Below are 47,960 nucleotides of genomic sequence, written 5' to 3'. Positions count from 1 at the left end.
GCCCATGCCCCCGCCCATCCCGCCGCCGGAGACGTTCACGCCCTCCGACACCGTGGCCGCCGTGACGCCGTTCACGGTGATCGTGTACGACCCGCCGTCGGCGACCACCGGGCCGCTGTAGAACACGGCGCTGAAGCTCTGATCGGCCTCGAAGCTCGCGATCACCGCGCCCGAGGCATCCGTCACCTCCACGGTGTCACCCGCCGAACCGCTGGCGGTCGCCGCCACCCACGGCTGGGTGCCGGTGGGCGTGACCAGCACCGACCCGGCGACGAAAAGCCCGCCGCCGTCGATGGCGATCTCGCCGTTCGCGTCGAGCGCGCCCTGCCCGCCGGCCGAACTCGGCCCGCTGACGACGGTGGTGCCGCCGGTGACCGAGATCGTGCCGTTCGAGTCGAGGCCGTCGCCGACCGCCTCGACGCGCACACTGCCGCCCGAAATCGTGAGGGTCTCACCCGTGTCCTGCTCGCCGCCGCCCCCCATGCCGCCACCCTGTGCGTCGGCCGCGGCCCCGCTCGCGGCGTTGACGCCGTCGTCGCTCGACGTGAGGTCGACGGTCCCGCCCGAGATCGCGACGTCCGTCGCTTCCAGGCCCTCGTACGACTCGGCGACGGTCACGGTGCCGTCGCGGATCTCGAGGCGCTGCTCGGCGTGGATGCCGTCGTCCCCGGCTGACACGGTCACGCTGCCGCCGCCGATCCCGATCGATCCGTCGGAGTGCACGGCGTCGTCCATGGCCTCGATCGTGACGTCGCCGCCGTCGATCGCGACCACGAGACCCGCGGTGACGCCCTTGGGCGAGTCGTCCGAGGTCGCGGCATCCGTGCCCGCCGTCAGCGTGACAGTGCCGCCCGTGATGACCGCATCGGTCGCCGCCGCGATCGCGTCGTCTCCGCTTTCGGCCGTCACGGTGCCACCGCCGATGACGACGAAGCCCTGCGTCGCGTCGTCGGTCTGGTCGCTCTTGAGCGCGTCGCCGGCGGCGGCGAGCTCGAGCGTGCCGCCTTCGACGGTGAGCGAATCCTTGCCCCGCAGTGCGTCGTCGACTGCGTCGACCGTGATCTCGCCGGACAGGATCACCAGATCGTCGGTGCTCGTGATGCCGTCGTTGCCGTTGCCCGACACCGTCAGCGCACCGGTGCCCGAGATCGTGAGGTCGGCGCCGGCGTAGATCGCAGCGTTCGCGTCGGCGTCCTCCTCGTACGACGACGCGTCCGAGACGCTGTTGTCGCTGCCGGCCGCGAGCGAGATGGCGACATCGTCCGCGCTCGTCACGGTGATGGCAGGGGAATCGGATGCTGAGATATCGGCGTCGTCGAGGATCAGCACGACCTGCGCGTCCTCGGGAGCGGCGACCACCACCTGTCCGCCGAGCGACCCGGACAGCCGGAACACTCCGGCCTCCGTGATGGTGACGGTGGAGCCGTCGACGGTCACGGCGTCGGAGTCGCTCGATGCCGTGCTGCCCGACAGCGTGATGTCCGCAGCATCCGTCTCGCTCCATTCGTCGTCCTGCACGACGGTGACGTCGGCGTTGGCGGCGAGCACCGCGGCGGCGCTGAGGTCGGAGTCGACGACGGCCGCCGTCTCGGTGGTCGAGGCGTCGGTGGTCGGGGTGGTCGTCGAGGAGGCGGTCTGCGTCGCGCAGCCGGCGAGCACGACCGCGGCGAGGGCCAGTGGCGTGGCCGCGAGGATCAGGCGGCGACGTTGCTCGATAGGGCGGTGGTGGGGCTCGATAGCGCGGCGGTGGGGCTTGCGGAGCATGATGCGTCCTCCTTGTGGGTGGCGGTGGTCGGGTGGGTCGCGGGCGCAGCGCGGTGCGACGGGTCGAAGGGACCGCGCAGCAGCCGCGCCCAGCGGTTGCGGGGGAGGGTCGGGTGGAGCGCCGCGAGGCCGGTGGCGTACTTGCTGACCGTCGCGGGCCGGTGACCGGCGCGCCAGAGCGCGCGATCGACGTCGGACGGGCGGGCTCCCGACTTCGTCTCGACGATCGCGAGGTGGGGAAGGGCGAAGCCGTGTCCGTCGGGCTCGATCCACTCGAGCGCGGTGTCGACGGTGGCGCGTCCGGCTCCGTCGGCGGCGAGCAGGGTGGCACGTCGGTAGCGGGTCAGCAGCGTCGCGTCGAGCTCGTCGGCGCGCTCCGAGGCGACCCCGATCGTCGCGAACGCATCGGCGACATCGTCGCGGGCGTCGTCGGTGAGCCGGTCGCGGGCGCTCGGGTCGTACTCGTCGCGTTCCTTGACGGTCGTGCCCCGGGCGCCGCGCGTCTTGATCTCGAGGTACGACGTACCGGTGTCGAGGTAGCTGCGCGTGCGCAGCTTGAAGCGCCGACGGCGGGGCTGGGCCGCCATCCGGAAGCTCAGCAGGTCGGGGGTGTCGAAGTACACCGACTCGTAGGCGAAATCGCGGGCGCCGTCGATCTCGAGCACGCGGGTGCCGGGGTCGAGCGTGGTGAGCACGGCCTCGAGGACCTCGCGCGGCACGACGTACTTCCTGTCGACGCGGGTGAGGAAGGATGCCTCGGCCACGAGCGCGTCGAGCGACACCGGGTCGAAGCGGTCGAAGGTCGTCATCGCGCCGCTCCCTGCATCGCCGGGGCGGCCGCGGCCCTGCCTCGGGTAGCGGCGGGGCGCGCCGCTCCTCGCGGCACCCGATAGCGCACATCGACGAGCGTCGTGTCGTTGACGAGGTCGAGCTCCTGCACGGTGGTCGAGGCGACCGTGCCGCCGAGGCGCTCCTCGAGGTCGGCCCGCAACTCGTGCTCGTCGGCGACGGCGCGGTCGAGACGCACGACCTGGTGGCGCGACCGCGAGAGCAGCGCCGGGTGATCGGCGCCCCAGAGCACCGCGAGGATCAGGGCGACGAGCGCGGCGACCGGCCACGGGTCGGTCTGGGGGAGGCCGGTCACGAGCCCGATCGCGAGCGCCGCGAAGTAGTACGCGACCTCGCGCTGCGAGATCTCGGACGAGCGCAGCCGGATGATCGACAGCACGCCGAACAGGCCGAGACCGAGCCCCAGAGCGACTTCGGCGGTGCCGAGCACGGCGGCGACGGACATCACCCCGACGTTCACCCCCAGGAACGCGACGACGAGGTCGCGGCGGTGGTGCCGGCGGTAGTAGAGGCCGAGGCTCAGCACGAGGGCGGCAGCCAGGTCGATGCCGATGAGGATCAGCGCGCTGGTGGTCATGGGTTCCTCCCGATGGGGTGTTCGCTCTGATCCATTCGAGCCGCGGCCGCTATGGGGCTCCTATGACGGGCGTCAGGGCGGCTTACGAGTTCGGCCCGGGCCTGCTGAGTGCCGAAGACGAAGGACCGCTGCACGCCGTAGCTCGTCACGAACAGCACCGCCTCGGTCGCGATCTTGGCCACGACGAGCGGGACGCCGTAGCGCGTGAGCGCATCGAGCCACACGATGTTCGACGCCAGGAGCGCGACGGCCAGCAGGGCGTAGCGAGCGCCTTGGCGCAGCATCCGTCCCCTCGGCTCCCCTCGGAAGACCACGCGACGGTTGACGGCGAAGTTCACCGAGGCGCTCACGACGCGCGCCGCCACGATCGACGGCACGAGCAGGCCCGTGAGCGCATTGAGCGCGAGGAGCACGACGGTGTCGACGGCGAACGCCAGCAGCGACGACCCCGCGAACAGCACCAGCGGCAACATGACGCGCAGCGAGTCCACGACGGGCCGGAAGTGGCTCGACGCGTTGCCATCGAGGTAGACCGTCTCGATCGGCACCTCACGGGTCGCGACGCCGTCACGGCGGCAGCGCAGCAGGACGTTCTGCTCGTACGCGAACCGCTCGCCCGGCTGTGCGCGCACCCACGCGAGCAGCTCCGAGGGGATGCCGCGCAGTCCGGTCTGCGTGTCGCTCAGCGCCCATCCCGCCGCGAGCCGGAATATCCCGCGGGCCATGGCGTTGCCGGCGCGAGAGCGCAGCGGAACGTTCCCGGTGAACGCCCGGCAGCCCAGGATGAGCATCGGGACGCCGTCGGCCGCGTCCTCGCGGAGCGCGTCGGCGACGCGGAGGATGTCGTGCACGGTGTGCTGCCCGTCGGCATCGGCGGTGACGACGTCGCCGCCGGGGTGGGCTGACATCGCGTGATCGAACCCGGTGCGAAGAGCCGCCGCCTTGCCGCGGTTCACGTCGTGGCGCAGCACCGTCGCGCCGAGCCCCGCGACGCGATCGAACGTGGCGGTGAAGGCTGGGCCGCTCCCGTCGTCGACGACGACCACCTCGACATCGGGGTCTGCCGCGAACACGCCGGCGACGACCGGTTCGAGTCGCGACCCCGGCTCGTAGGCGGGGATGAGGACGATCACGGCGTCACTCCGCGGCGGAGGCGTCGGCGATGTAGAGGATGTCGCTCGTGCCGCGCTCGCCGCCGTTGGAGGGCGAGTTGATCACCTCCCCGTCGAAGTACATCGTCGACGAGCCGCCGCCGTCGAGGTTGTACGCGGTGGTCGCGCCGAGGTCGAGCATGATGTCAGCGAGCTCGGTGAGGGTGACGCCCTCGCTGTAGCCGGGCTGGCGGCCGTCGACGACGACGAAGACGAGGTGGTTCTCGTCGATCACCCCGACGGCCGTTCGCGGCTGGTCGCCCTGGATGGAGTGGTTGCCGAAGTTGGTGTCGATCTCTTTCGTCTCGATGCCGTCGACCACCGCGCCGTCCTCCACGATCGCAGGGCCGAAGCTCAGGGTGTTCCACGCACCGTCGGCGAGCAGTTCCTCCGCGGACGTCGTCGTCTCGTCGTACACCTCGACACGTCCGTCGGTGTAGAACACGAGTCCTTCGCGGGCCGGCTCGTCGCGGAACACCACACCGTTGCGGATCACGATGCCGGTGTCACGGAACCCGTAGTAGTCGCCGTTGATCGCGAAGATCGCGCCGTTGTCGGCGGCGATCTGGCTGGTGAGCTCGGTGATGTTCTCGCCGAACTGGTCCTTCGCGAAGGCGCTTGCGAGCGCGGTCGCGTCCGACAGCGTCACGTCGGCGACGTAGTAGGTCACGGTGTCGGAGCCGGAGCCCTCGGTGACGGTGGAGATCGTGATCGACGTGGCGCCGTCCGAGTAGGAGGTGTCGGTGACCGTGGCGTCGGTGGCAGCATCCGTCGTCGAATCCGTTGTGGAGTCGACCGTCGAGTTCTGCGCCTCATACTCCGACACGTCGGCGATCTCCACGTGCTCGACGAGAAATCGGTCGGCCGCCCACACCGCGCCGGCGCCGCCCGAGAGCGCGACGACGAGACCGGAGGCGATGACGACGTTGCGTACCCGGCGCGTGCGGGTGCTCGTGTTCGCGCTGCTCTTCTTGTTCATGCCTCCATCGATATGCGTCGCACTTACGACGACCTTCGCCGTGCGCTATGAACCGCCTGGCGCGAGCGTGTGGGTTTCGCCAGAAGGGACGACCGCTGCGAAGAAGAGGGATTGTGGCGTGCTGGCAGCAAATTCTGTGATTCTTGTCATCGTGTCGGGCGCAATGCACGCGGGATCTGCGTCGCGGTCTGACATGGTGGAGGCGTCGCCGCGAGCATCGAGAATGGGCTTGCGGACGCGCCGCAGCGTCACGCTGCGCCACCCGATCCAGAGGAACGCATGACCCGCATTGGCATCGTCGCCGAAGCACCCGGAGAGACCCGGGTGGCCGCGACTCCGACCACCGTCCCGAAACTCATCGCGCTCGGCTACGACGTCGTCGTCGAGGCCGGAGCCGGTGCCGGCTCGTCGTTCCCCGACGCCGCATTCGTGCACGCGGGTGCAACGGTCGTCGACGGCGCCACGGCGTGGGCGTCGCCGATCGTGCTGAAGGTCAACGCGCCGACGCCGGCAGAGATCGACCGGCTCGCAGACGGCGCCACGATCGTCGCGATGCTGAGTCCGGCCTTGCGGCCCGACCTCGTCGAGTCGCTCGCGACGCGAGGGATCACGGCGATCGCTCTGGACGCGGTCCCGCGCATCTCGCGCGCGCAGTCGATGGACGTGCTGAGCTCGATGGCGAACATCGCCGGCTACCGCGCTGTGGTCGAGGCGGCGCACGAGTTCGGGCGCTTCTTCACCGGCCAGGTCACTGCGGCCGGGAAGGTGCCGCCCGCGAAGGTGCTGGTCGCGGGCGCGGGTGTGGCCGGGCTCGCGGCGATCGGTGCGGCGTCGAGCCTCGGTGCGATCGTGCGGGCCACCGACCCGCGGCCGGAGGTCGCCGACCAGGTCGCGTCGATCGGCGGCGAGTACCTCGCGGTCGTCGTGCCCGATGAGGCGATGCAGGTCTCCTCCGACGGCTACGCGAAGGCGACGAGCGAGGCGTACGACAGGCGCGCGGCTGAGATCTACTCGGAGCAGGCGGCCGACGTCGACATCATCATCACCACCGCGCTCATCCCGGGGCGCCCGGCGCCTCGCCTGATCACGGCGGCCGACGTCGCCTCGATGCGCTCGGGGAGCGTCATCGTCGACATGGCCGCCGGGCAGGGCGGCAACGTGGAGGGATCGGTCGCGGGCGAGAAGGTGGTGACCGACAACGGCGTCGTGATCCTCGGCTACACCGATCTCCCCGGGCGTCTGCCCCAGCAGGCCTCGCAGCTGTTCGCGACGAACCTCGTGAACCTGCTCAAGCTCCTCACCCCCGGCAAGGACGGCGAGCTGACGCTCGACTTCGACGACGTGGTGCAGCGCACCGTGACGGTCGTACGGGACGGAGCGGTCACCTGGCCGCCGCCGCCGGTGCAGGTGTCCGCCGCCCCCGCCGCGACGAAGACGACGGATGCTGCGCCCGCGGTGCCACCGAAGAAGCCCATGTCGACCGCTGCCCGGACAGGCCTGATCGTCGCCGGCATCGCCGCGCTGTTCGCGATCTGCGCGTTCGCGCCACCGCCGCTGCCGCAGCACTTCCTGGTGCTGACCCTCGCGATCGTCGTCGGCTTCTATGTCATCGGCCACGTGGCGCACGCACTGCACACGCCGCTCATGAGCGTGACGAATGCGATCTCGGGCATCATCGTGGTCGGCGCCATGGTGCAGATCACCGTCCCCGACCTCACCGTGCAGATCCTGGCCGCGGTCGCGGTGCTGCTCGCGTCCATCAACATCTTCGGCGGGTTCGCCGTCACGCGTCGCATGCTCGCGATGTTCCAGAAGGGTGAGACCCGATGAACGCGGTGGCCGGCCAGGTGGCGGGCGCCGCCTACATCGTCGCGGCGCTCCTGTTCATCCTCAGCCTCGCGGGGTTGAGCAAGCACGAGACGAGTCGTCGCGGCGTCGTGTTCGGCATCGTCGGCATGGCGATCGCGCTCGTCGCGACGGTCGTGCTGGTGGCGGCCGGCGCCTGGGGCCGGCAGTCGGGCGCGCTCGGGCTGACGCTGCTCGTCGTTGCCGTGCTCGTCGGTGCCGCGATCGGGCTGTGGCGCGCGCGGATCGTCCAGATGACCGGGATGCCCGAGCTCATCGCGCTGCTGCACTCCTTCGTCGGCCTCGCGGCCGTGCTGGTCGGCTGGAACGGCGCCCTCTACGACACCGGGCTCACAGGCGTGCTCGCCGACATCCACCACGCCGAGGTCTTCATCGGTGTCTTCATCGGCGGTGTCACCTTCACCGGGTCGATCGTCGCGTTCCTGAAGCTCTCGGCGCGCATCTCGTCGAAGCCCCTCATGCTGCCGGGCAAGAACGCCCTCAACATCAGCGCGCTCGCCCTGTTCCTCGTCCTCACGGTCTGGTACGTGATCACGCCGGAGCTGTGGCTCCTGATCGCCGTCACCCTGCTCGCGCTGGCGCTCGGCTGGCACCTGGTGGCCTCGATCGGCGGCGGCGACATGCCCGTCGTCGTATCGATGCTCAACAGCTACTCGGGATGGGCCGCAGCCGCCGCGGGCTTCCTGCTGGACAACGACCTGCTCATCGTGACCGGCGCGCTCGTGGGGTCGTCGGGTGCGTACCTCAGCTACATCATGTGCAAGGCGATGAACCGCTCATTCCTGTCGGTGATCGCCGGCGGCTTCGGCATCGAAGCGCCCAAGAGCTCCGACGAGCAGTACGGCGAGCACCGCGAGATCGACGCCGAGGCCGCCGCCGACCTCCTGGCCGGCGCGTCCCGTGTCGTCATCACCCCCGGCTACGGCATGGCTGTCGCGCAGGCCCAGCACGGCGTCGCCGACCTCGTGCAGAAGCTGCGAGAGCGCGGTGTCGACGTGCGCTTCGGCATCCACCCCGTCGCCGGGCGGCTGCCCGGCCACATGAACGTGCTCCTCGCCGAGGCGAAGGTGCCCTACGACATCGTGCTCGAGATGGACGAGATCAACGACGACCTCTCGAGCGTCGACGTCGTGCTCGTCATCGGGGCGAACGACACCGTCAATCCCGCCGCCGCGGAAGACCCCGGCAGTCCGATCGCCGGAATGCCGGTGCTCCGCGTGTGGGAGGCCGGCAACGTCATCGTCTTCAAGCGGTCGATGGCATCCGGATACGCGGGCGTGCAGAATCCGCTCTTCTACCGCGACAACGCGCAGATGCTCTTCGGAGACGCGAAAGAGAAAGTCGACGAGATTCTCTTCCAGCTCTCGCGCTCAGAAGTACCGCGATGAATCAGTATCGCGATGAATCCCCGATGAAAGGCGTCGAGGCGGCGTGCGTCAGTGCGCCGCCTCGTAGGCGTCCATGACGGATGCCGGGACCCGGCCCCGCTCCGATACCTGATAGCCGTTCTGCTTCGCCCATTCGCGGACGCCGCTGTAATCCTGCTGACCGCTGCGGCGGCGCTTGCGTCCGGCGGAGGCGGCGTTCGACGTCGCCCGAGCGGACGACACGGTGCGCGCCGCGTTGGTGTAACGCTCCAGGGCACCGCGCAACGCGGCGGCGTTCTCGTCGGTGAGGTCGATCTCGTAAGCGACGCCGTCGAGCGAGAAGAGGACGGTCTCGCCTTCGCCGGCTTCCAAAAGGGTGCCGTCGATGTCATCGACGAGCTGGTGAACGATTCTGCGGGCCATAAGGGAACAATACGCCGATTTGTCGCCACAACCTATTGATCAATTGCGTTTCCGCGGGTGAATCATCATCGAGACCGAATAAAGGGCATCCGCCGGGAATTCGGACGCCACTGTCCGGCTTTTGGCCGCGCAGGGAGAATTCCGCGCGTGCCCGCGGCGCCGCAGGTCAGGGGAGGATGCCGGCGCGACGCGCGGTGACCACCGCGGCGTGGCGGGTCGAGGCGTCCAGCTTCGCCATCGCCGCCTGCAGATACGACTTGACCGTGCCCTCTTTGAGGTCGAGGGTCGCCGCGATCTCGGCGTTGGTCGAGCCCAACGCCGCGCACGCCAGCACGTCGATCTCTCGCGGCGACAGGCGCACGTCGAGTTCGACCGACGGCTCGGACGCGTCGTCGTGCGAGAGCGCGGCCAGCCGCTGCTCGAGGCGATCGAGGCGCGCGCGCAGCGCCGGGTCGTCGATGATCGCCGCGATGCTGCGCAGCTCGGCGTACGTCTCGCGCAGCTCCTCCCGGGTCGTCGCGGGCATGGCGGCGGGGGCGGCGCGAGTGGGGGAGAGGGTCAGCCGCCGCTGCACCTCTTCGCGGATGCGCAGTTCGCTGGAGAGCTCCTCGGCGACGGCGAAGGCGGGGCGGGCGACGACGTCGCCCACCGGCGATTCGGCCCATGACCCGCAGTAGATGACGCCGCGGGCGCGCCCGCCCACCATCACCGGAACCGCGAACAGGGTCGCGATGCCCTCGCCGAGCACCGCACGGTCGTAGTCGTGCGTGATGCTGCGCGACGAGCCGTAGTCGAGCGCGAGGCGGGGGCGCTTCTCGACGAGCGCGCGCCCGCCGAGGCCACGGGAGGCCTCCACGACGAGACCCTCGAGATTGCGGGTGCGGGCACCGTGGATCGACGTGACGTGGATCGCGTCGCCGAGCGCGAGTCCGCCGAACGCAACAGGGAAGCGGGTGCGGCGCACGAGCTCCGCCACCGCGTGATCCAGCGCCTGCGCGTCGCCGGGATCACCGCCGCCGTCCACGACGATGCGGACCCCCGCGCCCACGCGATCGGGGGCCGGTGCGCGATGTGGGAGGGACGCGCCCACGGCTACCTGCTTCCGGCGTGACGGCGTCCTCGCCGCCCTTTTTCGTAGCGTCGACCTTACCACTCGGGGTTCTCCACCCGGCGGGCTGCGCTCCCGCATGACAGTCAAGGCGAGGCCCCGCGAGCCGGCCGCGAGGGCCTCGCCGCGTGCGGGCGGCCTACACGCCCGCACGCCTTGACCCCTCCGCCTCAGCGCGTCGCCGCGCCGCGGCTGCGCACAGCCGAGGGCGCCGGGGGCACGGCCGGACCCTGTTCGAGGTCGATGAGGAACCTCTTGACCTCGGGCCGCCCGCCGTACTCGCCGAGGGAGCCGTCGGCGCGCACGACGCGGTGCACGGGCACGACCACGGAGAAGGGTGTGGTCGCACACGCGGTGCCGACGGCGCGCGCGGCGCGGGGGATGCCGGCGGCGATCGCCACCTCGCCGTAGCTGGCGGTCTCGCCGTAGGGGATGTCGCACACGGCCTCCAGCGCCGCGCGAGTGAATCCGCGGACGAGTCGCCAGTCCAGCGGAAGGTCGAACTCCTCCCGATCGCCGTCGAAGTACTCGTCGAGCTGTGCGACCGCGCTCTCGAAGGCGTCGGCGGTCTCGGAGGCGGCGGTGGCGGCATCCGTGTCGTCATCAGGGACCGGGAGGGCGCGCAGCTGCAGTGCGACGCGCTCGAGCTCGGCGTGCAGGGGGCCGTCGAAGGGATGCAGGGTCACGATGCCTTCGGCGGTCGCGACGATCAGGATGTCGCCGATGGGTGACGGATGGACGCGGTAGCGGGGCGGGTCATCGGGGGTCATGCGACCATCCTGGCGCGGGCGGCGGACGCCGTGACCGGTCGCCGTCGCGATCTGTGAAGAGTCCCGTCCGGATGCCGACGGTGGAGGAAGGGGCACTGCGAGGGCGGCCCCCGGAGCCGTCCAATACCGCGAAACTCAGGTCCATTGCAAGAGCCGCGCACACGTCGCCTTTAGGGTGGCACGTGTGTGGCGAGCAGAACGCAGCGCCGTGTTGGGCACAGGAGACGCCGAGCGCGGGTACGACGTGACCCCGGGTGATCTGGGTCTCGCCGAACCCGATGTCACGGTCGTCCACGTCGCCGAGACCGAACGCGACCGGCTCCGGCTGCAGTCCGCCGCATTGGGGGGCAGGTCCACTCTTCTTCACTTCGTGGACGGGCAGGACGCCGCGATCGAGATCACGAAGGCGCACCCCGGAAGCCTGCCGCAGTTCATCACGGGGCGCTCGACGCTGCTGTCGAACCTGTTCCGCGATGAGGTGGCGCTGCGCAACGCCCGCCTCGCGGCACAGAGCATCACCGCGAAAGACCAGGAGCTGCGCACGACCCGGGGCCTGGACACCGTGCGCCTCGCCGTCGGTCTCGCGACCTGGCGCGTCGCGGGGATCACGTGGAGCGCGCCGGTGCTGCTGCGGCCGCTCGCGATCCGGCGCCACCACGGCGACTTCGAGCTCAAGCTGCACGGCACGTTCGTGGTCAACCCCGAGCTGATCCGTGCGATGCGCACGCACTTCGGCATCATGATCGACGCGGGCGGCCTCGCCGCCCTCGCGTACGAGGGCGGCGTCTTCAAGCCGCAGCCGGTGATCGACCACATCCGCGCGCTGACCGCCTCGATCGACAGCTACGCCGTCAAGCCGCGCCTGCTGGTGTCCACCTTCGCCGACATCGGCGGCGACATGGCGCTGGACGCATCGGACCTCGACCACCGGGTGCTCAACGCGCTCGCCGGGCACGTCGCCGACCGGGAATCGCTCACCATCCGCCGCGACGGGCCGGAGCCGACGAGCCCCGACGATCGTGCCCCTGCCGCCGACATGCTGCTGCTCGACGCCGACTCCGAGCAGGAGCGCGTGCTCGCACGCATCGCCGACGGCCAGTCCCTCGTCATCCACACGCTGCCCGGCACCGGCGGAACGCAGACCGTCATCAACGCGGTCGGCGCGCTCGTTCGCGACGGCAAACGCGTCTTGGTGGTGAGCGCACGCCGCTCGACCCTCGACGGCGTGCGGCACCGCCTCGCGGGCATCGGACTTCCCGGCCTCGCCGTCTCGCCGGACCGCCTGCAGCGCGACCTCATCCGCGCGATCGGCCGCAACGAGAAGGCCGAGGCGCCCAAGGTCTCCGACATCGACGACGCGCTGGTGCGGCTGCGGAGCGTGCTTCGGGATTACCGCTCCGCCGTCACGGCGAAGCATCCTGATTTCGGAGTGTCGGTGCTCGACATCCTCCGTGAGCTCGCCGAACTCGCGGAGCGAGGCGTCGCCCCCACGACCGAAGCGCGTTTCGACGCCGACGCGCTGGCGAGCCTCGCCACGACCCGGGAGGAGGCGGCAGCCAAGCTCTCGGCGGCCGCGCGCCTCGGCGAGTTCCGCTTCGGACCCGACGACTCGCCCTGGTACGGCGTCACGTTCGCGACGGTGGAAGAGGCCCGCGGCGCCCACGCGCTCGCCGGCAAGCTGCACCGCAGCGATGTGCCGACGCTCCTGGAGCGCGGCTACGAGCTGATCGCGCAGACACGCATGCGGCCGTTCCAGACCGTCGCCGAGCTCGGCGTGTACCTGCGCCTGCTGCGCGGCATCCGCGACTCGCTCGACAAGTTCAGCCTCACCGTCTTCGAGCGTCCCCTCGCCGAGCTCATCCAGGCGCACGCGCCGCGTCGGGACGCGCCGGAGATGAACGGCGCGAACCGGCGGCGCCTCCGGCGCCTCTCGCGCGAGTACCTGCGACCCGGCGTCCACGTTCCCGACATGTACGAAGCGCTGGTGCGCATCCAGCAGCAGCGCACCGAGTGGCAGCGCTATGTCGACATGGGCGTCACGCCCGAGGTTCCTCTGGGTCTGGGCGACGTGCAGGTCGCCTGGCAGCGTGTCGAGGCCGAACTCGGCGAGCTGGACGCGGTGCTCGGCCGCACCGGCTCCGAACGCCTCGCGACGCTCCCGGTGAAGCAGCTCGTGCGCACGCTCGCCGGCCTCGCCGCCGATTCGGACGTGTTCGACAACCTCAAGGAGCGCGCGACGCTGCGCTCCGAGCTCGCCGCGATGGGCCTCGAGCCCCTACTGCTCGAACTGTCGGTGCGGCACGTGCCCGAAGACCAGGTGGCGGCCGAGCTCGAATACGCGTGGTGGCAGTCCGCCCTCGAACTGCTGCTGCGCACGGACCGTGCCGTGCTCGGTGCGAACACCGCCGTCGTCGACCGGCTGGAGCGCGACTTCCGGCTCGTCGACGAAGCCCATGCCGCAGCATCCGGTCCGCTTCTCGCCGCCCACCTCGCGACGCAGTGGCGGATCGGCATCGTCGACCACCGGTCCGAGGCCGACGCGCTCAAGCAGGCGCTGAAGCGCGGAGCCATCACCCCGGCGGAACTCGCGACGGTGGCCCCCACGCTCTCGCGCACGCTGGCTCCGGTATGGCTCGCCTCGCCCTACGAGGTTCCTCGCATCCCCGAGGCGGTCGCGTTCGATGTCGTGGTGGTGGCGGATGCTGCGGCCCTCTGTCTCGCCGAAGCATCACCGGCGCTCCGCCGGGCCGGGCAGGTCGTCGCCTTCGGCGACCCGGTGACGCAGAAGCCGACGCCGTTCCGCGTCTCGGCGGGGTCCGCGATGTCGGCCGCCGTGCCGCCGCCCACGATCAGCGGAAGCGCCGCACCCTCGGAGGCCGAGGAGGACGAGGTTCCGTTCGACGGGACGAGCGTGTTCGAGCGTCTTGCGGAACTGCTGCCCGTCGAGACCCTCACCCGCAGCTACCGGGCCGGTGGCGAGGACCTCGCCGCGCTGGTCAACGACGCGTTCTACGGCGGCGAGCTCGTATCGCTGCCTTGGGCGGGGTCGTACCTCGGCCGCGGCAGTCTCGCGGTCGACTACGTCGAAGGCGGCCACGGCACGCCCGACCCCGTCACGGGGGCCGTCGAAAGCCCGGACTCCGAGGTCGCCCGTGTCGTGACGCTCGTCATCGAGCACGCCGTCAACCGCGGCAGCGAGTCCCTCATGGTCGTCACCGCGAGCGTGCGGCACGCCGAGCGCATCCGCGCGGCCGTCGAGGCCGCGTTCGCCGGCAGATCCGACGTCGCCGACTTCGTCTCGCGCGACACCGCCGAGCCGTTCGCGGTGCTCACCCTCGAGGAATCGGTGGCCGAGAGCCGAGACCGCGTGATCTTCTCGCTGGGCTTCGGACTCACCAAGCACGGCCGCGTCCTGAGCGACTTTGGCGACCTGTCCTCGCCAGACGGTGAGCGGCTGCTCACCGTCGGCATGACCCGCGCCCGGCGGTCGATGGTCATCGTGTCGTCGATCCGCCCGTCGGCGTTCGACGACGGGCGCCTCGAGTACGGCGCCGCAACGCTGATGTCGATCCTGGGGAGCATCGCCGCCCGCTCCCGCGATGCGCGCCTCGAAGACCTCGCCGACCCCCTCACGCGCGCTCTGGCGCGCGAGCTGCGCCGTGCGGGGCTCTCGGTCGATGTGCACTACCGCGGCCTCCTGCCCCTTGTCGCGCAGTACGACGGCAAGGCCGTCGTGGTGGAGAGTGACCCCGAGACCATCGGCGAGTCCCTGCGGGAATCGCTGCGGCTGCGTCCGCAGATCCTGCGGCGCCTGGGCTGGCACTACGTGCGCGTGCACTCGTTCGACCTCTACCGAGACCCGGCCGACGTCGCGCAGCGCATCGCCGCGATGCTGGGCGTGCCGCCGGACGCCCCCCGGGTCGACAACGAGACCCAGCCCATCGATGTCGTCGAGTGACCGGCAGCGGATCGAGCGCGTCGCAGGCTCCCGTCGAGCGAAGCTGACCCCTGCGCCGGGAACCACGGCCGAGCCGATTCCCGCCGACGAGAAGACGACGGATGCCGCGCCCCCGGCCGGCCGCGAAGGCCAGGGGAACGCGGCATCCGATGCACCCGGTCCGAACGACGAGCGCCTGCGGCGCGACGTTCCGCCGCACTATTAGACCGGGGAACCCATTCTTCTGGCCGGTCCGAGGGCACGCGAGGCTGGGCGTCGAGTGGCGGTCAGGACCGTTGCTTCTCCAGCAGGTCGCGGATCTGCACGAGCAGCTCCTGCTCGGTGGGAAGCTTCGGCTCCTCGTCCGCCGCGCTGACGCCCGCCTTCGCGGCGGCGCGCTCCTTGATGTGGTTCATCGGGTAGACGAACACGAAGTACACGACGACCGCGACGGCGAGGAAGTTGATGATCGCGCCGAGGATCATGCCGAAGCCGAAGAAGACCTGGTCGCCGTTGTAGTTGGTGACCGTCCAGCCGACCTTGTCCAGGCTGCTGGCGTTGAAGACCAGTGCGATGAGGGGATTGATGAGTCCGTTGACGATGGCGTTCACGATCGCCGTGAATGCGGCGCCGATGACGACCGCGACCGCCAGGTCGATGACGTTGCCGCGGAGAATGAACTCTTTGAAGCCCTTGATCACGTGTACCCCCTGGGTGTCCTCCCGCGACTGGGGCGCCGGAGGATCAGGCTCCGGACGACGCGGGCGAGGCCTTCGCCTCGGTCTTCGATGATGTCGAAGTCGACGAGGACGCGCCACCCGAGGCATCCGTCCCGCCGCCCGATCCCGAGCCGGCGGACTTCTTCTCACCCGCGCGGGAATCGGTGCGGTAGAAGCCCGAGCCGTTGAAGGTCACGCCGATCGAGCCGTACTCCTTGCGCAGCGGTCCGCCGCACTCCGGGCACTCGGTCAGGGTGGGGTCGGCGAAGGACTGCACCGCGTCGAAACGGTGACCGCACTGCTTGCAGGCGTAGGCGTACGTGGGCATGGTTCTCTCGGTTTCGGACTGTCAGCGCCGCGTGGGCGCGAGGGTGATGGTACGCGTGGGCGTGACGACGCCGGTGACGGGCTGGTCGAGTTCGTCGCTCGGCAGCTCGTCCACGAACTCCGAGTCGAAGACCACCGCATAGACGGGAGGGCACCGCTCCATCGACCCGAGGGTCTTGTCGTAGAACCCGCGTCCCCAGCCGAGGCGCATCCCGGTGCGGTCGACCGAGGCGGCGGGGATGACGAGGAGGTCGACGTCGTTGACCGCGATCGGCCCGAGCAATTCCCCGACGGGCTCGGGCAGTCCGTACATGCCCTCCGCGATGTCGCCCTCGGGCGTGGCGACCGCCCAGTCGAGCAGGCCATCGGCTCGCGTGACAGGAAGGAGGACACGGATGCCGCGGGCCACGGCATCCGCCACGAAGGAGCGCGTGCCGGGCTCGGACGTGGTCGACAGGAAGCACGAGATCGAGCGGGCACCGTGCTCAGCGACGAGGGCGTCGAGCTGCGCATGGATGCCCGCCTCGGCGGTCTCGCGGGCCTGCGGCGAAAGGCACTGGCGGCGTTCGCGGAGCTCGGCGCGCAGGGCGCGCTTCGCATCGGCGATGGCGTCGGACATGGTGTCGATTGTAAGTCGTGGAGCCTCAGCCGGCGTCGAACGGTAACCTGCGTGACGCATGAGCGTGCTCCAGCCCTGGCTAGAGTGGCTTTCATGACGCACAAGCCCTTCAAGGCCGTGATCCCTGCTGCCGGACTCGGCACTCGATTCCTCCCTGCGACGAAGGCGATGCCGAAGGAGATGCTCCCCGTCGTCGACAAGCCCGCCATCCAGTACGTGGTCGAGGAGGCCACGCAGGCGGGCATCGATGATGTCCTCATCATCATCGGGCGCAACAAGAACAACCTCTCGAACCACTTCGACTCGGTGCCCGAGCTCGAGAGCAACCTGGCCAAGAAGGGCGACCAGGAGAAGCTCGAGAAGGTGCAGCGGTCGAGCGACCTCGCCGACATCCACTTCGTCCGCCAGGGCGAGCCCCGCGGCCTCGGCCACGCGGTGCTCCGCGCCAAGGCTCACGTGGGCGACCACCCGTTCGCCGTCCTGCTCGGCGACGACCTCATCGACGAGCGCGACCCGCTGCTCACGACCATGCTCGAGCAGTACGAGCGCACCGGCGCCGCCATCGTCGCCCTGCTCGAGGTGCCGGAGGATTCGATCCACCTGTACGGTGCGGCGGCGGTCGAGACGACCGAGATCGATGGCGTCGTCAAGGTCACCGGCCTGGTCGAGAAGCCGGCCAAGGAGGACGCGCCGTCGAACTACGCCGTGATCGGCCGATACGTGCTCTCGCCCGACGTCTTCGGGATCCTCGAGCGCACCGAGCCCGGCAAGGGCGGCGAGATCCAGCTCACGGACGCCCTTCAGGAGCTCGCGGCGAACCCCGACGGCCCGGGTGTCTACGGCGTCGTTTTCCGTGGCCGTCGCTACGACACCGGAGATAGGGTGGACTACATCAAGGCCATCGTGCAGCTGGCGGCCGATCGCGAAGATCTCGGTCCCGCGCTGCGTCCCTGGTTCAAGGATTTCGCGGCGAACCTCTGACGCCGCCCGTTCGAGGGGGTCTCGTGGATCTGTCGACTCCCCGCAGGCACGGCTCGGTGGCGATCCGGCTCGTCCGCCAGCGCGACGCGCGCGTGCTGCAGAACGAGCTGCTCTCCAACCGGGGCTGGCTGCGACCGTGGGAGGCGACGAGCCCCGACGGTCCCGTGTCGTTCGACATGCGCGTCGGCGTCCGCCGGCTTCTGCAGCAGTACCGTGACGGCGTCGGGGTGCCCTTCGTGATGGAGTCCGACGGCGAGATCGCCGGCCAGCTGAACGTGTGGGGGATCGCTCGCGGCTCGTTGGCCTCCGCCACGATCGGGTACTGGGTGAGCGAGCGCTTCGCGGGCCGCGGCATCACGCCGACGGCGGTCGCGCTCGCGACCGACATCTGCTTCTCGGAGCTGCGCCTGCATCGCATGGAGATCTGCATCCGTCCGGAGAACCGTGCGAGCCTGCGCGTCGTCGAGAAGCTCGGCTTCCGCTACGAGGGGCTGCGCCGCCGCTTCATCCACATCGATGGCGACTGGCGTGACCACTACGCGTTCGCCCTCGTCCGTGAGGACGTGCCCGAGGGTGTGCTGCAGCGCTGGATCTCGGGTCGTGTCCCGCAGGACGCGGCGACGGTTCCCCCCGCGGACCGGCTGCACGCGTAGGGCGTCCGGTTGCCGAATCCCACTCCCGCCGACGGGCGGCCGTGCATAGCCGTGCCTGGCCACGCCCGAAATCCGTCTTGCGTGACACGCGGACGGATACGGGGGACACCGCCGTCCGGTCGCCTACCGTGGTGACCATGGGCGGGCAGGTGTGGGGTGGGGGAGTCATCGTTCTCGTCGCCGTGGCCTTGTGGCTGGTGTACCTGCTGCCCTCCTGGCACAGCCGTCGTCAGTTCGACGCGGCCGAGCGCAACGCCGTCCGCCTCAATCAGGCCCTCCGAGTGCTCGCGGAGACGAGCGAGACGCCCGAAGAGGTGCGCCTCGAGCTCAACGCCCGCACCGCGGCGGCCCAGCAGAAGCTCGCGAAGCGCGCCCTCGCCGAGCGCGAGCAGGCGGCGCTCGAGGGCGCGCGCGTCGATCTCGAGATCGCCCGGGCCGAGCGTGAGGCGGCCGAGGCCGCCGCCCGCATCGGCGTGGAGCGTGCGCGCACCGACCGCGTCGCCGCCGAGGCTGCCGCACGCGTCGACCTGGAGCGCGCCCGTGCCGAGCGGGCCGCGGCCGCCGCGGCCGCCCGCTCCGATCTCGCCGCGGTCCGTTCTCTCCCCGCCGCGCGCCGTGCGCGCGCCCGGCGCCGGTTCCGGCTCGCCGCGACCTTCGCAGGCGTCATCGGGCTCGGTCTCGCAGCCTGGGGCGTATACGAGACGATCACCTCCGGTGCGCAGACTCTGATGTGGGCGGGTGTCGGCCTGGTCGCAGCATCCGTTCTCGTGCTTCGCCGTCTCTCACGCGTCGCCGCGCGTGCCGCAACGCGGACGACGGATGCCGCGCCCCGCCGCATCGGGGAGGTGCAGGACGTCGCCCTCGAGCGCGAGCAGCGCGAATGGGCGCCGCGCGACCTTCCCCGCCCGCTCACGGCGTCGGCGGGCTCGCGTGCGGCCGCGGTGCTGGATGGCGAGGCCGCCCGTGCGGCGTTGCGGCAGGCCGCCCTCGAAGAGGCGATGGCGGCCCGCGCCGCCGCGCAGCAGCCGCCCTCGATCGACGTCGCGCGCACCGCACGCGCGGCCGCTGCCGAGTCGGAGTACGCCCGCATGGGGTACGTCGACGACGCCGAGATCGAGGCGCACGTGAGGCAGTTGCTGACCCGCCGCGCGGCAGGCGAGTAGGCCTCTCGCGGGGCCTGCGCCGATTCGGAGCGCCTGTCCAACCGTGATAGTGTTTTCGAGGTTCAAGGGCCTGTAGCGCAGTTGGTAGCGCGCCTCGTTCGCATCGAGGAGGTCAGGGGTTCGATTCCCCTCAGGTCCACCCAGACGAGAAGAACCCCGGTCGGCTACGACCGGGGTTCTTCTCTTGCGAGCTGGTCCCCGCCGATGCGGGCGCGGGCACCGTATCGTCTGCTCTGCGTGGTCATGAGTGCTCTTCTCGTCGAGTGGGGTCTCCCCTGGATCGATCCGAGTCGATCAGGAGCCGCACGCTGCGTCTGCTCTCGGCGAGGAGGGACTCGCGCAGCACCGGATCGTCGATTGCTCGCGCAAGCTGCAGGCTGCCGATCAGCAGTGCGAGCCGGCTGAGGACGACCGCGTCCTGAGCCGTCGTGGGGAGTCCGGCGAGACAGCGGAACGCGTCGATCATCCGGCGGGCGGCACCCGTGTAGCGGCTTCGCACTCCGGGGGCCGAGCGGGCTATGTCGCTGAGCAGCGCTGCCGACACGCAGCCACCGGCCAGATCGTCGCGGTGTCGGTCGGAGAGATACCCGTCGATCACCCGCTCCAGGCCGTCGGGCAGCGCGGCGGCGTCTTCGAACACCTGCGCCTGCCGCAGCACCTGCTCGGCGACGACCTCGCCGACGAGGTCCTCCTTCGAGTCGAAATGAGCGTAGAACGCGCCGTTCGTCAGGCCCGCATCGCTCATCAGCGACGCCACCCCTGCGCCGTCCAGCCCGTCGCGGCGGAACCGCCGACCCGCCGTCTGGAGAATCCGTTCACGGGTCTGCGTCTTGTGGTTTGCCGGATACCGAGCCATGCGTCGTCACCTCCTCGTCCGTCCAGTAATAGTATTACGATCATAATTTAATCAAGAGTGCCGGTGAGATCGGCGCAGTGAAGGAGAAGCAAGCGATGGGTATTCTCGCGGGAGCGGTGGTCCTCGTCACCGGAGCGAACGGCGGGCTCGGGACGGAGTTCGTGTCCCAGGCGCTCAAGCGAGGCGCGGCCAAGGTGTATGCCACGGCGCGCACACCTCGCGCGTGGGACGACTCGCGGATAGTGCCGCTAGCGCTCGACATCACCGATCCGGCCTCGGTCGATGCGATCGCACGCGCTGCGTCCGACACGACGGTGCTGGTGAACAACGCGGGCGCATCGCCGCAGCACTCGGGGCTCTTGGTCGCGACCGATGAAGAGCTGCATCAGGTGTTCGAGACGAACTTCTTCGGCCAGGTGCGAATGATCCGAGCCTTCGCCGACACCCTCGCCACCTCGTCGACGGGCGCCGCGGTCATCGACATGCACTCCGCGCTGAGCTGGCACGCCGGGGCCGGCAGCTACTCGGCCACCAAGGCCGCGTTCTGGTCGGCCACGAACTCCCTTCGCCTGGACCTCGCTCCCCGCGGCGTTCACGTCGTCGGCGTGCACGTCGGCTGGGTCGATACCCCGATGGCTGCTGGAGTATCTGGCCCCAAGACCGACCCCGCCGAGGTCGTCACCGCCGCCTACAACGCACTCGACGACGGCACCTTCGAAGTTCTGGTTGACGGAGTCAGCGCCCGCGCGAAGGCAGGGCTTGCCGTCCCCATCGAGCAGATGTACCCGCAGTTGGGCGAGTACCGGTAAGCCAGCGGTCCTGCGTCGTTGTGCTGGACGCCGCTTGGACGGCTACGTCGCGGCGGGTGCGGCGCAGGCCCGCACGGTTTTGCTGTGATCGAGCACCGAGCTGGGGCGCATTCCGCCTAGCCGAGCCCGCCGGCCGGGCGGCCGGTGGACCTCCGTCAGTCCGGCTCCGCCTCCGCTGCCGCACGGGCGGCGGCGGGAAGCGCCTCGACGATGCGCGCGACCGCGCCGTCGTCGTGCGCGGCGGAGACGAACCACGCCTCGAACACCGACGGCGGCAGCGAGACACCCTGGGCGAGCATCGCGCGGAAGAACGGCGGGTAGCGGAAGGCCTCCTGCGCCTTCACCGTCTCGTAGTCCGTCGGCGGCTCGGCCGCGAACTGGATCGAGAACAGGTTGCCCGAGCGCTGCACGACGTGCGTGACGCCGGCTTCGGAGAGGGCGGATGCTGCGGCCTCCGCGATCGTCGCGGCCGCGCCGTCGATGCGCGCATAGGCGGCGGCGTCGAGGTGATCGAGGGTCGCGCGACCCGCGGCGACGGCGAGCGGGTTCCCGCTCAACGTGCCGGCCTGGTAGACCGGGCCGAGTGGGGCGAGCAGCTCCATGAGCGCCGCAGGGCCACCGATCGCGGCCAGCGGAAGCCCGCCGCCCACGACCTTGCCGAACGTGATGAGGTCGGGCGAGAACGGCACCGGGTCGATGCCGTACCAGCCGGCGGGACCGACCCGGAAGCCCGTCAGCACCTCGTCGAGGATGAGCAGCGCTCCGTGCTCGTGCGCGATGTCGGCGAGGGCCGCATTGAAGCCTTGCGCCGGCGGCACGATGCCCATGTTTGCGGGCGCCGCCTCGACGATCACGGCGGCGATGTCGTCGCCGCGCGCCGCGAACACCTCGCGCACGGCGTCGAGGTCGTTGTAGGGGATGACGAGCGTCTGCGCCGCGATGGGGGCGGGAACACCCGCCGAACCCGGCATCGCGAGCGTGGCGACGCCCGAGCCCGCCTCGGCCAGCAGGCCGTCGGAGTGCCCGTGGTAGTGGCCGGCGAACTTCACGATGAGGTCGCGCCCGGTCGCGCCGCGCGCGAGGCGGATCGCCGTCATCGTTGCCTCGGTGCCCGTGGAGACGAGGCGCACCCGCTCCACCGGCTTTGCCTCGCCGTCTCGCGAGACGCGGGCGGCGATCAGCTCGGCCAGCTCCGTCTCGCCCGGCGTCGACGCGCCGAAGCCGAGACCGTGGGCCGCGGCATCCTGAACCGCCTCCACGACGGCGGGGTGGGCGTGCCCGAGGATGGCAGGACCCCACGATCCGACGAGGTCGACGTACTCGCGCCCCTCCACGTCGGTGACGTACGCGCCGGCGGCCGCCACGAAGAAGCGCGGTGTCTCGTGCACCGAGCCGAAGGCACGCACCGGCGAGTTCACCCCGCCCGGCATGGCCTCCCGCGCGCGGGCGAATTCCTGTGCGTTCGTCGTCATCGGATCCACTCCGCAAGCTCCAGGGCCCAGTAGGTCAGCACGGCGTCGGCACCGGCCCGGCGGATGCCGATCACCGACTCCTCGATCGCGCGGCGGCGGTCGATCCACCCGTGAGCGGCGGCCGCCTCGATCATCGCGTACTCGCCCGACACCTGATAGGCCCACACGGGGACGGGGCTCGTCGCCGCGGCATCCGCGAGCACGTCGAGGTAGCTCATCGCCGGCTTAACCATCACGATGTCGGCACCCTCGGCGATGTCGAGATCGAGCTCGCGCGCGCCCTCGCGTCGGTTGGCCGGGTCTTGCTGGTACGTGCGGCGGTCGCCCTCGAGCGACGACTGCACGGCCTCGCGGAACGGGCCGTAGAAGGCCGAGGCGTACTTCGCCGCATAGGCCAGGATCGGGGTGTTGCCGTATCCGGAGTCGTCGAGGGCATCGCGCACCGCGGCGACCTGGCCGTCCATCATGCCCGACAGGCCCAGCAGCTGCGATCCCGCTTCGGCCTGCGCCACGCCCATGTCGCGGTAGCGCTCGAGAGTCGCGTCGTTGTCGACGTAGCCCTTCGCGTCGAGCACGCCGCAGTGGCCGTGATCGGTGAACTCGTCGAGGCACAGGTCGGTCTGCACGACGAGCGCGTCGCCGGCCTCGGCCACCGCGATCCGGGTGGCCACGTTGAGGATGCCGTCGGGGTCGGTCGCGCCGGAGCCGGTGGCGTCCTTGTGCTCAGGCACGCCGAACAGCATGATGCCGCCGATGCCGGCGGTTGCGGCATCCGTCACCGCCTTCTTCAGACTCTCGGTCGAGTGCTGGACGACACCCGGCATGGACGAGATCGGAACGGGCTCGCTCGCGCCCTCACGGACGAACAGCGGCAGGATGAGCTCTGCCGGATGCAGCCGCGTCTCGGCGACGAGTCGCCGCATGGCGGGGGTCGCGCGCAGGCGGCGCGGGCGGTCGGCCGGGGTGTAAGTCACGGGCGTTCTCCCGTCAGGCCGGCGGCACCGGCATCGAGCAGTTCACGGGCGACGGATGCCGCGACCTCGCGCGACGGGTCACCCTCGTCCGCGGGCCACACCGTGGCGTGCGACGACGTGAGGATGGTCGTGCCGTCGAGGCTGTACACGCTCGCCGAGAGCAGGAGTAGGCCGGCGTCGACGACGGCGCGCGCGCCGACCGGGGCGGAGCACCCGGCCTCGAGGAGGGCGAGCACCTCGCGCTCTGCCTCGACGGCGGCGCGGGTCTCGGTGTGGTCGAGCCGGTCCACGAGGCGTTCTTCGCCCAGGCGCACCTCGACCGCGAGAGCGCCCTGCCCGGGGGCGGTCGGCCACCGGTCGGGGTCGAGGAACTCGGTCACGACGTCGGTGCGGCCGATGCGGGTGAGTCCGGCGGCGGCGAGGATGACGGCATCCAGCTCCCCGCTCGTCACCTTGCCGAGGCGTGTGTCGACGTTGCCGCGGATGTCGACGACCTCGAGGTCGGGGCGGCGGGCGCGCAGCTGCGCCATACGGCGGGGGGAGCCGGTGCCGACGCGGGCTCCGGCGGGAAGCTCGTCGAGCGTGAGCCCGTCGCGCGCGATGAGGGCGTCGCGCGGGTCCTCGCGCGCGGGGATGGCCGCGACGACCAGCTGGTCGTGCGGGGCCGTGGGGAGATCCTTGAGCGAGTGGACGATGACGTCGCACTCGCCGGCGAGCAGCGCGTCGCGCAGCGCCCCGGTGAAGAGCCCGGTACCGCCGGCGCGTGAGAGCGGCTCGTTCGAGCGGTCTCCGTCGGTCGTGATCGTGACGAGCTCGGTCGTGACGCCGTACGCGTCGGCCAGGTCGTCGGCGACCATGCCGGTCTGCGTCAGCGCGAGCGTGCTGCCACGCGTGCCGATCCGCAAGGTGGTCACGCCAGCACCTCGGCGATCTCGTCGAGGCCGATGCGGCGGCCGGTGTAGAACGGCACCTCCTCGCGCACGTGGCGACGGGCCTCGGTCTGGCGCAGATCGCGCATGAGGTCGACGAGCTCGACGAGCTCCGGAGCCTCGAGCGCAAGGATCCACTCGTAGTCGCCGAGGGCGAAGCTTGCGACGGTGTTGCTCAGCACGGAGCGGTGCGCGGCGCCCTTGCGGCCGTGGTCGGCGAGCATCTGGCGTCGCTCGTCGTCGGGAAGGATGTACCAGTCGTACGAGCGCACGAACGGGTAGACGGTGAGCCAGGCCCCCGGGTCCTTGTCGCGCATGAACGCGGGCAGGTGGCTGGCGGTGAACTCGGCGTCGCGGTGCACGCCCATCGCGTTCCAGACGGGAACGAGGCTCGCGAGCGGCTCGCTGCGGCGCAGCGTGCGGAGCGCGGACTGCAGCACCTCGGGGGCGATGCCGACCCCGGTGAGCCAGATCATGAGGTCGGCGTCGGCGCGCAGGCCCGACACGTCGTAGAACCCGCGGACCACGACTCCGGACGCCTCGACCTCGGCGACCGCGGCGGCCAGATCGCCGGCGGGGGCCGGCGCGGAGGAATCCCGGCGGAAGACGGCCCACAGGGTGTAGCCGAGGGTTTCAGTGGGGGAGCTCGCCGCGACGTCGGTCATGCGTCTATCTTTTCACCCTGCGGGTGTGCCGTTTCCGGGTGCGCCGTTTCAATCCTCAGTCGGCGAGGAGTTCAGCGGCGGTGCGCTCGGCGTGGGCGACGATGCCGGCGAGCCCGGAGCCCGCCACCGTCTCCCCGACGACGGGGACGTCGGGAGGAACGACGGATGCTGCGGCCGGCCGCACCCAGAACACCTGTGCCGCGTCGACCACGACCGGCAGCCGCACACCGAGAAGCGTCTGCGCGTCGGCGACGGCGGCGGCGAACGGGTCGGCGGGAGTCTGGTCGTAGGAGAGCCGGACCACGTGGCGCCCGGCGGCGGCCTCGCGGAGCCACTCCCACTTGGCGGTGGCGTGGGTGAGCGCGCGGGCGCCCACCGGCGCCCCGGCGGCCACGAGCAGTCCGGTGCCGCGGGGCGCGGCATCCAGCTCGTCCTGCTCCACGACCAGGGTCACCAGGTCGATGCGGCGACCGGGAGAAGCGGGCGACGCCACCCCGGGTGCTGCGACGACCACCGTGCCCTCGAGCACGCCGAGGTCGTCGACCCTGGCGCCGAGCCGGATGTCGCCGCCGAGGCGCTCGAGGTCGTCGGCGAGAGCCGGCACGAGGCGGTTGATGCCGCCGCGGATCCCCGCGACCGCGGCACCCGGGGGAGCGGCTGCGCGCAGGCGCGCGACGCCTCCGCTGAGCGACCCCGCGCTCACGACGGCGTCGGCGAGCCCGGGGTGGGCGCGTGCGACCGGCAGCTCGTCGGGGTGCTGCGAGTGCACGCCGTGCACGACCGGGGCGACCAGCCGGTCGAGGAGCTCCGCACCGTGGCGCTCGCGCACGAGGGCGCCGAGCGTCCGCGGCACCGCGCCGACCGGGCGGGCGTCGAGCTCGGCGGCACGCTCGGCGGAGGCGACGCCGACGACCCGCACGACGTCGGCTGCGAGCGGATCCGCCGGGATGCCGAGCAGTGCGGTGGCAGGAAGCGGCACCGCATCGCCGGTCACCGGCTGCAGCCACGCCGGTCCGGGGGCGGGTGAGACGATGTCGTCGGCGAGGCCGAGCTCGGCGAGCAGTGCCTCCACCGCGCCGCCGCGCACCGCGAAGCTCTCGGCGCCGGCGTCGAGAGCGAGCCCGCCGACCTCGTGCCGCACAACCGTGCCGCCGAGGCGATCCGATGCCTCGAACACCGCCACGGAGGCGCCCGAGGCGGCCAGCCGGCGGGCGACGACGAGCCCGGCCACTCCGCCGCCCACGACGGAGAAGTCAGCCATGCGCGTGCACGAACTCCACGATGCGCGTGAGCACGGCCGGGTCGGTGTCGGGCGGGACGCCGTGTCCGAGGTTCACCACGTGCGCGCGCGCGGCGCGGCCGCGCTCGAGCACGTCGACGATGTGCGCTTCGAGCACCGGCCACGGCGCGCGCAGCAGCGCCGGGTCGATGTTGCCCTGCACTGAGACGTCGGGTCCGACCCGGCGCACGGCCTCGTCGAGCGGGAGGCGCCAGTCCACCCCGACCGTGTCGACGCCGACGTCGCGCATCGCGGCGAGCAGCTCGCCGGTGCCGACGCCGAAGTGCACGAGCGGTACGTCGAGGTTGCGCACGCCATCGAGGGCCATCGCCGAGAACCGGGCGACGTGCTGCGTGTAGTCGGCGAGGCTGAGCGAGCCCGCCCACGAGTCGAACAGCTGCCCGGCCGACGCACCCGCCTCGATCTGGGCGGCGAGGAACGCGCCGGTGATGTTCGCGCACCAGGTCAGCAGCGCGGCCCAGGTCTCGGGGTCGGAGTGCATGAGCGCGCGCGTCTTCAGCTGCTCCTTCGACGGGCCGCCTTCGACCAGGTACGACGCCAGCGTGTACGGCGCGCCGGCGAAGCCGATGAGCGGCGTCGCGCCCAGTTCGGCCACCGTGAGCGCGACGGCGTCGCGGATGGGGGCGAGCGCCGCGGGGTCGAGCGGAGGAAGGGACGCGACATCCGCCGCCGTCCGCACCGGGTTCTCGAGCACGGGACCCCGCCCTGCGACGATGCGCACGTCGACGCCCGACAGGCGCACGGGGATCACGATGTCGCTGAAGAAGATGCCCGCGTCGACGCCGTGCCGGCGCACGGGCTGCAGCGTGATCTCGCTTGCCAGCTCGGGGTTCAGGCAGGCGTCGAGCATGTCGGTGCCGACCCGCAGCTCGCGGTATTCCGGCAGCGATCGACCCGCCTGACGCATGAACCACACCGGCGTACGAGCCGGCCGTTCGCCGCGGTAAGCACGTATCAGCGCGGGGGGATCGTTTCTCTGAAGGACGGAAGGGTGAGAGTCATGCAACGACACACGTTAAGATTAGGTCTGTGCTCCTCTGTCTGACCGCGAACCATCGGAACGCGAGCCTCGACATCCTGGAGCGTCTCTCGGTGGGGGCGCCCACAGCCACGCGCGCCCTCGTGGACGACGAGATCTTCGTCTCCGGCGCCGTCGTGCTGGCCACGTGCAACCGGTTCGAGGCATATCTCGACATCGATGAGCCGCTCACGGGTGGTGAGGCGGTCGCCGCCGAATCGGTGATCGAGGCGATGGCCGACGCATCGGGCGTCGCCGTCGATCTGCTGCGCGCGTCGGTCGCGGTGCACCAGGGGGCGGATGCCGCGGCCCACCTCTTCGCGGTCACCAGCGGTCTCGAGTCGATGTCGGTCGGCGAAGACGAGATCTCGGGTCAGGTGCGTCGCGCTCTCGACGCCGCCCGCGCCGAGGGCATGACCTCGAGCGAGCTCGAGCGCCTGTTCCAGAAGGCGACCCACACCAGCCGCGGCGTGCGCAACCGCACCCAGCTGCGCGGAGCACACCGCTCGCTCGTGCGTCTCGCTCTCGAGCTGGCCTCCAGCCGCGTCGCCGAGTGGGCCGCCGTCAAGATCGTGCTCGTCGGAACCGGCAAGTACGCCGTCCGCACCGTCGAGGCGCTGCGTGCGCGCGGTGCCGGCGACATCCACGTCTTCTCGCCGTCCGGTCGGGCCGAGGCCTTCGCCGCGCAGCACAGGCTGATCCCGGTGTCGGATTTCCCGGCGGAGGTCGCCGCGGCCGACGTCGTCATCACCTGCACCGCCGCCGCGGTCGTACACGCCGACGCGTTCACGCCCGGCCACCGCGTGCTCGTCATCGACCTCGGCCTCCCGCGCAATGTCGATCCCGCCGTCGGTGCGGTCGAGGCGGTGGAGCTGCTCGATCTCGAGACCATCCGGCTGCACGCGCCGCTCGCCGAGTTCAGCGCCCACGCCGACGCGCGCGCGATCGTGGGAGATGCGGCCACGGAGTTCCACGCCGACCGCGAGGCCGGTCCCGCGATCACGGCGTTGCGCAGCGAAGTGCTGAAGACCGTCGATGCCGAGATCGCTCGGGCGCGCTCGCGTGGCGCCGGCGACGAGGTCGAGGCCGCTCTGCGCCACCTGGCCGGTGTGCTCTTGCACAAGCCGTCAGTGCGCATCAAGGAGCTCGCGGTCGAAGGACGCATCGACGAGGCCCGCGCCGCGCTCGGGCTGCTCCACGGCCTGTCGGTCGAGTCGCCCGACGCTGCGGACGACGACCTCTGGGCCACCGCGTAGGGCGTCGATCCCGATCTGCCGGGCTCAGGCGAGCTCGTGCAGCAGGAAGGCGGCCAGGAAGCCGATCGTCGCCCAGAGGCCGGTGAGCGCATGCTGCTCGTCGAACGCCTCGGGGATCATCGTGTTGCACACCATCGCGAGAAGGCCCCCGGCGGCGATCGTCGTGATGAGTGCGATCAGGCTCGGCGAGGCCGACTGGAACGCCACGTAGCCCAGCACCGAGGCCACGACGGTGACCAGGGCGATACCGACCCACAGCTTCGCGACGTAGCCCGCGCTCGAGCCGCCGCGCTTGAGCGCCGCGGTCGAGCCGAGTCCCTCGGGGAAGTTGCTGATCGCGATCGCCGCCACGATCGGGATGCTGATGCCGCCCTGCAGCACCGACAGGCCCATGACGATGGACTCCGGGATGCCGTCGATCAGCGCGCCGACCGCGATCACGAGTCCCGCTCCGCTGACCGCCTGCGCTCCCGCGCGACGGGCGACGATGCTCGCCGAGACCTGGTCGCCGTCGGAGTACTCGGTCGCCGAGGTGTCGATCTGAGGCGCAGCGGCGGCGGGCTGCTTGCTGCGTCGCGAGATCAGCTGGTCCGCGACGATGTACAGGATCGCGCCGCCCAGGAACCCGACGGTCGTCGGCACCAGCCCGCCGTCGGCCGCCGCCTCCTCGACGAGCTCGAATGCCAGCGTCGAGATCAGCACGCCCGCGCCGACGGCCATGATCCCGGCGACCACGCGCTGCGGGATCTCGACGAACCACGCGACCGCGGCCCCGACGAGCAGCGTGCCGCCGCCGATGAGGCCGCTCAGCGCCGCGAGCCACAGTCCTTCCATGGCGCCAACCTAATGCGGGAGGACACGGATGCCGCGGCGAAACGCGTTCGCCGCGGCATCCATTTCCCGTCCGAGGAGTCAGACCGCGGCGGTCTCGCGGGCCCGCAGGTCCTTGCGGAGGATCTTGCCGGAGCTGGACTTCGGAATCGCGTCGATGAACTCGACGCGGCGCACCTTCTTGTGCGGCGCGACGTGCTCGGCCACGAACGCCATGACCTCGTCCTCCGTCAGCCCGGAATCGGGAGCCGCGACGATGAACGCCTTGGGGATCTCCTGCTTGTCGTCGTCGAGTACACCGATGACCGCAGCATCCATCACCTTCGGATGGCCGAGAAGGAGAGCCTCGAGCTCGGCGGGAGCGATCTGGTAGCCCTTGTACTTGATGAGCTCCTTGACCCGGTCGACGATCGAGAAGTAGCCGCCCTCGTGGTACACCGCGATGTCGCCGGTGTGCAGGAAGCCCTCGTCGTCGAGCGTCTCAGCGGTCGCCTCGGGCTGGTTCAGATAGCCGAGCATGACGTTCGGTCCTTTGACCCACAATTCGCCCGGCTTCGTGACGCCGTCGGGGCCGACCTCGGTGATCTCCTCGCCGGTTTCGGTGTCGATGAGCTTGTTGAGCGTGTTGGGCAGCATGACGCCGACCGAGCTCACCGGGATGTCGTCGCGGTCGACCGGCATCGCGTGCGAGACGGGGCTCAGCTCGCTCATGCCGTACCCCTGCATCATGCGGGCGTTGATGCGGCGCCCGGCAGTCTCGGCGGTCTCGCCGTCGAGTGGAGCCGCGCCCGAGAACACCGTGTGCACGCTCGAGATGTCGAACTGGTCGACGATCGGGTGCTTCGCGAGGGCGACCGCGATCGGCGGCGCGATGTAGAGGTACGTGCACTGGAACTTCTGGATGTTCGTGAGGAACTCCACGAGGTCGAACTTCGGCATCGTCACGAGACTCGCGCGCTGGCGCAGCGCGAGGTTGAGCAGGACCGTCATGCCGTAGATGTGGAAGAACGGCAGCACCGCCAGCACCCGGTCGGTCTCGGCGAGGTCGAGCGCGACGCGGCACTGGGCGACGTTGGCCACGAGGTTGCGGTGCGTCAGCATGACGCCCTTCGGGACGCCGGTCGTACCCGACGAGTAGGGGAGCACCGCGATGTGCGTCGCGGGATCGAACGACACCTCGGGGGCGGGCGCGCCCTCGCCGAGCAGCGCCCGGAGGTTCGGGTGGCCGGAGGCGCCGTCGAGCACGATGACGCGGTCGTGGGGGATGCCGACGGCCTCGGCGGCGGTCGACGCCTGGGGGAGCAGGGGGCTCACGGTGACGAGCCACGTGGCCCCGGCGTCCCGCAGCTGCTTCTCGATCTCTGCAGCCGTGTACAGCGAATTGACGGTGGTGACCGTGGCGCCCGCGCGGAGGATGCCGTGGAAGACGGTGGCGAACGCCGGGACGTTCGGGCACAGCAAGCCGACCACCGTATCGATTCCGACGCCGCGCGCCGCCAGCGCTCCCGCGAACAGGTCGATCTGCGCGCGCAGCGCGCCGTACGTGGTCTCGGCCCCGGTCGCGGGATCGATGAGCGCGATGCGCCCCAGATCCTCGTCGCTCAGGCTCGCGAACAGGTAGTCGTAGATATCGAGTTCGGGGATCTCGATATCTGCTTCGGGACTGGTGAACACCGGATCTCCTTCGATCGGGCGGCATGACGGTCGTCGTCGGCGGGCCTCGGCCCTGCCGTGCGACCATCATGCCACCCTGATCGAGGAATGTGGAACCCGATCCCGCACACTGTGGAACGCAGTGTCAGGAGCGCAGCGCGCCCGGCCATCCCCTCCGCTGACCGGGCGCGTGCCGGTTCAGTGCGTCAGCGCGGGCTGACGGCCGCCGGCGGCGAGGCGTTCGGCGGCGAGCCCCTCGGCGGCCTCCAGCGGCGTCACACCGCGGGCTTCCGCCTCGTCGAAGATGCGGCGTACGGTGTCGCCGATCTGGCCGACGCGGTCCATGATCTCGGTGCGCGTGCCGAGGTGCTTCGCCTCGAGGTCGAGGTAGATGACCCCGCCCGCGTTGACGACGAAGTCGGGGGCGTAGAGGATGCCGCGACCGGCCAGGCGTGCGGCCCCGCTGTGGTCGGCGAGCGGGTTGTTCGCGGGTCCGCACACGGCCTTCGCGTCGAGGGCGTCGATGACCTCGTCCGTCAGGAGCCCGCCGATGCCGGCCGGCACGAACACGTCCGCGGGGACGAGGTGCTCCTCGCCCGGGGCGATCCACTCGGCACCGAGCTCGGTCGCGAGGTCGCGCTTGGCGGGATTGACGTCCGTCACGGTGAGGCGCGCGCCCTCGGCCGACAGGCGCACCGCGAGTCGGCTGCCCACCTGGCCGAGGCCAGAGATCGTGATGCGGCGACCCTCGACGTCGGCGGTTCCCGTGACCCGCTCCAGCGTCGCACGCAGCGACTCGTACACGCCGAGGCTCGTGGGGCCGGCAGGCTCGCCCGAGCCGCCGACGGCGTCGGGCAGGCCCACGACGTGCTCGGTGCGCTCGCTGACGACGAGCATGTCGTCGGTCGTCGAGCCCACATCCTCGGCGGTGCGGTACAGGCCGTGCAGCGACTCGACGGCGTCGCCGAGGTCGAGGAACGCGGCGCGCCGACGGTCGGGGTCGAGCGTCGTGCCGGGAGGCAGGGCGATGACGGACTTGCCGCCGCCGGCGTCGAGGCCGGCTGCGGCGTTCTTGAGCGTCATCGCGGCCGAGAGTCGCAGTGCGTCGCCGAGGGCGTCGCTCCAGTGCGGGTACGTCCACAGTCGTGCACCGCCGAGGGCGGAGCCGAGCACGGACGAGTGCAGCGCGACGGCGATGAACAGGCCGCTGCGGCGGCCGGTGATCACCTCCACCCGCTCGTGTGCGAAATCGGGCAGGGGCAGGGTGTGCGTCATCGCGGTTCTTCCTTCGGCGGGCCTCGTGGGCAGTGCGCTGCGAACGCCGCGGCGTTGCGGCATCCGTACTCATTGCACACCGATTCTGCGAATTGTTCAACTGTGTGCGCGGAGCGCGGGCAGATTGCGCTCTCGTCCGGGCGCGTTCTGCGCAGGCCTCAACAGTGTGTGCGTCGTCGATAGCATCGACGAATGCCGGACGCCTACACCCACGGACACCATGAGAGCGTTCTGCGGTCGCACCGCTGGCGCACCGCCGAGAACTCCGCGGCGTACTTGCTGCCGCACCTTCGGCCGGGCGTCTCGATCCTCGATGTGGGCAGCGGGCCCGGCACGATCACCGCGGACCTCGCCGCCCGCGTCGCACCCGCTCGTGTCGTGGGGACGGATGCCGCGGCCGACGTCGTCGCGCAGGCCGCCGCCGAGCACGCCGGCTCGAATCTGTCGTTCGAGGTGGGCGACGCCTACGCACTGCCGTACGAAGACGGCGCCTTCGACATCGTGCACGCGCACCAGGTGCTGCAGCACGTCGATCGGCCCGTCGACATGCTGCGCGAGCTCGGCCGCGTGGCCGGGCAGGATGGCCTCGTCGCTGCACGCGACGTCGATTACGAGGGCGTGATCTGGTACCCGCTCATCCCGGCGCTCGACGAGTGGCTGGCGCTCTATCTCGCGACGCACCGCAGCGTCGCGGGCGAGCCCGCCGCCGGGCGGCGCCTCAAGGCGTGGGCGCAGGAGGCGGGGCTCACCGACATCCGCGCGACCGCGTCGCTGTGGCTCTTCGAGGACGAGGCCGACCGCGCGTGGTGGGGCGGGATGTGGGCCGACCGCGTGCTGCAGTCGGCGTTCGCCGATTCGGCGCGCGGGACCGGTGCCGACGACGCGCTGCTGCAGCGCATCTCGGACGGCTGGCGCGAGTGGGCGGCGGCCGACGACGGCTGGCTCCTCATGCCCCACGGCGAGATCCTCGCGCGCGGACCGCGTCGTTAGGCTGAGCCCGTGACCATCCCTGCCTCACTTCCTGCCCGCAGCCGCCTCGTCCACGACGCGATCCGCGCCGCCGGCATCCCCGGCGACATCGTCGTGCTTCCGGATGCCGCCTCCACCGCGGTGCTCGCCGCCGAGGCGCTCGGGGTCGAGGTCGGAGCGATCGCGAACAGCCTCGTGTTCTACAGCGACGGTGCGCCGCTGCTCGTGATGACGAGCGGCGCGCATCGCGTCGACACCGCCGCGCTCGCCGAACGTCTCGGGCACGGCAAGATCCAGCGCGCGACGCCCGAGCAGGTGCGGGAGGCGACCGGCCAGGCCATCGGCGGAGTCGCTCCCACGGGGCATCCGGCTCCGCTGCGCACCATCGTCGACGAGGACCTCGCGGGCTACCCCGAGATCTGGGCCGCGGGCGGCACGCCGCACACCGTGTTCCCGATGACCTATGACGAGCTGTTGCGCCTCACCGGCGGCACCGTCATGAAGGTCGACTGACCCTCAGATCCGCAGGATCTCGCGGCACGTGACGGCCGCGGCAGCCGACCACGCCTGCGGCCTGCACGCGGCCGGGTAGGGCGCCGGAGCCACGGTCGTCGAGCGATCGTCGCCCGAGTAGAGCTCGGGCATGCGGAAAGCGAAGGTTTCGGCCGCCGCGAGCAGACCGTCGACGACGACGAGCGCCTCGTGACGGAGACCCTCGCGCGCCATGCCGCGGGCGGTGATCGCCGTGTCGTGTGCCCATACGCTGCCTCCGTGGTAGCTGAGCGGCCAGTAGCCGGCCGCGCCCGTCGACATCGTCCGCACACCGAACCCTGACATCATCGACCGACCCGTCAGGAGCCGGGCGACGTCGTGCGCCTGGTCGGGATCGAGGATGCCCGTGCCGAGAAGGTGCCCGATGTTCGATGTCAGTGTGTCGACCGGCCGGCCGTCGCGATCGAGGGCGATCGCGGGGTACCGTCCTTCGGGCGTCGTCACCCAGAACCGGTCGGCGAACCGGCGGCGGAGTGCTGTCGCCCATTCGCGAAGGGGCCGGGAGCCGTCCTCGCCGAGCGACTCCAGCAGCGCAGCCCCCGTGACGGCGGCCTCGTATGCGTAGCCCTGGACCTCGCAAAGCGCGATAGGCCCCCGCGCGAGCGTTCCATCACGCCACTGGATCGAGTCGCCGGAGTCCTTCCAGCCCTGGTTCGACAGCCCCCGCCCGCTCTCGTCGACGTAGTCGAGGAACCCGTCGTCGCCGGCGGACGTGACGATCCAGTCGAGCGCGGCGCGCAGTGCGGGAACGAGTTCCCGCACCTCGTCTTCCGCCATCCCCGCTGCCGCCGCCTCGGCGAGCAGGCATACCCACAGCGGGGTGGCGTCGACCGTGCCGTAGTACACCGGTGGCAGGAGGATGCCCTCACCGGGCATGGCCAGTTCGCCGGCGCGCAGTTCGTGGAGGATCTTGCCGGGCTCTTCGGCGGTCGCCGGGTCGGTCTTCGTCCCCTGCAGTCGGGCGAGTACGCGGAGAGTCGACGCCGCGATCGCCGGGTCAACGGGGAGCATCAGCCGAGCGGCCCACAGCGAGTCGCGTCCGAAGAGGGTGAAGAACCAGGGCGCGCCGGCGGCGAGGAACTCGTCGGGAGAATCGGGAAGCGTGAGGCGCAGCGCGTCGAGATCGGAGAGCGCGCGATCCACCCACCGGCGAACTCGAGAGTCGCTCCCCGCGAGGACGTCGATCCCTCGCCAGCGCGGCTCCGCACCCGGGGGCGCGACGACGAGGCCGGGGTCGTCGACCTCGAGGGTCCACTCAGCTGACCATGCACTGTGGGGCGCGCACTCGACCGCCCACTCGACGATGACCGCGTCATTCTCCGACGACAGGTGCGCGGCGGGCGCCGAGAGCAGCATCGACGTGGCGCCGTCTTCGAGACGGAGCGTGGACGCGTCACCCTTCGCCGTCCACGTGCCGGCGCGCGGGGCGCCCGCCTTCACCTCCTGGAGGGGCGCGAAGTCGGGCACGAGTCGCAGCCGCAGGTTCGTCGAGAGAGCAGTGCTGAGGTGCGAGCGCACGGTGAGCTGCTCGCGGATGACGCCCGGCGCGACCGTGCGGACCCGCTCGAGCCGCACCTTCGGATCGGGCCAGTCGTCGTCGATCCCGCGGAGGAGCGCCGTGAACGATACCGCCGACGCCGAGACCTCGCCGACCGAGATGGTCTCGGGGACGGATGCCTCACCTGCCGTCGAGTAGGTCAGCACCGCCTCGCGCACGAAACGCGTGTCGCCGTGATACACGCCGTCGATCGGCTGCCCGCCCACGTCGCCGTTGCGGCCCGACCAGACCTGGGTGGGCGCGCGCAGCGCCACGACCGCGTCGGACAGGAACGGCTGCAGACCGGCGCTCACTCCTTCACCGCCCCTTGGCTCGCGTTCATGATCCTCCGCTGGAAGATGAAGAAGAGCACGGCGACCGGGATCGTCATGATCAGTGCGGCGGCGAGCTTGAGGGGATACTGCGTGCCCTGGCTCAGCTGGCCGGACGCCAGCCCGGCGACCCCCTTCGTGAGCGTCGTGAGCTCAGGCGACTGCGTGGAGACGATGAAGTGCGACAGTTCGTTCCACGATCCCTGGAACGACAGGATGATGATCGTGATCAGCGCGGGACGCGCCATCGGAAGGACGACGGACCAGAAGATGCGGAAGGTGCCCGCTCCGTCGATCCGTGCCTGCTCCTCGACCGATACGGGGATCGACTCGAAGAAGTTCTTCATGATGAACACGCCGGCGGCATCGATCAGCAAGGGCAGGATCATGCCCGCATACGAGTCGTAGATGCCGAGCTGGTTGATCACGAGGAACCGCGGGATGAGGAGCACGACGCTGGGCACCGCCATGACGGCGATCACCGCCGCGAAGACGACGCCGCGTCCGCGGAAGTTCAACCGGGCGAGGGCGTAGCCGGCGAGCGACACGAAGAACACGCGCAGGACGGTGACGGTGATCGTCACTATCGCCGAGTTGCGGAACCACACGGGGAAGTCGCTGCGCAGGAACAGGCGCTCGTAGGCCGCGGTCGACCACACCTGGGGGATGAGTGACACGGGGTTGCTGGCCGCCTCGGCATCCGTCTTGAACGACGTCGACAACTGCACGAGGAACGGATAGATGTACACGAGCGAGATCGCGATGAGCACCGCGTACAGGACGATCTGCCACCCCATCCCCGAAGCCCGGCGTCGCGCCGGAGCGCCCGCCTCGGATCGAGAGGCTGCGGACGGCCGGGGAGCGGCCGTCTGGGCGTTTCGGTCGACCGTGCCGGTCATCGCTGGGCTCCGTTCTGCCAGTCGTCGGCGCCGCGCGGCGCCTGCGACGGGTCGGGAGGACTGGGTACCTGAGTGGCTGCGACGGTGGCCGGGGTCGCGGTCGCAGGGCGGGCGGGAAGTTCGTACTGCCGCGCACGGCGCCGCGACACGGGGCGCTCGCGGAGGACCCAGCGCTGGAGCAGCGTGAACAGGACGATGATCGCGAAGAGGATGAAGGCGATCGCCGCGCCTTCGCCCCAGTCCTGATCGAGGAAGCTCGCATCGTAGGACAAATAGGCTGGCGTGAGGGTGGTCTTGGCCGGCGTACCCCTCGTGCCGGTGTAGATCTGTTCGAACACCTGCCAGCAGCCGATGAGGCCGAGGGTGAGGACGGTGAACAGCGCCGGCCGCAGCTGCGGCAGTGTGACGCGCCAGAACCGCTGCCAGGCGTTGGCGCCATCCACCATGGCCGCTTCCTGGATCTCGGGGCCGATGTTCTGGAGCGCGGCGAGGAAGAGCAGCATGAACGTGCCGCTCGTCGTGAACACCGCCATCATGATGAAAGCCGACATGGCGACCGACGGGCCCGACATCCAGTTCCACCAGGAGACGGCGATGAATCCGTTCTCGGTGAGCACGGCCGGCCCTTCCCGCAGACCGAGGCCCGACAGGATCACGTGGAAGATCCCGCGCGGATCGGAGAACCAATTCGGCCCGTCGATGCCCACGACGGCGAGAATGGCGTTCACGACGCCCAACGGGTTGAAGAGGAACAGCCACAGCACCGTGATCGCCACGCTGGCCGTCACCGACGGAAAGTAGAACGCCGTCCGGAAGAATCCTCGGCCCCGGAGGATCGCCCCGTTGACGAGCAGGGCGAGAAAGAGCGACAGTGCCGTTTGCAGCGGCACGACGAGGAGCACGTACCACGCGTTGTTGCGCATCGAGATTCCGAAGTCTCGCGCCGCCAGTCCGTCACCGGTCATGACATTCGCATAGTTCTGCAGGCCGACGAAGTTCACGGCGCCCGAGAAGGGGCTCCCGCGACCGCCCCAGTCCGAGACGCTCACCCACAGCGCCATGAGCACCGGGACGAGAAGGAAGACGCCGAGGAGGACGATCACGGGCAGAGTGAACACCCAGCCCGCCAGCGTCTCGCCGCGACGGATCCCCGAGCGGGGGTCACGTGCGCGGCGAGGCGCTGAAGCGGTGGCAGTCATCGCGACGCGCCTAACCGACGATCGCCTCGAAGTTCGACTGGACCGTGTCGAGGATCTGCTGGGGATCGCCGTCCTCCAGTCCCTGAAGCTGCGAATTGAAATCGGTGATCGCGTCTGAGCTCCCGTCGTACGTCGGGAATCCCTCCGCGTAGTCGGCCCCGGCGAGGAAGGCGGCAAGAGTGGGGTTGTCGCTCGTCCACTGGTCTGCAGCCGACTTAGCCGAGGGCATGGGCCCGAACGCCTCCGAGAAGGCGAGCTGCTGGTCCGCGCTCGTCATGTACTCGACGAGGTCGAGGGCGGCCTCCTGGTTGGGGCTGTCGGCGGCCATGCCCCAGCAGTTCGTGAACTGCAGCGTGCCCTTGCCGGCCGGTCCTTCGGGCAGCTCCGCCACGATGTACTCGACGTCGGGAAAGTCGTTCTGCATGGCGCCCGTGATCCAGTTGCCTTCGATCGTCATCGCGCTCAGCTGCTTGCCGAAGGCCTCACCGCCCCAGCCTGCGCCCAGGGGTTGCGCGTAGGCGAAGTTCCCCGCAGCCATCTGCTCCTGAACGTATGTGAGGGCATCGACGTTCTCCTGGCTGTTCGCGATCACCTCACCGTCCTCGATGAGGCCACCCCCGGCCTGGACCATGAACGTCCCGAGGCGCTGCCATTCCCACCCGAAGCTGAGGCCGACGACCCCGTCCTTGGTGAGTGTCTGGGCGACCGTCGACAGCTCGTCCCACGTCGTCGGGATGTCGTCCTCGGTGAGCCCCGCGGCATCCCACAGGCCCTTGTTGATGACGAGGGCGAGCGTCGAGAAGTCCTTCGGTGCGCAGTAGAACTGGTCGTTGTACGTGAAGTTCTCGATCAGCGACGGGTAGAAGTCGTCCTTGTTCTCCAGCAGATCGCCGTAGGCGACGAGTGAGCCGTTGTCTGCGTACCCGGCCAGGAACTCGGGAGCCAGGTAGAAGAGGTCGGGCGGGTCGCCGCCCGCGAAGCCCTGCGAGAGCTCCTGTGCCTGGTCCGTGGCGACCTTCACCTCGACGTCGATGCCGGACTCCTCGGACCACGCCTCGGCCGCTTCCGTCACGGCATCGGTCTCGGCGTCGCCGCTCGAACCGAACAGGATCGTGAGGCCTTCGTCCGAGCTCGTGAGCTCGCCATCAGCGGCACCGCCGCCGGTGCCCTCCGTATCGTCGAAGCCGGAACCGCAGCCGGCGAGGACCAGCGCCCCGGTGACGAGGAATGCCCCTGCCGCGACGGTGGCCCGCGCGATGTGCCGTGTCATGTCTCTCTCCTTTGATGAGTCAGGCGTGACGGCCGGCGAGGGGTCGACTCCAGTGCTGTCGTCCGATTTGAACGATCAAAGTCCACCGTCAAGCGTCAAGCTAAGACGCGCTTCATCGGCTGTCAACCCGTTTGACGGCCCCGTAGGATAACGATTTGAACGCTCAACTGCGGCGCGGGAGGGGTCCCATGGCGAAGTCGCCGACGGTCGAAGACGTCGCCCGCGCGGCCGGCGTCTCACGCCAAACCGTGTCGAACGTGATCAACAGTCCGGACATCGTCAGAGAGGTCACCCGGGAGCGCGTCCGCGCAGCGATCGCGCAGCTCGGCTACGCCCCGTCCATGGCCGCGCGACGGCTTCGCACCCAGCGCAGCGCGACGATCGGCATCCACCTCGATCCCTACGCGGGCGGGATCTCGGGCATCGTGCTCGACCGGTTCATCCACGCCCTCACCGACCGGGCGACACCACGGGGCCTGCGCATCCTCGTGTACGCCGCGAACGACGCCGAGGAGGAGCTGCGCCGCATCCGGCAGCTGCGCGAAGGCGGAGAGATCGACCGGATCGTGCTGACCGGCACCTATTCCGGCGACCCGCGAGCCGACTGGCTCGCGGAGCACGGCATTCCGTTCGTGGCCTTCGGCCGGCCGTGGGGCGAGTTGGGCACGGGGCCGCTCATGGGGAATCCCGATCGACCGTGGGTCGATGTCGACGGCGCTGCCGGCACGCGCGCCGCCACCGCGCACGCGCTCGCCCACGGTCCGCGCGTCGCCTTCCTCGGGTGGCCGGAAGGCTCGGGAACAGGCGATGACCGCGAGCGCGGCTGGCGCGAGGCGATGGGCGACGATGCCGAGGAGGTCCGGCGACTGCGGTGGACGGCGGTCGACACCGTCTCGGCTGCGCGTGCCGTGGCGGCGCAGCGGCTCGCCGCCGGCGGCGTCGACGCCATCGTGTGCGCGAGCGACACACTGGCGGTCGGCGCCCACCTGGCCGCCTCCCACAATGGTCACCCTGACATGCTCGTCGTCGGATTCGACAACACCCCCATCGCCGAGGCGCTCGAGCTGTCGAGTGTGGAGCAGCGGCCGGAGCTCGTGGCCGAGGCGGTGCTCGACCTCCTGGTAGCCGAGACGGGGAGCTACGACGGCGCGTGGCGCCGGCTGATCGAACCCGAGCTGATCGTCCGCACCCGTGAGCAGTCTTCGTAGCGCGATGCGACCGACGGGGCGCCATCTCAGAGTTTGAGCGCCGTCGGCCGGGCGCCTCCGATGCGCCGCCCGAGTTCGGCCGCGACGGGGGTGACGAGCTCGGCGAAGGTCGCCGGCTCCCGGTCTCCCTCCGCCGGAAAGGTGACGGCGATCGCGGCGATCGGCCAGCCGACGTGATCGAGCACTGCCACCCCCACCGACCCCAGCCCGAGGGTGACTTCGCCGTCCTCGAACGCCCACCCGCGTTCCCGCACCCCGCGGAGGAGCTCGCGCAGCTCGCCGGGTCGCTGCGGGCCCCGGCCGGTGCGGTCGGCGAAGGACGCGGCATCCGGGAACAATGCCCGCACCTGCTCGCGAGGAAGCGCTGCCAGCATCGCGCGGCCGGTGGCGGTGAGATGCGCGGGCAGGCGCACCCCGACATCCGTCACGAGCGCGGGCCGGCGCGGAGCGCGTTCCTCGACGATGTACAGCACGTCGCGGCCGTGCATCACCGCCAGGTGCGCACTTTCGCCGGTGCGGTCCACGAGGTCGGCGAGCACGGGGCGCCCGAGCCGCGCAAGGGGCTCCTGGCGCGAGTACCCGCCGGCGAGCTCGAACGCGGCGATGCCGAGGCCCCAGCGGCGATCCTCGGGCAGATGCACGACGAACTGGTGCTCCTGCAGTGCTGCCAGCAGGTGATACACGGTGGAGCGCGGTATGCCCAGGCTGGTCGCGATGGTGCGTGCAGGCACCGGTCCGCGCTGGCGCGCGAGGTACGACAGGATCCGCAGCGTCTGGTCGGCCGCGGGCACCTGAGGTCTCGCCGTGCTGTCTGGAATCACAGACAGAGGATGCCACGACCCGCTGTCGCGCGCCACGGCCCGGGTGTGGAATCGGAGCATGACCATCGTCACGCCCACCTCCGCCCGCGACCTCGCCGTCGTCACCGTCGGCGCGGCGCCGCTGCGCCCCGACGAGGTCGTCGCGGTCGCTCGTCACGGCGCCCGCGTCGAGCTCGCCCCCGAGGCGCTGGCCCGCGTCGCCGCGACGCGCGCTCTCGTGGAGGGTCTCGCCGACGACCCCGAGCCGCACTACGGCATCTCGACCGGCTTCGGCGCCCTCGCCACCACCTTCATCGCCCCCGAGCGGCGCCTGCAGCTGCAGGCGAGCCTGATCCGCTCGCACGCGGCCGGCACCGGCCCGGAGGTCGAGCGCGAGGTCGTCCGCGCGCTCATGCTGCTGCGCCTGCAGACGCTGGCGACGGGGCACACCGGCGTTCGCCCGGTCGTGGTCCAGACCTACGCCGCGCTGCTCAACGCCGGCATCACGCCGATCGTGCGCGAGTACGGCTCGCTCGGCTGCTCCGGCGACCTCGCGCCGCTGGCGCACGTCGCGCTCGCCGCGATGGGCGAGGGGCGCGTGCGCACCGCGAGCGGCGACGAGGTCGACGCGGCCGAGGCGCTGGCGGCAGCATCCGTCTCTCCTCTCGTACTGCGCGAGAAGGAGGGACTCGCGCTCATCAACGGCACCGACGGCATGCTCGGGATGCTGCTGCTCGCGCTCCACGACCTCTCCGTGCTGCTCGACACCGCGGACGTCGCCGCGGGCATGTCGGTCGAGTCGCAGCTCGGCACCGACGCGGTGTTCGCCGCCGACCTGCAGGCCCTGCGGCCGCAGGTGGGCCAGGCCGTGTCGGCGGCGAACCTGCGCGCGGTGCTCGCGGGATCGGCGATCATGGCGTCGCATCGCGATCCCGCGGTCTGCACCCGTGTGCAGGACGCATACTCGCTGCGCTGCTCGCCGCAGGTGCACGGCGCCGCGCGCGACACCGCCGACCATGCGCTGCTCATCGCCTCGCGCGAGCTCGCCGCCGCCGTCGACAACCCCGTCATCACCGACGACGGACGCGTCGAGTCCAACGGCAACTTCCACGGCGCACCGGTCGCGTACGTGCTCGACTTCCTCGCGATCGCGGTCGCCGACGTCGCGTCGATCTCGGAGCGGCGCACCGATCGCGCCCTCGATCGCGCTCGCAGCAACGGTCTGCCGCCGTTCCTCGCCGACGAGGTCGGCGTCGACTCAGGCTTCATGATCGCCCAGTACGCCGCGGCGGGGATCGTCTCCGAGCTCAAGCGACTCGCGGTGCCGGCATCCGTCGACTCGATCCCGTCGTCGGCGATGCAGGAGGACCACGTGTCGATGGGGTGGGCCGCCGCGCGCAAGCTCCGCCGGGCGATCGACGGGCTCTCGCGCGTGCTCGCGATCGAGGTGCTCACCGCGTCGCGCGCGCTCGACCTCCGGGCGCCGCTAGAGCCGGCGCCGGTCACGGGCGCCGTCCGCGACCTTGTCCGCACCGTCGCCGGCGGCCCCGGCCCCGACCGCTATCTCTCGCCCGAGATGGAGGCCGTGACTGCGCTCGTGCAGTCGGGCGCCGTAGCCGGCGCGGCAGGGCTCGGCGGCGCGGCGTCCCGGGTGCCCGCTTCGCCAGATCAGGTGATCTGACGCATGCAGGACGAAATCACAGGAAAGTTCCCGTTCTCGCCGGATCTCCTGATCCGACCGACCCCCGACCACGCGAAGGAGCGTTGACATGACCATCTCGACCGACCCGAAGACCGAGACCGCCGCCCGCGGGCTCGGAGACAACGCCGTGCGCGCCCCGCGCGGCCCCGAGCGCACCGCCAAGAGCTGGGGCGCCGAGGCGGCCAAGCGCATGCTCATGAACAATCTCGATCCCGAGGTCGCGGAGCACCCCGAAGACCTCGTCGTCTACGGCGGAACCGGCCGTGCGGCACGCAGCTGGGAGGCGTTCGACGCCATCGTTCGCACCCTCGACGAGCTCGAGCCCGACGAGACCCTGCTGGTGCAGTCCGGCAAGCCGGTCGGCGTGTTCCGCACGCACGAGTGGGCGCCCCGTGTGCTGATCGCCAACTCGAACCTCGTGGGGGACTGGGCGACGTGGCCGGAGTTCCGTCGTCTCGAAGAGCTCGGCCTCACCATGTACGGCCAGATGACCGCCGGCTCCTGGATCTACATCGGCACGCAGGGGATCCTGCAGGGCACCTACGAGACGTTCGCCGCGGTCGCGCGTTCCCTCGCCGAGAAGAACGGGACGGATGCTGCGACCGCGAGCCTCGCCGGAACCCTCACGCTCACCGGCGGCGCCGGTGGCATGGGCGGCGCGCAGCCGCTCGCCGTGACCCTCAACGGGGGAGCGGTGCTCATCGTCGACGTGGACGAGTCGCGCCTGGCCCGCCGCGTCGACCACGGCTACCTCGACGAGTACACGACGGACCTCGACGCGGCCCTCGCGCGCGTCGTCGCGGCGAAGGAGGCCGGTGAGGCCCTGTCGGTCGGCGTCGTCGGCAACGCCGCCGAGGTGTTCGGCGATGTGCTGCTGCGCCACCGCGCGGGAGAGGTCACGGTCGACATCGTCACCGACCAGACGAGCGCCCACGACCCGCTCGCGTACCTGCCGGTGGGCATCGCGTTCGAGGACTGGAAGGCCGAGGCGACGCGCGACCCTGAGGGGTTCACCGCCCGCGCGCGGGGGTCGATGGCGAAGCACGTCGCGGCGATGGTGGGGTTCCAGGATGCCGGCGCCGAGGTCTTCGACTACGGCAACTCCATCCGCGCCGAGGCGCAGCTGGGCGGCTTCGACAGGGCGTTCGGGTTTCCCGGCTTCGTGCCCGCATACATCCGTCCGCAGTTCGCCGAGGGGCGTGGACCGTTCCGCTGGGTCGCGCTCTCGGGCGACCCCGACGACATCCGCAAGACCGACGAGGCCGTCAAGGCGCTGTTCCCCGACAACGCCGGCCTGGTGCGCTGGCTCGACAAGGCCGGCGACGCCGTGCACTTCGAGGGCCTGCCGGCGCGGATCTGCTGGCTCGGGTACAAGGAGCGCCACCTCGCCGGACTGAAGTTCAACGAGATGGTCGCCTCGGGCGAGCTGTCGGGTCCGATCGTGATCGGCCGCGACCACCTCGACGCCGGCTCGGTCGCCTCGCCGTACCGCGAGACGGAGGCGATGGCCGACGGCTCGGACGCGATCGCCGACTGGCCGCTGCTCAACGCCCTCCTCAACACCGCCTCGGGTGCGGCGTGGGTGTCGATCCACCACGGCGGTGGCGTGGGGATCGGCCGCAGCATCCATGCCGGTCAGGTGACCGTCGCCGACGGCACGCCGCTGGCGGCCGAGAAGCTCGAGCGCGTGCTGACCAACGACCCCGGTACCGGCGTCATGCGCCACGTCGATGCCGGATACGACCGGGCGAAGCAGGTCGCCCGCGAACGCGGCCTCGACGTGCCGATGCTCGATGAGTGACGGATGGATGCTGTGACGACGACGCTCATCACCCACATCGGCGAGCTGACGACCAACGTCGCCGCCGACGGCGATGCGCTCGGCACGCTGCGCGACGCAGCCGTGCTGATCGTCGGCGACCGGATCGCCTGGGTCGGGCCCGCGTCTGCGGCGCCCGTCGTCTCACCGGAGGGGGAGGGCATCGAGGTCGTCGACGCGGGCGGGCGCGCTGTGCTACCGGGGTTCGTCGACAGCCACACCCATCTCGTCTTCGGGGGCGATCGCGCCGACGAGTTCGAGGCGCGCATGACTGGCGCGCCGTATGCCGCAGGGGGCATACGGCGCACCGTCGCCGCGACACGGGCCGCGGGTGATGAGGAGCTGCGTGCCCGGCTCGCGGCTTTCGTCGCCGAGCTCCGCGCTCAGGGGACGACGACGTTCGAGATCAAGACGGGGTACGGGCTCACCGTGGCGGACGAGGAGCGGCTGGCACGCCTCGCGGGCGAGGTGACTCCCGAGGTCACGTTCCTCGGCGCTCACGTCGTGCCTGCCGAGTACAGCGAGCGCCGCGAGGATTACGTCGACCTGGTGTGCGACGCGATGCTCCACGCCTGCGCCCCGCACAGCCGGTGGATCGACGTGTTCTGCGAACGCGGTGCCTTCACACCGGACGAGTCGCGGCGCATCCTCGCCGCCGGGATCGCGCACGGCCTCGAGCCGCGCGTGCACGCAAACCAGCTCGGGCCCGGCGAGGGTGTGCGTCTCGCGGTGGAGCTGGGCGCAGCATCCGTCGACCACTGCACCTACCTCTCCGACGATGACGTGCACGCCCTCGCGGGTTCCGCGACGGTCGCCACGCTACTGCCAGGCGTCGAGTTCTCCACCCGCCAGCCCTACCCGGATGCGCGGCGGCTGATCGACGCCGGCGCCACGGTCGCGCTCGCGAGCGACTGCAACCCGGGATCGAGCTTCACGAGCTCGATGCCGCTCATGATCGCCCTCGCGGTGCGCGAGATGGGAATGACGCCCGCCGAGGCGGTGTGGGCGGCGACGGCCGGCGGCGCGAAGGCGCTGCGTCGCGACGACGTGGGCGCGCTCGCCCCCGGCATGCGCGCCGACCTCGTGATGCTCGACGCGCCGACCCGCGTGCATCTCGCGTATCGGCCCGGCGTGCCGCTCGTGCACACCGTGTGGGCAGGCGGCGTCCCGGTCTGAGACGCCCACCGTCGGTCAGCGTGGAGTGTCGAACGTCCAGTTGTCGGGGTCGACGCCGCTGGCGACATCCCAGTCGTCCTGCGCCCAGATGAACGTTGCGACGGCGCAGGTCGGCATGTGGGCGATGTCGCCGTCCGACAGGCTCGCCGCCAGCGAGCTCATGCCGGGATCGTGGGCGACGACCATGACGCTCGCGGCGCGGGTGGCGGCCGCCGCGGCGAGCAGGGTCTTCGCCGGCGCGCCGTACAGTTCCGGGTCGAGTGAGACCGCGACGCCGAGCTCGGCGGCGAATGCCTCGGCGGTCGTCCGCGCCCGCACAGCGGTGCTCGAGAGGATCACGTCGGGGCGGAACCCCGTGGCCGCGAGCCGCGCCGCCATGCGGGGCGCGTCGCGCATGCCGCGGTCGTTCAGCGGACGGTCGTGGTCGTCGAGGCTGGGGTCGCCCCAGTCGGACTTGGCGTGCCGCACCAATGCGAGACGGATCATGAGGTCACCTTTCCAGAGGCCTTCGCGGCGAGGAGTTCGAGCACGCACAGCGCCCCGAGGCGCACGGTGCGCCCGTCGGGGGCATCCGCGGTGGCATCCACCTCGGCGATGTCGGCGCTGTGCAGGCGAGTGTCGGCGGCGAGGGCCCGCACGAGGGCGCGCAGCTCCCATGCGGCCAGTCCGCCGGGCACGGATGCCGGGCACCCGGGTGCCACGGAACGGTCGCACACGTCGACATCGACGTCGAGATGCACGAGGCCCCCACCGGCACCCGCAATCTCGAGCGCCTCGGCCGCGACGTCGTCCGCGCCGCGGCGGCGCAGGTCGTCCATGGTCACGACGGTGATGCCGTACTCGGACGCTCGCCGGGCGTACGCGACCGAGTTGGCGAAGTCGGCGATTCCCAGCTGCACGATCCGCCGCCCGTCGAGGCCGTCCTCGACCAGACGGCGCACCGGAGAGCCGTTCGAGACGCCGTCGCGCAGGTCGAAGTGCGCGTCGATGGTGATGAGCCCGGCCGCACCGGCGCCCTGCGCCACCGCGTAGGTGAGCGAGTTGTCGCCGCCGAGCGCGATGACGAGATCGGCACGCTCGCGCAGCTGCGCGACAGTGGAGCGGACGGATGCCTCGCCCACCGGCCCGTCGGGCTCGTCGACGTCGCCCGCATCGGCGATGCGTAGCACCTCGTCGAGATCGACCGCCGGAGGGCCGAGGAGCGTCGGGCTGTAGCGGCGCAGGGCGTCGCGGATCGCCGCGGGCGTCGCGTGGGCACCGGTGGGGGACAGGGAGGTGCGGAATGCGGGAACGCCGACGATCGCGGCATCCCATCGCCCGTCTTCGGGGGGAGGCCACGCACCTGCGCGTGGCCACAGCTGATCGTGGGGAAGCGTCACGGGCCCGAGGTTACCGGAGCGCTCGCCACCGGGCCCTCACGCCGCGACGTAGACCCACGCGGAGCGACCGCTGGCCAGCACCACCGCGCAGCGTCGGTAGAGCGCCACTTCGTATTCGTCGGCCGCGTCGAGCTCGTCCTCGGTCACGAGCAGGGCCCTGCCCACGACCTTGTCGAGCGGGCTGCCGGTCTCGCGCACGATCGGGTGCACGGTCAGACCCGACAGGTCGACGACGCGGGTGTCCTCGATCTCGGCGTAGTCCACGGTGTAGCCGGGCAGCGCGTCGGGCTCGCTCTCGACCAGGCGCCCGAATGTGTCGAGCTGCACGTCGGGGTTCTGCAGCGTGCCGTAGCTGAAGAGGTACTGGGTGGGCTCATCCGCGGACACGGCATCAGGCTAGCCCTCGCCGCCGTCGATCGGCCGGGACTTCACGCACTCTTAACACTGCCCGCCGCGGCGCGTCACCCGAGGAGCGCGTGCGCGATCGAGAAGATCGCGAGGCCCGCGAGCGCGCCGACGATCGTGCCGTTCAGGCGGATGTACTGCAGGTCGCGACCGACCATGAGCTCGATCTTCTCCGTCGTCTCGGCGGGGTCCCACCGCTCGACCGTGTCGGTGATGATCGAGGCGATGTCGTGGCGGTAGCGGTCGACGAGGAACACGGCGGCGTCGGTGACCCAGGCGTCGACGCGACGCTGGAGCGCGGCATCCGTCGTCAGACGCTCGCCGATCTCGACAAGTGCCTCGGCACCGCGGCGCCGCAGCCCGCTCTCGGGGTCGGCGAGGGAGCGCAGCAGCCCTGTCTTCGCGGTCGTCCACGCCTCGCC

45 protein-coding genes and 1 tRNA gene (1 of these 46 cut by a window edge) are annotated in these 47,960 nt (G+C 71.0%); 16 read left to right on the top strand and 30 right to left on the bottom strand.

Annotation, left to right across the window (positions count from 1 at the left end; translation table 11 throughout):
* From JNB61_RS17245 to JNB61_RS17225, 5 genes are all read right to left on the bottom strand, one after another.
* Positions 1 to 1,764, bottom strand: a 1,764-nt coding sequence (locus JNB61_RS17245) for a carbohydrate-binding domain-containing protein (RefSeq protein WP_220340438.1), incomplete at its 3' end; no start/stop codon positions are given.
* The gene (locus JNB61_RS17240) at positions 1,695 to 2,573 is read right to left on the bottom strand and encodes a polyphosphate polymerase domain-containing protein (RefSeq protein WP_220340437.1); all 879 of its coding nucleotides are present in this window, start codon (positions 2,571 to 2,573) and stop codon (positions 1,695 to 1,697) included. The genes JNB61_RS17240 and JNB61_RS17245, both read right to left, overlap by 70 nt.
* A complete protein-coding gene (locus JNB61_RS17235; protein WP_220340436.1) occupies positions 2,570 to 3,190 on the bottom strand; it encodes a DUF4956 domain-containing protein in 621 nt (206 codons plus the stop codon). The genes JNB61_RS17240 and JNB61_RS17235 overlap by 4 nt, the downstream gene beginning before the upstream one ends.
* Positions 3,187 to 4,323, bottom strand: coding sequence for a bifunctional glycosyltransferase family 2/GtrA family protein (locus JNB61_RS20555; protein ID WP_220292874.1), 1,137 nt, complete (start codon positions 4,321 to 4,323; stop codon positions 3,187 to 3,189). Before JNB61_RS20555 ends, JNB61_RS17235 begins: the two co-directional genes overlap by 4 nt.
* 4 nt (positions 4,324 to 4,327) lie before the next feature.
* Positions 4,328 to 5,320 carry a phosphodiester glycosidase family protein gene (locus JNB61_RS17225; RefSeq protein WP_220340435.1) on the bottom strand — a complete coding sequence of 331 codons (993 nt, stop codon included), beginning with the start codon at positions 5,318 to 5,320 and terminating at the stop codon, positions 4,328 to 4,330.
* Between the two features lie 279 nt (positions 5,321 to 5,599).
* Here JNB61_RS17225 and JNB61_RS17220 point away from each other — a divergent pair, with 279 nt between their 5' ends.
* Both JNB61_RS17220 and pntB read left to right on the top strand, forming a co-directional pair.
* Complete coding sequence (locus tag JNB61_RS17220; RefSeq protein WP_220340434.1) at positions 5,600 to 7,150, top strand: Re/Si-specific NAD(P)(+) transhydrogenase subunit alpha; 1,551 nt, start codon at positions 5,600 to 5,602, stop codon at positions 7,148 to 7,150.
* Positions 7,147 to 8,574 (top strand): Re/Si-specific NAD(P)(+) transhydrogenase subunit beta, encoded by a 1,428-nt coding sequence (gene pntB, locus JNB61_RS17215; protein ID WP_220340433.1) that lies wholly within the window; start codon positions 7,147 to 7,149, stop codon positions 8,572 to 8,574. The genes JNB61_RS17220 and pntB overlap by 4 nt, the downstream gene beginning before the upstream one ends.
* A 48-nt stretch (positions 8,575 to 8,622) precedes the next feature.
* Here pntB and JNB61_RS17210 read toward each other — a convergent pair whose 3' ends face one another.
* The 3 genes from JNB61_RS17210 to JNB61_RS17200 form a co-directional block, all read right to left on the bottom strand.
* On the bottom strand, positions 8,623 to 8,976 hold the full coding sequence (locus JNB61_RS17210; RefSeq protein WP_159842947.1) for a histone-like nucleoid-structuring protein Lsr2: 354 nt from the start codon (positions 8,974 to 8,976) through the stop codon (positions 8,623 to 8,625).
* Positions 8,977 to 9,142: 166 nt separating this feature from the next.
* Entirely contained in the window at positions 9,143 to 10,006 is an 864-nt protein-coding gene (locus JNB61_RS17205; protein ID WP_308291289.1) for a LuxR C-terminal-related transcriptional regulator, read from the bottom strand.
* 248 nt (positions 10,007 to 10,254) lie between these two features.
* Positions 10,255 to 10,854: a methylated-DNA--[protein]-cysteine S-methyltransferase gene (locus tag JNB61_RS17200; RefSeq protein ID WP_220340431.1), complete on the bottom strand. Its 600-nt coding sequence runs from the start codon at positions 10,852 to 10,854 to the stop codon at positions 10,255 to 10,257.
* 211 nt (positions 10,855 to 11,065) lie between these two features.
* Between JNB61_RS17200 and JNB61_RS17195 the strand changes: the two genes are divergently transcribed.
* Complete coding sequence (locus tag JNB61_RS17195; protein WP_222855532.1) at positions 11,066 to 14,812, top strand: AAA family ATPase; 3,747 nt, start codon at positions 11,066 to 11,068, stop codon at positions 14,810 to 14,812.
* Entirely contained in the window at positions 14,799 to 15,017 is a 219-nt protein-coding gene (locus JNB61_RS17190; RefSeq protein ID WP_220292863.1) for a hypothetical protein, read from the top strand. Before JNB61_RS17195 ends, JNB61_RS17190 begins: the two co-directional genes overlap by 14 nt.
* Positions 15,018 to 15,078: 61 nt before the next feature.
* Here the strand turns inward: JNB61_RS17190 and mscL are convergent, their stop codons facing one another.
* Genes mscL through JNB61_RS17175 form a run of 3 tightly spaced genes read right to left on the bottom strand, consistent with a single transcriptional unit; the run spans position 15,079 to position 16,456 of the window.
* A complete protein-coding gene (mscL, locus tag JNB61_RS17185; RefSeq protein ID WP_220340429.1) occupies positions 15,079 to 15,492 on the bottom strand; it encodes a large conductance mechanosensitive channel protein MscL in 414 nt (137 codons plus the stop codon).
* 43 nt (positions 15,493 to 15,535) lie between these two features.
* Positions 15,536 to 15,838 carry an FmdB family zinc ribbon protein gene (locus JNB61_RS17180; RefSeq protein ID WP_220292859.1) on the bottom strand — a complete coding sequence of 101 codons (303 nt, stop codon included), beginning with the start codon at positions 15,836 to 15,838 and terminating at the stop codon, positions 15,536 to 15,538.
* A 21-nt stretch (positions 15,839 to 15,859) separates the two neighbouring features.
* On the bottom strand, positions 15,860 to 16,456 hold the full coding sequence (locus tag JNB61_RS17175; protein WP_159842961.1) for a 5-formyltetrahydrofolate cyclo-ligase: 597 nt from the start codon (positions 16,454 to 16,456) through the stop codon (positions 15,860 to 15,862).
* 93 nt (positions 16,457 to 16,549) lie between these two features.
* Between JNB61_RS17175 and galU the strand changes: the two genes are divergently transcribed.
* The 4 genes from galU (at position 16,550) to JNB61_RS17155 (ending at position 19,392) form a co-directional block, all read left to right on the top strand.
* Positions 16,550 to 17,437 carry a UTP--glucose-1-phosphate uridylyltransferase GalU gene (gene galU, locus JNB61_RS17170; protein WP_159842962.1) on the top strand — a complete coding sequence of 296 codons (888 nt, stop codon included), beginning with the start codon at positions 16,550 to 16,552 and terminating at the stop codon, positions 17,435 to 17,437.
* 23 nt (positions 17,438 to 17,460) lie between these two features.
* Positions 17,461 to 18,090: a GNAT family N-acetyltransferase gene (locus tag JNB61_RS17165; protein WP_159842964.1), complete on the top strand. Its 630-nt coding sequence runs from the start codon at positions 17,461 to 17,463 to the stop codon at positions 18,088 to 18,090.
* A gap of 137 nt (positions 18,091 to 18,227) precedes the next feature.
* Positions 18,228 to 19,253 carry a large exoprotein gene (locus JNB61_RS17160; RefSeq protein WP_220292855.1) on the top strand — a complete coding sequence of 342 codons (1,026 nt, stop codon included), beginning with the start codon at positions 18,228 to 18,230 and terminating at the stop codon, positions 19,251 to 19,253.
* A 66-nt stretch (positions 19,254 to 19,319) separates the two neighbouring features.
* Positions 19,320 to 19,392: transfer RNA gene (locus tag JNB61_RS17155), tRNA-Ala, on the top strand.
* Between the two features lie 102 nt (positions 19,393 to 19,494).
* Here JNB61_RS17155 and JNB61_RS17150 read toward each other — a convergent pair.
* Complete coding sequence (locus JNB61_RS17150) at positions 19,495 to 20,109, bottom strand: TetR/AcrR family transcriptional regulator (RefSeq protein WP_220340428.1); 615 nt, start codon at positions 20,107 to 20,109, stop codon at positions 19,495 to 19,497.
* Positions 20,110 to 20,204: 95 nt separating this feature from the next.
* On the opposite strand from JNB61_RS17150, the gene JNB61_RS17145 reads away from it, so the two are divergent.
* Positions 20,205 to 20,918: an SDR family oxidoreductase gene (locus JNB61_RS17145; RefSeq protein ID WP_220340427.1), complete on the top strand. Its 714-nt coding sequence runs from the start codon at positions 20,205 to 20,207 to the stop codon at positions 20,916 to 20,918.
* Between the two features lie 155 nt (positions 20,919 to 21,073).
* Here the strand turns inward: JNB61_RS17145 and hemL are convergent, their stop codons facing one another.
* Genes hemL through hemE form a run of 6 tightly spaced genes read right to left on the bottom strand, consistent with a single transcriptional unit; the run spans position 21,074 to position 27,270 of the window.
* A complete protein-coding gene (hemL, locus tag JNB61_RS17140) occupies positions 21,074 to 22,390 on the bottom strand; it encodes a glutamate-1-semialdehyde 2,1-aminomutase (protein ID WP_220340426.1) in 1,317 nt (438 codons plus the stop codon).
* Positions 22,387 to 23,364, bottom strand: coding sequence for a porphobilinogen synthase (hemB, locus tag JNB61_RS17135; protein WP_159843006.1), 978 nt, complete (start codon positions 23,362 to 23,364; stop codon positions 22,387 to 22,389). The genes hemL and hemB overlap by 4 nt, the downstream gene beginning before the upstream one ends.
* Entirely contained in the window at positions 23,361 to 24,278 is a 918-nt protein-coding gene (gene hemC, locus JNB61_RS17130; protein WP_220291413.1) for a hydroxymethylbilane synthase, read from the bottom strand. Before hemC ends, hemB begins: the two co-directional genes overlap by 4 nt.
* Positions 24,275 to 24,958, bottom strand: a complete 684-nt coding sequence (hemQ, locus tag JNB61_RS17125) for a hydrogen peroxide-dependent heme synthase (RefSeq protein ID WP_220340425.1) — start codon at positions 24,956 to 24,958, stop codon at positions 24,275 to 24,277. Before hemQ ends, hemC begins: the two co-directional genes overlap by 4 nt.
* Positions 24,959 to 25,013: 55 nt before the next feature.
* Positions 25,014 to 26,219, bottom strand: a complete 1,206-nt coding sequence (locus JNB61_RS17120; RefSeq protein WP_220340424.1) for a protoporphyrinogen/coproporphyrinogen oxidase — start codon at positions 26,217 to 26,219, stop codon at positions 25,014 to 25,016.
* Entirely contained in the window at positions 26,212 to 27,270 is a 1,059-nt protein-coding gene (gene hemE / locus JNB61_RS17115) for a uroporphyrinogen decarboxylase (protein ID WP_220340423.1), read from the bottom strand. The genes JNB61_RS17120 and hemE overlap by 8 nt, the downstream gene beginning before the upstream one ends.
* A 17-nt stretch (positions 27,271 to 27,287) precedes the next feature.
* Here hemE and JNB61_RS17110 point away from each other — a divergent pair, with 17 nt between their 5' ends.
* On the top strand, positions 27,288 to 28,532 hold the full coding sequence (locus JNB61_RS17110; protein WP_220340422.1) for a glutamyl-tRNA reductase: 1,245 nt from the start codon (positions 27,288 to 27,290) through the stop codon (positions 28,530 to 28,532).
* Positions 28,533 to 28,556: 24 nt separating this feature from the next.
* Here JNB61_RS17110 and JNB61_RS17105 read toward each other — a convergent pair whose 3' ends face one another.
* From JNB61_RS17105 to JNB61_RS17095, 3 genes are all read right to left on the bottom strand, one after another.
* Entirely contained in the window at positions 28,557 to 29,366 is an 810-nt protein-coding gene (locus JNB61_RS17105; RefSeq protein ID WP_220340421.1) for a ZIP family metal transporter, read from the bottom strand.
* Positions 29,367 to 29,444: 78 nt separating this feature from the next.
* A complete protein-coding gene (locus JNB61_RS17100) occupies positions 29,445 to 31,037 on the bottom strand; it encodes an AMP-binding protein (RefSeq protein ID WP_220291400.1) in 1,593 nt (530 codons plus the stop codon).
* Between the two features lie 177 nt (positions 31,038 to 31,214).
* On the bottom strand, positions 31,215 to 32,291 hold the full coding sequence (locus tag JNB61_RS17095; RefSeq protein ID WP_220291398.1) for a Glu/Leu/Phe/Val dehydrogenase family protein: 1,077 nt from the start codon (positions 32,289 to 32,291) through the stop codon (positions 31,215 to 31,217).
* A gap of 192 nt (positions 32,292 to 32,483) precedes the next feature.
* On the opposite strand from JNB61_RS17095, the gene JNB61_RS17090 reads away from it, so the two are divergent.
* Together JNB61_RS17090 and JNB61_RS17085 are read left to right on the top strand one after the other, a co-directional pair.
* The gene (locus JNB61_RS17090) at positions 32,484 to 33,281 is read left to right on the top strand and encodes a methyltransferase domain-containing protein (RefSeq protein WP_220340420.1); all 798 of its coding nucleotides are present in this window, start codon (positions 32,484 to 32,486) and stop codon (positions 33,279 to 33,281) included.
* Between the two features lie 15 nt (positions 33,282 to 33,296).
* Complete coding sequence (locus JNB61_RS17085; protein WP_220340443.1) at positions 33,297 to 33,773, top strand: YbaK/EbsC family protein; 477 nt, start codon at positions 33,297 to 33,299, stop codon at positions 33,771 to 33,773.
* 3 nt (positions 33,774 to 33,776) lie between these two features.
* On the opposite strand, the gene JNB61_RS17080 is transcribed toward JNB61_RS17085, so the two are convergent.
* The 4 genes from JNB61_RS17080 to JNB61_RS17065 form a co-directional block, all read right to left on the bottom strand.
* The gene (locus JNB61_RS17080; protein WP_220340419.1) at positions 33,777 to 35,663 is read right to left on the bottom strand and encodes a glycogen debranching N-terminal domain-containing protein; all 1,887 of its coding nucleotides are present in this window, start codon (positions 35,661 to 35,663) and stop codon (positions 33,777 to 33,779) included.
* A complete protein-coding gene (locus tag JNB61_RS17075) occupies positions 35,660 to 36,478 on the bottom strand; it encodes a carbohydrate ABC transporter permease (RefSeq protein ID WP_223214925.1) in 819 nt (272 codons plus the stop codon). Before JNB61_RS17075 ends, JNB61_RS17080 begins: the two co-directional genes overlap by 4 nt.
* Before the next feature lie 98 nt (positions 36,479 to 36,576).
* Complete coding sequence (locus JNB61_RS17070; RefSeq protein ID WP_220340418.1) at positions 36,577 to 37,779, bottom strand: carbohydrate ABC transporter permease; 1,203 nt, start codon at positions 37,777 to 37,779, stop codon at positions 36,577 to 36,579.
* A 10-nt stretch (positions 37,780 to 37,789) separates the two neighbouring features.
* Positions 37,790 to 39,049, bottom strand: a complete 1,260-nt coding sequence (locus tag JNB61_RS17065; RefSeq protein ID WP_220340417.1) for a sugar ABC transporter substrate-binding protein — start codon at positions 39,047 to 39,049, stop codon at positions 37,790 to 37,792.
* A gap of 188 nt (positions 39,050 to 39,237) precedes the next feature.
* On the opposite strand from JNB61_RS17065, the gene JNB61_RS17060 reads away from it, so the two are divergent.
* Positions 39,238 to 40,257, top strand: a complete 1,020-nt coding sequence (locus JNB61_RS17060) for a LacI family DNA-binding transcriptional regulator (RefSeq protein WP_220340416.1) — start codon at positions 39,238 to 39,240, stop codon at positions 40,255 to 40,257.
* 26 nt (positions 40,258 to 40,283) lie between these two features.
* Here JNB61_RS17060 and JNB61_RS17055 read toward each other — a convergent pair whose 3' ends face one another.
* The gene (locus JNB61_RS17055) at positions 40,284 to 41,084 is read right to left on the bottom strand and encodes an IclR family transcriptional regulator (protein WP_223214931.1); all 801 of its coding nucleotides are present in this window, start codon (positions 41,082 to 41,084) and stop codon (positions 40,284 to 40,286) included.
* Positions 41,085 to 41,136: 52 nt separating this feature from the next.
* Between JNB61_RS17055 and hutH the strand changes: the two genes are divergently transcribed.
* The 3 genes from hutH (at position 41,137) to hutI (ending at position 45,754) form a co-directional block, all read left to right on the top strand.
* Positions 41,137 to 42,738: a histidine ammonia-lyase gene (hutH, locus tag JNB61_RS17050; protein ID WP_220340415.1), complete on the top strand. Its 1,602-nt coding sequence runs from the start codon at positions 41,137 to 41,139 to the stop codon at positions 42,736 to 42,738.
* A gap of 88 nt (positions 42,739 to 42,826) precedes the next feature.
* Positions 42,827 to 44,560, top strand: coding sequence for a urocanate hydratase (gene hutU / locus JNB61_RS17045; protein ID WP_220340414.1), 1,734 nt, complete (start codon positions 42,827 to 42,829; stop codon positions 44,558 to 44,560).
* A gap of 3 nt (positions 44,561 to 44,563) precedes the next feature.
* Positions 44,564 to 45,754, top strand: coding sequence for an imidazolonepropionase (gene hutI, locus JNB61_RS17040; RefSeq protein WP_220340413.1), 1,191 nt, complete (start codon positions 44,564 to 44,566; stop codon positions 45,752 to 45,754).
* 15 nt (positions 45,755 to 45,769) lie between these two features.
* On the opposite strand, the gene JNB61_RS17035 is transcribed toward hutI, so the two are convergent.
* The 4 genes from JNB61_RS17035 to JNB61_RS17020 form a co-directional block, all read right to left on the bottom strand.
* Complete coding sequence (locus JNB61_RS17035) at positions 45,770 to 46,240, bottom strand: SixA phosphatase family protein (protein WP_220340412.1); 471 nt, start codon at positions 46,238 to 46,240, stop codon at positions 45,770 to 45,772.
* Positions 46,237 to 47,133 (bottom strand): agmatinase family protein, encoded by an 897-nt coding sequence (locus JNB61_RS17030; RefSeq protein WP_220340411.1) that lies wholly within the window; start codon positions 47,131 to 47,133, stop codon positions 46,237 to 46,239. Before JNB61_RS17030 ends, JNB61_RS17035 begins: the two co-directional genes overlap by 4 nt.
* A gap of 36 nt (positions 47,134 to 47,169) precedes the next feature.
* On the bottom strand, positions 47,170 to 47,520 hold the full coding sequence (locus tag JNB61_RS17025; protein ID WP_220291358.1) for a gamma-glutamylcyclotransferase family protein: 351 nt from the start codon (positions 47,518 to 47,520) through the stop codon (positions 47,170 to 47,172).
* 74 nt (positions 47,521 to 47,594) lie between these two features.
* Positions 47,595 to 47,960, bottom strand: the end of a protein-coding gene (locus tag JNB61_RS17020) for a DUF445 domain-containing protein (RefSeq protein WP_220340410.1). The gene runs 906 nt beyond the window's last position; only the last 366 of its 1,272 coding nucleotides appear in the window; the start codon falls outside the window, past its right edge — the gene reads right to left on this strand; the stop codon is at positions 47,595 to 47,597.

Origin of the sequence: Microbacterium ureisolvens (genome assembly GCF_019511645.1) — a bacterium.
GTDB lineage: Bacteria > Actinomycetota > Actinomycetes > Actinomycetales > Microbacteriaceae > Microbacterium > Microbacterium ureisolvens_A.
Note: the sequence above shows the minus strand (reverse complement) of the source record. Positions and strands in the feature narration are given on the sequence as shown.

Coding starts and splice junctions, on each gene's coding strand:
- JNB61_RS17240 (WP_220340437.1), bottom strand. CDS start 2,573: ATGACGACCTTCGACCGCTTCGACCCGGTGTCGCTCGACGCGCTCGTG.
- JNB61_RS17200 (WP_220340431.1), bottom strand. CDS start 10,854: ATGACCCCCGATGACCCGCCCCGCTACCGCGTCCATCCGTCACCCATC.
- JNB61_RS17075 (WP_223214925.1), bottom strand. CDS start 36,478: ATGGGGTGGCAGATCGTCCTGTACGCGGTGCTCATCGCGATCTCGCTC.
- JNB61_RS17035 (WP_220340412.1), bottom strand. CDS start 46,240: ATGATCCGTCTCGCATTGGTGCGGCACGCCAAGTCCGACTGGGGCGAC.
- JNB61_RS17220 (WP_220340434.1), top strand. CDS start 5,600: ATGACCCGCATTGGCATCGTCGCCGAAGCACCCGGAGAGACCCGGGTG.
- galU (WP_159842962.1), top strand. CDS start 16,550: ATGACGCACAAGCCCTTCAAGGCCGTGATCCCTGCTGCCGGACTCGGC.
- JNB61_RS17095 (WP_220291398.1), bottom strand. CDS start 32,291: ATGACGCACACCCTGCCCCTGCCCGATTTCGCACACGAGCGGGTGGAG.
- JNB61_RS17235 (WP_220340436.1), bottom strand. CDS start 3,190: ATGACCACCAGCGCGCTGATCCTCATCGGCATCGACCTGGCTGCCGCC.
- hutI (WP_220340413.1), top strand. CDS start 44,564: ATGGATGCTGTGACGACGACGCTCATCACCCACATCGGCGAGCTGACG.
- hemL (WP_220340426.1), bottom strand. CDS start 22,390: ATGACGACGAACGCACAGGAATTCGCCCGCGCGCGGGAGGCCATGCCG.
- JNB61_RS17160 (WP_220292855.1), top strand. CDS start 18,228: ATGGGCGGGCAGGTGTGGGGTGGGGGAGTCATCGTTCTCGTCGCCGTG.
- JNB61_RS17190 (WP_220292863.1), top strand. CDS start 14,799: ATGTCGTCGAGTGACCGGCAGCGGATCGAGCGCGTCGCAGGCTCCCGT.
- hutH (WP_220340415.1), top strand. CDS start 41,137: ATGACCATCGTCACGCCCACCTCCGCCCGCGACCTCGCCGTCGTCACC.
- JNB61_RS17225 (WP_220340435.1), bottom strand. CDS start 5,320: ATGAACAAGAAGAGCAGCGCGAACACGAGCACCCGCACGCGCCGGGTA.
- JNB61_RS17145 (WP_220340427.1), top strand. CDS start 20,205: ATGGGTATTCTCGCGGGAGCGGTGGTCCTCGTCACCGGAGCGAACGGC.
- JNB61_RS17175 (WP_159842961.1), bottom strand. CDS start 16,456: ATGTCCGACGCCATCGCCGATGCGAAGCGCGCCCTGCGCGCCGAGCTC.
- hemQ (WP_220340425.1), bottom strand. CDS start 24,958: ATGACCGACGTCGCGGCGAGCTCCCCCACTGAAACCCTCGGCTACACC.
- hutU (WP_220340414.1), top strand. CDS start 42,827: ATGACCATCTCGACCGACCCGAAGACCGAGACCGCCGCCCGCGGGCTC.
- JNB61_RS17150 (WP_220340428.1), bottom strand. CDS start 20,109: ATGGCTCGGTATCCGGCAAACCACAAGACGCAGACCCGTGAACGGATT.
- JNB61_RS17105 (WP_220340421.1), bottom strand. CDS start 29,366: ATGGAAGGACTGTGGCTCGCGGCGCTGAGCGGCCTCATCGGCGGCGGC.
- JNB61_RS17090 (WP_220340420.1), top strand. CDS start 32,484: ATGCCGGACGCCTACACCCACGGACACCATGAGAGCGTTCTGCGGTCG.
- JNB61_RS17060 (WP_220340416.1), top strand. CDS start 39,238: ATGGCGAAGTCGCCGACGGTCGAAGACGTCGCCCGCGCGGCCGGCGTC.
- JNB61_RS17070 (WP_220340418.1), bottom strand. CDS start 37,779: ATGACTGCCACCGCTTCAGCGCCTCGCCGCGCACGTGACCCCCGCTCG.
- JNB61_RS17120 (WP_220340424.1), bottom strand. CDS start 26,219: ATGGCTGACTTCTCCGTCGTGGGCGGCGGAGTGGCCGGGCTCGTCGTC.
- JNB61_RS17065 (WP_220340417.1), bottom strand. CDS start 39,049: ATGACACGGCACATCGCGCGGGCCACCGTCGCGGCAGGGGCATTCCTC.
- JNB61_RS17210 (WP_159842947.1), bottom strand. CDS start 8,976: ATGGCCCGCAGAATCGTTCACCAGCTCGTCGATGACATCGACGGCACC.
- pntB (WP_220340433.1), top strand. CDS start 7,147: ATGAACGCGGTGGCCGGCCAGGTGGCGGGCGCCGCCTACATCGTCGCG.
- JNB61_RS17180 (WP_220292859.1), bottom strand. CDS start 15,838: ATGCCCACGTACGCCTACGCCTGCAAGCAGTGCGGTCACCGTTTCGAC.